Raw genomic sequence first — 41,096 nt, forward strand, 5'->3', positions numbered from 1 at the left:
CAGGCCCCGCGTGCCCGCGGTGGGCAATTGGCTGGAGTAGCCCAACTCCTTGCCCTGTTTTCTGTTTGCGCGCCTCAGGCTCCGCAAGACTCAAGCTGCGGACACAACGAACCCTGCGGGGACGCACGGCGGGTAATAGCCGTATCGGCCCGAACAAGAATATAAACACACTAACAACCAATAAATTATGAAAAAGTTATTTTTGTCGTTGATGATGGTAGGTCTGGTAGCCGGCGCCGCCGCTCAGGATTACAGCAAACAGGTCGTTCGCGACGCCAAACGCACCGAACGGAAAGAGGCCATGATCTCCCAGATGACCAATGCCCTGCAAAGCCACAACCTCACCTTCTCCGCCTCGTACCTGACCCCCGAGTTCGACGGGCCGCAACAGGCGTTGAATCAGTGGAATAACTATGTTACGGTCTATCCCGGCTATCTGGAAGTGAACCTGCCCTACGTGTCGGTGGCCGAGAATGTGACGATGATCCCGAAACGGATCGATTTCACGACCAACCGGTTTACCTTCTGGGAAGATATGAACAGCGGGGCGCAATGGACGCTGGTTTTCCAGACCGAATGGGACGGCGTGAAGTATGTTTTCCACCTGAACTATAATATCGACAACGGTTTGGCTACCCTGACCCTCGTGCCGAATATGGGGAACACCGCATCTTACACCGGCACCATCCAGGCCAACTGATCGGTCTGGCGAACGACAAAAAAAGGGACTCCGTAACGGAGCCCCTTTTTTGTTCCTAAAGAGATGCTTAGTCCGACAGCACGAAGTTGATCGGCACGTTGACATACACCCGCACCGGCTTTCCCCGGTTCGACCCCGGCGTCCACTTCGGCGCACTCTTGATCACCCGCACCGCCTCGTCGTTCAAAAGCCGGTCTACCCCCCGCAGCACCGTCACATGGCTGATCGACCCGTCGCGTTCCACCACGAACTGCACCATGACCCGTCCCTGCGAACCGTTGTCCTGCGCAGCCGGCGGATAGACGATGTGTTTCCCGCACCATCTGGCGAAGTCGTCCACCGTACCGCCCATAAAGGTAGGCATCGTTTCCGCAATCACCACCGGCGTATCGTCCTCCACTTCCGCTTCCCCCGTATACGTCGCCCCGAACTTCGTCACGTCCACCGCCAGATCCTGCGTCACGTCCAGGTCGAGGATATTGACCGTCGGTTCGATTTTCGCGTCGTTCTTCACCACATTCAGGATTTCCGAGATCGCCACCGCCTGGGTCTTCATAGGTGCCGGCGGCCGCTTGTCTTCCTGGATGGTCACCTCCATCATTTCCGTTTCGACCACGACCGGAGCCTGTTCGACGACCTCGATGACACGCTCCTTCTGGCTCCAGCTGAACATGGCGATACATGCCGCCAGCGCCACGATGATACCGATCTCCAGAAAATAGCTCCGCTTGTTTTCCAGATCGGCTTTGGGTGATTTTTTGAGTTCCATATTGTTGGGTAGTGAATTTTTGTATGCGTCCGTGCGCACAACCGGTAAATCGTACTTACAAAGCTATGCCATTTATTCGAAAAAACCAATACTTCGTTCGGATAATATTTGTCGCTGTCGAAAAAAGGGCTATATTTGTGGAGTCGACGAAGGGGAATTAGCTCAGTTGGTAGAGCGCTTGCATGGCATGCAAGAGGTCACCGGTTCGAACCCGGTATTCTCCACTTGTTTCTTTCGGTTTCCGCCCTCGTTTTCGTTTCATGAAACGTTACTGTCCTCATCTGTTCAGCTATTCCCGCCGGCGGACCCATCCCATTCGGATCGGCAGCCGGTTAGTGCTGGGGGGCGATGCCCCGATCGTCGTGCAGTCGATGACCACCGCCAACACGGCCGATGTCGAGGCCTCGGCCGCTCAGGTGCTGCGGATTGCCGAGGCGGGAGCCGAGATGGTGCGGCTCACCGCACCGGGGCGGACCGAAGCGGAGCGGCTGCTGACCATCCGTCGGCGGATCGAAGAGCGGGAGTGCTACGTGCCGCTGGTGGCCGACATCCATTTCAATCCGCAGGTGGCCTTGATTGCGGCGCAGTATGTCAGCAAAGTGCGGATCAATCCCGGTAATTTCATCGACAAGCGGGCTACGTTCCGGAAGCTGGAGTATACCGACGCCGAGTATGCTGCCGAACTGGAGCGGCTGCGGGTTCAGCTCACGGCGCTGATCGAAGTCTGCAAATATTATAATACGGTCATCCGCATCGGGGTGAACCACGGATCGCTCTCCGACCGGATCATGTCGCGGTACGGGGATACGACCGACGGAATGGTCGAGTCGGCGATGGAGTTCCTGCACGTGTGCCGGGCCGAGGGATACGACCGGGTCGTCATCTCGATGAAGTCGAGCAACACCCGGGTGATGGTCGAGGCCTATCGCAAGCTGGCGGCCCGGATGGACGAAGAGGGGATGACCTACCCCCTGCACCTCGGTGTGACCGAGGCGGGAGAGGGGGAGGACGGACGGATCCGCTCTGCGGTAGGGATCGGCGCGCTGCTGGCGGACGGGATCGGGGACACCATCCGTGTCTCGCTGACCGAGGCACCGGAGAATGAAATCGCGCCGGCGCGGATATTGGCGGACTATTTCGTGGGGCGCGAGATGCATAACTACATTCCGGTGGACGACGAACCGGTGCCGTACGATCCGTACAACTACGCCAGACGGGCGGCGACCGCTGTCGTTTTTCGCGGGGTGCCGATCGGGGGCGGGGCGCCGCCCATTGTGGTGGGGGATTGTGTTGGGCCGGGCGGCGCGGACTTGTCGCCGGAGGATTTTGCGCTCGTGACACCGCGACAGGCGATGCAAGACTTGGATCATGGAGAGGGTTGGATCGCCTGCACGCTGGAACACCTCTCGTATGAGTTTCTGGAGTGGCTGGAGAGCCATCCGGAGAGGATTCTCGTACTGGTGTCCGAGAACAGCCATTGGGTGGGCGAGATTCGGGCCTGCTTTGTCCAGCTGATGCGGCACGGGCTGAAGAATCCGGTGATTATGAGCCGCTGTTACGGCGAGCGGGATTTGGAGCGGTTGCAGCTCTATGCCGCCGCGGACTTCGGCGCGCTGCTGATCGACGGCTTCGGGGACGGGATATGGATCGTGAACGAAGTATTCACCACGGAATACGACGAGGATTCGGCGGGGAATTTGGTGGAGACGGAGCGGGATCTGACGCCGGATTTCGACCTGACCTCGCTGTCGTTTTCGATTTTGCAGGCCGCGCGGGCCCGGATCTCGAAGACCGAGATCATCTCGTGTCCGGGGTGCGGACGGACGCTGTTCGAGCTCCAGGAGGTCGCCCGGGCGGTCAAGGCCAGGTTCGGGAACTATCCGGGGCTGAAGATCGCCGTGATGGGCTGCATCGTGAACGGGCCGGGCGAGATGGCTGACGCCGATTTCGGCTATGTGGGAGCCGGGAACGGCGTGGTGACCTTGTACCGGGGCAAGGAGGTCGTCGAGCGCAACATTCCGCAGGAGGTGGCGTTGGAACGGCTCGAAGTTTTGATTGACAACAGTTTACGGAACAAATCATGACGATATTGACCAACGAAGAGGTGCTGGAGCTGCTCAAAGGGGTGACCCATCCGGAGCAGGAGAAGGATATCGTGTCGCTGGGGATGGTGGAACACCTCGCCGTCGATCCGGCGACCGGCGCCGTGCGCTTTACGCTGAAGCTGACCAAGCCGCGGGATCCGATGGCCGGTTCGGTGCGGCGTGCGGCGGAGGCGATACTGACCGAGACTACGGGGGTGGCGCCGGTGATTGTGGTGTCCGAGCCGCTGCCGCCCGACTCCAAAGCGGCGAAGCAGCAGGCGATGCGCGAAAAGAGCTCGATGAGCGGGGTGGGGCAGGTGATTGCCGTGGCTTCGGGCAAAGGCGGGGTGGGGAAGAGCACCGTGACGGCCAATCTGGCGGTGGCTTTGGCCGCCGAGGGATTTCGGGTGGGGGTGCTGGACGCGGATATCTACGGGCCGTCGATGCCGAAGATGTTCGGCGTAGAGGGCTATAAACCGGTGGCCGAAGTGGCCGAGGACGGTTCCGATCTGGAATATATCGTGCCGGCGGAGGCGTACGGGGTGAAGGTGATGTCGATCGGCTTTTTCATTTCGGGTTCGGATGCCTTGGTGTGGCGGGGGCCGATGGCGACCAACGCGTTGAGGCAGCTGTTGCACCAGACGGCGTGGGGAGAGTTGGATTATCTGTTGATCGACCTGCCGCCGGGGACGGGAGACTTGCACCTGACGATCGTCAGCGAGCTGAAGCTCTCGGGCGCGGTGATCGTCAGCACGCCTCAGGAGGTGGCCCTGGCCGATGTGGTGCGCGGTATCGCGATGTTCCGGAACGAGAACGTCGGGGTTCCGATCCGGGGGATTGTCGAGAACATGGCCTGGTTCACGCCGGCGGAGCTGCCGGAGAACAAGTATTATATCTTCGGGCCGGCGGGAGCGGACGGCCGGGTGGCCGCTTTGGCGAAAGAGCAGGGGGTTCCGTTTCTGGGTTCGATCCCGTTGGTGCAGGCGATTGCGGAGGGGGGCGATGCGGGAACTCCGATTGCAGCGCGCGATTCGGTGACGGGCGAAGCGTTTCGCTCCGTGGCCCGGACACTGGCATAGTCTGCGGCGGGCGGCCTGAAAACCAAAAAGAGAGCTATGGCAACAAAGGAATACATACGGAAGATCGAAGTGCGCGGGTTGTGGAACGTCTGCGACCTCTCGTGGGAACTCTCGCCCGAAGTGAACATCCTCTCCGGGAGCAACGGGAGCGGCAAGAGCACCGTTTTGCGCTGTCTGAGCGACCTGTTCACGCGCGGTGCGATATCCCCCGGCCACCGTTGCCGGATGCGTTCGATCGAAGTCGAATTTGCCGACGGCCGGCGGGCCGGTTCCGACCACCCGTTCGATCCGGCGGCATTCCACGTGGCCGTTATCAGCACCTTCGACACCACCCTGCAGGAGAGCGAAGCCATCTACAAACTCTCGGACGGCACCGTGGCCACCTATCTGGACTGGGAGCTGTACCGGCTCCAGAACCGCTATCTGACCTACCAGCTGGAGGTGGGGAAACGCGTCATCGCCGCCTTGCAGGCGGGCCAGACGATCGCAGACGTCAGTTCGCTGACCACCCGCCGGACCCAATATTTCGACATCATCGACGCCCTGCTGGAGGCGACCGGCAAGCGCGTCGATCGCGAGAGCGACACCTTGCAGTTCCTCACCCAGTACGGGACGATGATCTCGCCGCATCAGTTGTCTTCCGGCGAGAAGCAGATTCTGATCATTCTGACGACCGTGTTGATCCAGTCGGGACGCGAGTTCATCCTGATTATGGACGAGCCCGAGATTTCGCTTCATTTCGACTGGCAGCGGCGCTTGATCGATGACATTCGGACACTGAATCCCAACCTTCAGCTGATTCTGGCCACCCACTCTCCGGCCCTGGTGATGAACGGCTGGACGGATCGGGTGATCGAGATCAGCGACATCGTCCGCCCGATGGCGGAATAGTTCTCCGCCATCGGATCGTTGCTCCGCCAAGGCGAACGCGAGAATTACATTTTGGAATCCAGATTGAGCCCTTTCTCCTCGTGTTCGAAATTGTGCAGGAACTCCTTCATAATAGCAACGATTTCGGCCTTGGTAACCGAAGGACGGGCGAACGCCTCGGTCAGTTGCGTAAACAAAGTATCGATCTCCGCCATCGGCCGCGGCTGCACACCGGTTACCACCCCCAAAGCCTGATGGCGTTTCATATCGGTCGTTTCGTCGTCGGTGAAAAACTCTTCGTACGGTTTTTCTCCCGTGGTATTGCTTCCTGAATAATATACAGGGTACCTCTTATCGCCCTCATCAAGCTGTGCGGCCATATCGATCGCCTCTTGTTCCGATCCGCATTCGACGGCCCGATAGCCCATAGCAGTCAGCAAGTCCGTTGCGATGGCCGAGAAAGTCTTGACCTGCTCCTTCCCGAGTTTCGGGAAATAGATCTCCCCGCTTTTCCCCAGCATACAGGCCAGCATGCAGATCTCCCCGCTCTCCTCCGGCGAGACGAAGTACCGGGTCACATCGTTCGGAGCCGAGAGCGGCTGGCGTCGTTCGATACGCTGCATCCATCCGTCGGGCAAACTTCCGTTGCTGAACGCCACGTTGGCAAACCGGGCGGTGGTCACGGGAAACCGATCGCTGTATGCCATAATCATATCTTCCATGATCTTTTTCGACCCGCCCATGATGTTGACCGGATTGGCCGCCTTGTCGGTCGAGACGCAGAAGTAGTGCCGCGGCGGGAACTCTTCCAGCAGGGTCAGCAGTTTCCTGGCCCGGAGCACATTGTTTTCGAGCAGCGCTTCGACGGAATACACATCTTTTTCAGACCGCACATGTTTATGTGCAGAAAAATTGGCCACGATATCGAATCCGCCGTGTGCCCGAAACATCTTTTCGAACACGGCGTCATTGAAATTCATGGGATACGTTACATATTCCGGCGGTACATATCCTCCGGAGGTCGACCGCAGGTCGCGCGTGAGTTCGGTGAGTCCGTTTTCGTTGATATCCACGACGGTCAGCGCGCCCGGTCGGAACGGCAGGATAGCGCGGATAAACGACGAACCGATAGTCCCGGCGCCACCGATCACGAGTACGGATTTTCCTTTGATTTCTTCGGTGAGTCGTTTCCGGTTAGCATCGATGTCAGGTGCAAACATACTGGTCTGCCTCCCTGTGACATGGTCTTTTATGAATTGTGCGAGGTGGAACATTATTCAGAAATAAAAGTGATATTATCCGGTTGCGGGTGTACGAATTCGTATTCAAGCGTTCGTTCGAGTCCGTCTCCGAGTGTGTACGGTGCCATAAATCCCGAGGTGTGGGCTGCCGTGGCATTGAATTGTGTCGTGGCACAAAACTTTTTGACACGCACCGAACTGATGGTCAGTTTTTTGCGCGTTATCCATGCCAGCAGATCGAAACCATAGCCACCCATCATCCCCAGCCAATATGGGAAATGGGTTGCCGGAATATGTTTTTTGAGTACATTGCCTACATGTGCAACCAGTTGGTTCATGGTAAAATCCGGCGTATCGACATAGTTGTACACATGGTATCCGGTCGTTTGAACGGTCAGCAGAAAATCGATGAAAGCTACGATGTTTCCGACATATGCCATGGACTTTTTATTTTCGCCTTTTCCGATCATCAGAAATTTCCCGCCGGCAATCTGTCGTAATAGATTATAGACATTCCCACGGTTCCGTTCCCCGAAAATTACAGTTGGTCGTAAAATATTCAGGTTTCGCTGTGTCGGATCAGCATCGTACCACCCGCGGAGCACCTCTTCCGCCTGCCACTTACTTTTTCCATAGTGATTGAACGGATCGGCCGGGTGTTGTTCGTCCGGATTCTTCTTGTTCAATCCATAAACGGCGACGGAGCTGGTGAAGACAATTCGGCGTATCCCGTTGGCATCCATAGCCGCCAGCACGTTCCGTGCTCCTTGTACGTTGACGTCGTAGTACAGTGAAGTCGGTGACACGTCGTCCCGGTGTTCGGCAGCGAGCAACACTACGGCGTCGAAGCCTCCGGTGAGTTGTTCGGTGAGTTTGGCGGAGTCACGCACATCGCCAATAATAGTCAGGTCGGGATGAAAATGACTATCTTGTTTGTCGATATTACAGATTTGATGCTGTTTTCGGAGCAGTTCGATCAATCGCGTGCCAACGAATCCGCTACCGCCGATGATGGCTATTTTCATGGTTTACCTAAGTAGTTTTTTATAAATTAGTGTTCGGATCTTATTGGGCATGATGCGTATTGTGAATCGAATAAAACCGTTGGTTAATAAGGTGTAAGTATTAATCCATTTAACTTTATGCATCACCCGCAAAAATCGCCATTCACTTAGAGCGTATTTAAGGCCCCCCCGGCGAGCGATCATTTGGGGATTGCTGCGGAAGAATAAAAGACTTTCTTGGATGTTGTATAGCTCAAATCCGTTGATTAATAATCGAACCCAAAGATAGTAATCTTCAAAGAGAAAAAAGGGTTGGTATCCGCCGACTTGTTGGATTGCGTCTTTTCGAAACATGACTGTGGGATGGTTCAGCGGATTTCGCTTTCGGGCGAAGTGACAGATTTCTTTCGGGGTACATGGTGTGCGGCGAACGGATAATAAGTGAGCGGGATCGTCAATGAATTCGTCCACCCAACTTCCAACAACAGCTAAATGAGGGCTTTGGGCATAAACAGCCAACTGTTTTTCAAAACGATTCGGTTTACAAATATCATCCGAGTCCATTCGGGCAACCAAGTCATAGGAACAATGTTTGAGGCCCTCGTTTAAAGCAGAACCGAGTCCGACATTTTCCGGTAAAGTAATTACATGCAACTCGGGCTGCAGAGCGGCATATCGACTAATTACAGCATCGAGACCGGGCGTCAGTGGGCCGTCTTTGACCAATACAACTTCATCTGGCAGAACCGTTTGATCGAAAACACTGGCTAATGCGATATCCAAGAATTCCGGCAGTTCCCGGTAATATACAGACATTAGAACACTAAACTTCGCCATAATATATTCGGAGATAACGTTCATACATTCTTTCCGGGCTGTACGCTTGTTCGTATTTCAGGTGCAGATTCTTACCTAACGTAGAATTAGTTGTCGCTCCATGTATAGCCTGGATTACAGAGGTAGGTGCTTCGAGTCTAAAAATCGCTACTTCGTCTGTATTAAAACATTCGGTTACGATGGGCAGATTGGAAACAACACATGGCTTTGCATACACGGCCGCCTCAAGTAAAGACAATGGAAAACCTTCACTCCGACTCGGCAGGGCATAAATATCATATAACGGCAAATAAAGATAAGCATTCTGTCGGTAGCCGGCAAACAGACAGCGATCAGCCACTCCCAATCGGCGAGCCAGGCGTTCGAGTCGCGCACGCTCTTTACCATCCCCCGCAATGAACAATTTGTAGTCCGGCAAGCGCACTAAAGCCCGAATCAACATATCAACCCCTTTCCGCCGTGTCAATAAGGCATTGACTCCGATCAATACGGAATTTCCTTTGAATACCTGAAGTTCTTGTATGGAATTTTCGTCAAGAGTTTGAGTCAGATATAATACTCGAGTATTGTATGCATAGGTTACTTTTTGTGGTGGAAACCATTTTAAATAATATTGTTGAGCATGCTGAGACAGTGCAACTACAGTATCCATTTTTTGAAGAGTATGCATCCATAATCGACCGAATATCTGAGCAACCAACCAATTATATTGATATCGTAAGTCCTCTAAAACATAATTATGCAATGTAGAGATATAGCGAACCTTCCCGCTATATTCTCGATATTTAGCTACATATTTATCCGGACGTAGGCCATGGCTGTGAACGATATCGTATGCTGAAAAATCTATTTTTTCGTTTTTTCGAATGCGATGTGTCGCACAATCGAAAGTAATCGGAAGCTTGTCATCAAAATAAAATACGGTGCATTCGTGTCCATGGTTTATCATTTGACGAACCAATTCTTTGACGACAATCACCGGACCTCGATTGGCTAAAGAGGGAACAATATAGGCTATCTTCATTGGGTTAGCAGAAATTGATAACGGGCGACATTGCCGACAGCCAAGTTGAGGGACAAAGTGCTCAGGGCATACAACACCAGCAACAATCCCATAACGGGGCGAGAACGTGGAGTGACAAGATAAAGCAACATCGGGACAACTAATACTTCCGTGATGGAAAAGAAAGTTCCGATACGGCCGGCAATAATCGCAAAATCATTCCAAACCACCAACCAACACACTGAAACTAATAACGGCGTAACTAGCAGTCGAAAATAAGGAACCCGTTCGTCTAATGTTTTCCAGTATTTTAGGCAAATGAACGAAAAAAACAGTTGTTTGATGATTGTCGGATTGGTTAGTATTCCGGGTGCTCCCTGTTCGACCATCCATGAATAATTCTTTATCCGTTGAAATAATGCTCCACCCGGTAACATGGTCAACAGTTTTCCGAAAGGGAAAAGAATACCGATTACCAAACAAATACCGATAAGCCATTTCCAAACCTGGTTTTTCAGATTCCATTGGTAGATTGGATAAATCAGCGCGAATGCACCCGATGCGAGATGGAATCCCATAGCACATAGGATCAATAACAGAAATTTGAAGGGCTTTTGTTGCGTTACAAAAGGTAATGACCATAAGACAATCCCGGCTGCGACTCCTGCACGGATTTGCATCGTTTCGCGCATTAGAAAAGTATGGACGAAATACAAAAGTAGAGATAAGAGGAAAAATTCCGAATATTTGGCATAAAACCGACTGTTGAGTATTACCGCTATCGCTGCGATAATCAAGAATAAGAATACGGGCTGCGTCGTACAAAATGTTATTATATATACTGTCAGGTTATAGAGCGGCTCGAAAAATTGTGCAATATTGAGTCGGGTGTAATCGAGTCCCACGTGAGCGACCTCTTCGAACCCTTCTTTATAAGGCATCCAGTCTGGCGAGTCATAGCGAAGTCCGGCAAAGAGGATCAAAATTGCAGCGCCAATGACCAATAGACATAGCCGCTGGTTTCGTTTTACATTAAAGAAATCAGCGAACGAAAACAGCCCCAATAAAGTGAATATGATAAAATAGGGTGCCACTTATCGTTTAATCTTGCGATAGAGCCAATTCAGCAATCTGACTTGGGTGATGAAAGTATACAGTTTTTTCTTGAGTTTGGCTTTCGGCGGCAACCAAGAACCCATTGGCCGATGCACCGTATAACTTTCGTCCGTGATCTTGAGCGTTGCCAAGTCCGGACAAAAATAACGGCTCGGATAAATAGCCACGCCACCATCCAAAATCGTTGGAGCCGATTCCGTCGGGACGAACTGGGGATACACTTCTTGTAGTATATTCTGAAAATGTATCCCGATGACAGTATTGTCCGGTCGTCTGTCCACTACATAGTGCATTTGGTCATATTGTGCCAGAATGGTCCCGATGAGTCGATTCTGAGGTTCGCAACCGAACACTCCTGCTTGCAAACGAAGTCCGGGTTCAAGGCCGAAGAAAACGCTATGTTCAACAAAACGATCCAACGACCGGATCATTTCTTCGTCCGCATCGAGATAGATACCGCCGTGGTCGTATAATACTTTTACTCGAATATAATCCGAAACGAAAGCCCATTTCTTCAAAGCATAAGCTTCTCGACAATAGTCCGCCGAATGTTCAATATCAAAGTTTGACTCATCCCACCGTATGATTTCCCAATCGGGCATTTTCCGACTCCACTCATTGATAAAAGATTGGTATTTCGCAGGAATAGTCCGACTGCCGACCCATATGTAATGTATCGTCTTAGGTATCATTGTTACACGGGATTTTGAATGAAGCGGCGTGAGTCTTTAATGCTGATCTGAACGGCAGGTACGCCTGCAACTGTAATTCCGGCGGGCACGTCTTTTACAACCACAGCATTGGCTCCTATCACCGCATAGGCACCTATATGCACTCCGCCTACAATTTTACTGCCCGGGCCGAGGTATACCCCCTCTTCAATGGTTGCAAAGTCCATATTGGTACTCCCTATGGTGACACATTGCGATATGTTCACATTTTTAGCGATTATAGTTCGGGGAGAAATGACGATGCCTGAAAAATGACCGATATAGAAACCGGGTGCAATAGAGGTGGAAGAGGGGATGTCTATGCCATACTTATAACCGTAATGCCGCATCAGTAATTCGAAAAAAACGAATAAAGGTTTGTATAGCCCATTGCGTTGCGAACGTGTCTGCCAGTGTTGCGCTTTGCGGTACCAGTATAAATATTTGAATCCAGGAATGGTTAGATAGCATTTCCAAAATGCTTTGAGCGAAGCATTGCCTGCATAACGAAACAAATCCTGATCGATTACATCTTTTACATTTACCATAGTTGTTAATGTTTCATAGTCAAAGCTGCTAACCGACATAAGATTTTGAGGTTTCGTAATATTGAGTTTTGTCGGCTTAAGGCGTGGCGGAGTGTTTTTTTTGCTTCTTGAAATTCTTTTATCTGTTGACAGATGACACCTCGTGAATAATTGTATCGCTTTTTTATTCTTTTACGTGTGCGTGCATCTTTGATTACGGGTAGGTATTTGTTGTAAATTGCGTCATGACGGGCTACCCATTTCGGACTGGACGAGATAGAGGTCGACCCGATCCAATAATATCCAAGCGCTTTAGGGATCATTGCAAAACGTTCGGTAACAAGACTTAAACGCAACCAATAGTCGAAATCTTCCACAGCGACTAAGTCCCGCTCTTCCGAAAGGAAACCTATTTGTTCGATCACTGTACGACGAATACATGCCGATGAATTGGGCATGCAACTGTCATGCAGTAACAAATTAACGAAGATAGGCTTCCGAGGCACGTATGCTCGAAGTGTTTTGGTCGTAAGTCCCTGTTGTTCTGTGTATATCCATAATGTGTGATATATCACGTCGTTTTGGTCTAGATAAGGCAGGCATGCCTCCAATTTATCCGGTGTCCACCAGTCATCGGAATCCAGAAAACAGATCCACTCGCCGCGAGCTTCCGAAATACCTTTGTTGCGTGAAGCGGCGATGATACCGTTATTCGCAAAATTAATCAGTCGAATGCGAGAATCGTGGTAACCCTCCACCACTTCGATGGTGTTATCATTTGAGAAATTATTCACCACGATCGCCTCCCAATCCCCGCAACTCTGTCCCACGACCGAGTCAAGACAACGACCGATCAGGTGCCCATGATTGTAGGTAGGGATAACGATCGAAAAAAGCGGTGTAGAAGAGTTGTATTTATGCTCTTGTGCCATCGTGCTGCTCTAAGTAGTCAAACAGGTCCTCGATCCCTCGCCGTAAATCCCATTCCGGCGTATAGCCGATACTGCGCAGTAAGCTGTTGTCGATCGTATAGCGATCCGACGCTGTCGCCCCGCCCGTAGGTGGTACGGACTCTATTCGGATGTCGCGGGAGTAACGTTCCGCATAAATTTGCTGTACGGTCTGTGCGATCTCCATAATGGTCAGCGTAGTTCCGGAGCTGATCTGGTACAGTGTATGAGGCGCCTCTGTGGCGATGATGCGCTCCACGGCCCGGCATACGTCCCACCCGTGAATAAAATCGCGCTGCGGCGTTCCGTCGGATTGCAGGACGATTCGCCGTTCGCGGAATGTCATCCGACACAAGTCGTTGACCACCAGCCACCAACAATTATTCTCCATGAAAATCGGAGCGCCGTAGCTATTGGAAAGCCGTACCACACGACATTGCGTTGAACTGGTCCGATTGTAATGGTCGCAAATCTGTTCTCCGATCCAATGGGTAAGCGCATAAGCATTCCTGGTCTGCGGCGGATGTTGTTCCGTAATTTTTCCCGGAGTCAATACCCCGTATACCTGTACAGTGGAAAAATAGACGAATTTTTTCAGTCCTGCTTTCGAGAAAATGTCGAGCAAACTCCAAGTCGGAGTAATATTCACCCCTGCCACCGAAGCAGGATCGCCGGCCGACTGTCGGTGGTCCAGCGAAACGAGGTGCACGACAGCATCAAAGCCTCCCTCTTGCGCGAGTCCCCGCAAAAACTGTTCGTCCCGCACGTCGCCTACGACTATGCGCTCCATCTTGGCACGCCAAGCCTCATCGACCGGTGCCGCCGGATAGCATACGGGGGTAACGGCATAGCCCGCATCGGCTAAATGCAAGCTCAAACGAGCTCCGATATAGCCGTTGCCGCCCGTAATCAGTATGTGTCCTTTGGTTATCACCAAGTGTAAGGTATGTCGTCCAGTGTCTCTTTTCGTTCCACTTCTTCCGGATCGTGCTCCAGATTAGCTAAGTTGAGTAGCAGGTTCAATCCTTCGCCCACGCCATGAAACGCGACCCATATCCCCGCCGGAATCGTGATTCGTTGATAATTCCCCTCTCCCAGCGTAAGGTCGAAAAATTGTCCGTAAGTCGTACTCCCCTCCCGATCGTCGTATAACACAAACCGAATCCGTCCCACCGGTATGACAAAGTTCAAAGTCATCCGCAGATGTTTTTTCCACGGTTTGGTATCTCCGGGATGAATTGTGGAAAAGTAAGCCTCTCCAAAGCCATCGAAACCCGGGTCACTACGCTTCATCCCATGAAAAACGTCGCCTTTCGGGTGAAAAATCTGTTTGAGGGGGGTAAGCATGACCCCTTCTATGGTTATTTTCGGGCCCATTTCACTCCTTTCTCTATAGCTTTTTGTTGATAAGCATGGATTTGCTGCATCGTATAAGCATACATATCCGTATGTTCCTTATAAAAAGCGTAGTACCAGTTTCCCGTGAAATCGATCACGGCCGGATAGTCAAGTGTCGGCGTCCACCGAAAATAGAACAATGCTTTGTCGCAATTGAGTTTGAGCAATCCCGCCTCATGGAATTTTATGTCGCCCGTAATTTGATAAGCCTGCTGCGGGTCGGTAAAATGCCAGGTTCGGCTCAAATCTTCGAGCAGCTCCTGTACCGTATGGCTATACTCAGCCTGCGGTCCGAAATTGAAACTTTCGCCGGTCAACTCCGGTCGTTGATAGAGTTCGGCACCCAATTGCAGGTATCCGCTCAGTGGTTCCAATACATGTTGCCACGGCCGCGTCGCTTTCGGCGAACGAATCTCGACGACCCGTCCTTCGCTCCACGAGCGCATACAATCCGGTACGATTCGATCCAAAGCCCAATCGCCGCCGCCGATCACATTCCCCGCCCGAGCCGTAACCGCTTTAATCGGACACTCCGGCTTTTTGAAAAAAGAGTGGTAATAAGATTTGAAGATCAATTCCGCCGCCCCTTTGGAACCGCTGTATATATCTTTTCCCCCCACTGCATCGGTTTCTTTATACCCCCACACCCATTCGACATTGTCATAACACTTGTCGCTGGTGATAATCACCGCTGTACAAGGCTGATTATACTGCCGCAATGCTTCGAGCACGTTGGTCGTCCCCATGACGTTGGATCCGATCGTTTCGATCGGTTCGGCATACGAGAGCGACACGATAGGCTGTGCCGCCAGGTGAAACACGAACTCCGGCTTTACCGTACGAACAATCTCGCATACTTGTGCCAAATCCCGAACGTCAGCCGTATAATGCGTTATTCGCTTTTCCAGCCCCAGCTCGACGAACATCGACGGCTGAGTGGGAATATCTTTCGAAATTCCGTACACATCAGCTCCCAAATCGAGCAACCAGCTGGTGAGCCACGAGCCTTTGAAACCGGTATGGCCGGTCACCAACACCCGCTTCCCGCGGTATAGGTCTCCGAAAAATTGATTGTTTACCATCTTACCCAAGGTGCCTGATTCGTTTTGTAAAGCTCGTTGAGCAACGTGTATTCCCGCGAGGTGTCCATCGGTTGCCAGAACCCGTCGTGTTCGAACATCTTGAGTTCTCCCCTGCGTACAAGTTCTTTCATTGGCTCTTGTTCTAAGACGAGTCCTTCGTCGTCGCTCAACAGGTCAAGAAATTCGCGGTTGCAGACAAAAAAACCGCCGTTAATGCGTCCCCCGCTGGCCTGCGGTTTCTCGTTGAAGCCTAAAACGGTATTGTCGTCAGCCAAGCTGAGTTCGCCGAATCGTCCAGGAGGCCGCACGCCTGTCACAGTGACCATTTTCCCATGCGATTTGTGGTATTCCACCAGTCGATCGATGTCGATATTCCCTACCCCGTCGCCGTAAGTGAGCATAAAATACGGATCTTCGCCCACATAATGCCGAATGCGCCGTACCCGAGCGCCGGTCATTGCATTGAGTCCTGTCTCGGCCATAGTAATCCGCCAGCCGGACTCATCGTGATGTGCCGAACTCTGCCGTCGTGAATCGGGATCGCCCAGAGTCAGCGTAATATCGGAGCTGCGCAGTTCATAGTTGACGAAATAGTCTTTGATAACTTCGCTTTTATAACCCAGGCAGAGTACAAAATCCTTATAACCATAGCTGGCATAATATTTCATGATATGCCACACGATCGGTTTCCCTCCGATGGGGATCATCGGTTTGGGTATATTGTCGGAAACGTCCCGTATCCGGGTCCCATATCCGCCGCAAAGAATCACTGTTTTCATAATTTTATAAAAAAACGGTTGGGGATGTATTTATTGATTTTAATCGATTACAATTTGGTACCTGCATATGGTATTTTCATATCGGTATCTTTATTCCAATGTATGCGGCAGTATTCTTTTACTGCTTGCTCGAAAGAGGTGTAAGAGAATCTTCGTTCTACTTCCAAACGCGCTTGATTCCCCATAGCATGTATTGATTCGCTTGTTGCGGCACACAGTTCTATAAATGCTTGGGTAAGCTGGGCTTTATTGCGTGCCTGGATCAAAAGGCCTGTACGATGGGACTGAATTACTTCCGAAACTCCGCCTACGTCGGTCCCTAAGACCGGAATGCCGTGTGCCATCGCTTCAATAATGACGTACGGGAACCCTTCCCAAAATGAAGGCAATACTAAAACATCAATTTGGGGATAGACGTCTGTATCCGCGGTGTCGAAAGGCCCGTGTAACGTAATGCGGTCGGCATGCTGGGCCACAAGTTTCATAGAGCGGATACCCAGCATTTTCTTACCATAGCAGTGCAGATGGGCGGCCGAGGGGATATGGTCCAAGGCTTCCACAAAAGCCTCGATCATTAGTTCGGCCCCTTTGAGGGGCTCGACACGGCCTACGAAGCCAAACTGAAGCCCCTGTGACCCTGAGGTGCAGGAGCGGATGGTGGCGGGCAAATGGGTGCAATTGTAAATGACATCTATGCGATCGGGAGATATGTTCCGGGAAGAAGATAAGGCTTCTTTGATTCTGTTGCAATTAACAACAAAGCGATCAATTCCTGCAATCACGTGTCTATATATACGGTCAAAATGTTCGGCCGTTGCAGGCATGCTGACTACACTCATCAGTGTAGGCAATCCTCGCCGGTGGGCTGTATGCAATAGGTCGAAACACGAATAGCCGCCTGGAAAACCGCCATTGAACGCCCACACGGCATCATAGTCTCGGGTTTGTAAAAAATGTCCGAACTGCCGGCTGTTCTTTGTTCTGAGCCGGCGGGTAAGCAATCGGTTAATCAGGGGTAAACGCCGCCAAATCTTAAAAAGCAGGCCAGTTACTCCCCCGCGGTGTACCAAATCGTGGGTAGTAACTACTGGCAATTCCAAAATCGAAAGGGAACGTTGTTTGAGACGTTCCAAATCGGATTTGAATAATGCGCCACGATTAGTTATCACTTCCACGGTCCAAGAGGGAGGAAGGGCATTAACAAAATCAGTCAAGTATCGATTACCTCCCCCTGGTTCATGATTTTGTGTATACAATAATAGTTTCATTTCTATAGATTTTTTAGAAAATGAACTAATTTGCTGTTGTTACCATAAATAATGGGTAGGTCATCTGGTTTGTAGAGGGATCGATCGATCTCTATTGTAATATTTTTGCCTGACTGTGCGATTTCCTGTTCGAGCAAGGTGCGCATCTGCACCGCACTACCGCTGCACACGTTATACACTTCGCCACCCGGAGCATGCAGCAATAGTTTCCAATAAATATCTACTACATCTTTGACCTCCATATAGTCGCGGTAGGATTCCAGGTTTCCAAATCGGACCGTAGCCCTATCAGCGGCTTCGGCTATCTTTTCCCGCCACGCACCAATGGCTAGCTGGTTCGATATCCCTTGCCCGATCAGGTTGAATGTCCTGGCTATAACTACAGGAACATGGTATTTCCGCCAAAAGTAAAGTGCTTCTTCCTGCTGGATTACTTTTGACAGTCCGTAGGCGGATACTGGATTTCGGGGAAAATTTTCATCTACGGGATTCTCTGCCACAAAGCCGTATTCGGCAACCGATCCGATAAGCAAAATCTTTTTCACCGGAACATGTGCCTGCACGGCATACTGCATCAGATGTCGTGATACTTCGACATTACAGCGGTAAAGTTGGTTCAAATCGTCGCTGCGAAGTATACCCATCAAATTGACGATATACACTGGTGAAATACGATCCAGCACATCTTTAAGCATTAAATGGTCACATGCGTCAATGGTATGACTTTCATAACCGGATTCAATGGGTGTAATGTCTATCAAAATAGGCTCGTAGCGATCACCGGTATTTTGTCTTTGCAGATAGTCTATAAAATGTTTGCCGGTAAATCCTCCAGCACCAAGTATGGCTATTTTTTCCCGGTTCATATTTATTGCTTTTGGATATTTTGCAGAAAAAGATCATACAACTTTTCCTTTAATTACAAAGATACAACAACTATTCAAATCGCCACCTTTTTACGGAGTAAATCCGAGTTAAAGGCCGTGTTTTGAAGGTAAGCGCAAAAGTTGAAAAACGTATTGTCGAAGTCTGGGTACAGTCCATAAACTCACCATCAAGCCAACGAAAATACTTCCGAGTATCAATACTCCGTTGAGGGCTAGGTTTAACTTGTCTTTGCCGGTGATGTAACTGTCTCGAATCAAGAACAACACACCCAACATGACTGCCAACCCCGGCAAATAAGGCACAACCACCGTACGTAGAAACGATCGTAACGATATTCCCAAGAATTGTAACGAGAGCCATAGATATGCAATCCCGTTAAAAATAAAAGTCAAAAACTTGAAACGAGCAAATGATTCTATCCCCCAGATTCCTACGGTAGTGAAAATACCACCCCAAAATATCAGGACCATCAATGCATTTTGTAGATATAACTGCCGAATCTTTTCACAAGCCATAAGCATTATTCCTGTCGGATAGCTTACAAACCCTAGAATATTACACAGTACCAGCCAAACCACGATTTCGACAGATGCCGCATATTCCGGCCCAACCCATGAAATTACCACTCCTCGGCTCATCATGGCAACGGCGACAAAAGGAAAAACAACTAACGGGAAAGTCAGAAAGATTACGTGCAAATAAAAATGCCGAAATTCAGACCACTGCCCCAAACCTATAAAATGGTTAAAACGGGACGAAAAGGGGGAAAACAAGACTCCAACCAAAGATCGACTGAAAGACAATATGGATAAGCCGATAGCGTAAATTGCCACAGCATCGGCCCCCAGCAGTTTAGCGATTGCGATCGAGTCGAGTTCGTAATAGAGTATCCAACAAAGGGTGATAAAGAGACTGGAAAATGCAAGGGATCTGGTGTGTCGAAAAATATCGTTTGAAAAGCGGAAACGACGCACGAGTTGTCCCAGCGGATATTGGTACTTGTAGCGGGCCATCCAAATCCCGCCCACAGCGACGAAAGCCGCAATGATTTGAATAAATAGATAATAACCGACAATATTATACCGACCATTGGTAAAGAAATAGAATACCGAAAGTATTTTGAGTGCGTTCCCGGCAATGACGAGTTTCTGTATGTGGTATTCTTCGAGTCGGATGCCGAAGATCATTTGTACCAACCGCTGTATTACGACAATAGGGGTCGAGAAAGCCAAAATAAGGAGCAGTTCATGTGCTGTTTGAGTCTGCCGGCCCGGTAAAAGATTGTTGATGAGTTGGTCGGGATGAAAACTGAAATAAAGGAATACGCCACCTATTAACAAAGTTACACACAAGAATATAAAGTGTGCAAAACCTATCAACGAGACTTCTCGTTCTCGGTCTCCTTGCGAATAGCTCTCGGCGGCATATTTTTGGGCTGCGCTCAGAAAACCGAGGTCTGCATAAGATAGAAAAATAGTGATCGAAATACACACAGTATATATCCCGTACGTGGTTTGGTCGGAACTCAGGTAAGGGACTACGATAAACATCGACGCAAATCCTAATACCATGGAGAGGATCTGCATCGAGTAAATTTTCAGGTAGTTTTTTGTAAAGGATGTTTGCAAGGCAATGTGTTACAGACTGAAATTTTTAAATGCGTCGATAATAATATCCACATTGTTTTTGTGTTCGCTGTCCGGTGAAGTCAAGTAATTGTACTTGTACTGCTGATAAGCCTCGGTATCAATGGTTAATTGGATGTTATCCGGCAATATTTGGTCATAAAAAAGGAACTGTGCTTTAACGGTTTGTCCTTTGATGCGGAAATCATCTCGATAATAAGGCATAACTCGATCGATTGCCTCTGAAAGCAGAATGGCTACCGGTTTGTTGAATATTACGGCAAAACCGATCGATGTGCTGCCATGAGCCAAAACAAAGTTACAATCTCGAACTAAAGCAGCCGTTTGACCAAATAGTACGGTCCGCCCGTCGAAAAAATCGCGTTTTTTGTATTCTATAGCTTTTGGATGGGCTGCGATTACAACTGGCATACCGTAACGCGCCTCGATTTGTCTGAAAAACGAGTTGATGGTTCGGTAATATTCTTCTGCATCGATAACCGGTTGTCCTATTATTGCAAAATCCGGATGGAGCGGTAGGTATTCATCCAAAAAGAGAATATACTCATTGGCAAGTACTCGGTCATTTTGCTGTTCTATCCGTTGACAAATCGTATAGTCTGTTGAATTGATATTCACTATCTTGTGAGCATAAGCCAAATCGATTGGAGCTCCCAATCCAATGGCGCGAAATCCTTGACGACTGCTGCACAATAATAGATCGAAAGGCCGGATTATACCCCATTTTTTATAATAGACTGAAAGCTTGTTGCGCAAATAATGCGGAAGTTTCTTGGGGGTAATTCGCAACAATTTCTGAAAAAACGATTGTCGGCCCCCATTACTTACGGGAACCGGGATCATATTAATGCCATAGCGACCAGTAATACAACCTGCACGGGTCAGTGTCCGATGTAAGCGAATTACTCGCCCTTCATAAGTCATTAATGACAAGAAAAGTGTAGTTTGACGGCTTTCCGCCCATACCATTTCTCGGAATTGTTTGTAGTTCGAGACTTGGCGTACTAATGGATCATTCCGGTTTTCTATGCTTATTTGATCGAACCCGAATATGTGAGCCAGATCCCAATATTCGACTACAAACCCTCCTGTGACTAAACGATCTAATAGAAAATCTTCTTTGATTTTCAGTGAGAGGGGCAAGTAATTCAAGAATATGACTTTGCGAATCAAATTGCTGTCCATCCGCCGTCGATCATTAAATTGTGGCCTGTGATAAAACTCGATTCGTCGGAAAGCAGAAAAGCGACTCCTGGAGCCATCTCTTCCGGTCGGGCCATCCGCTTGAGCGGGGATTTATGGCTATAAGCCTTGACAAATTCAGGTCGCTGATTGTCGAATACGCCGCCCGGGGAGACACAATTCACCCGAACGCCATATGGCCCGAAGTACGATGCCAGGTACCGGGAGAAATTAATAATCCCTCCTTTGATTGCCGCATATCCGGCTGGAGAAGTGCCTCCGTAGGCTTCGTAGATCGTAAAGTCGTTGCCCACCACCCCGTATATGGAGCCGAAGTTCACCACCGAGCCCGAACCTTGTTTTTTCATGACAGCCAGTACTTTCTGGCAAATGAGAAATACGGCATTGAGCTGCATATCTACATTCTTCTGCCAGCTTTCATAAGGGATGTCTTCAAACCTGGCGCTCCAGTCCGAAGTCCTGGGATAAGCAGCATTCACCAGTCCGTCGATCCGTCCGTACTTTTGTATCACGTAGTTTACCAGTGCGTCGATCTGGGCCGGATCGGTCACATCATAAGCCACGTCCGGAAGCTCTCCCCACCGGTTCGGCCGGTCGATATCCACCCCAACTACCGCTTCGGCTCCGCTTTCGCGGCAGTATCGCACCACTTCGCGTCCGATCAATCCTCCGCTGCCGGTGACGATGATTATTTTTCCTTCGAGTTTCATGCGGTTAGTTGAATTTACGGAATACAGGTTTGATAGCCGGCCCGACGAGATAGTTGTCGACGCCTTCGTCAAGTGCTTTTTTATAAATAGTCAGTGCTTTGCGTGTAGCTTCAAGTGTGATTTTCAACTCTTTCGCGCCATGAGCATAAGAGATGGCGATCCACGGCATCAAGATGCCCTGTTTAATCATCTCCTGTGAGAAGAGCGTACGCAGCGGCATCGAAACATTACCCGCCCGATCGCGCGTGGCATATCCCGGGGAACACGGTACTCCGCAAGCTTCAAATTCTTTTTCAATTCCCAATTCTTTGGCAATGGCATTCATCCCATCGATCAATTGCTGACCATAGCTCCACAGGTGTTCGACTACATTATGTTCTTTATAAAATTTGACTGTTTCCACGAAAGCGCCCAAACCGCACATTTCGGCGCCGTGTGTGGTAGAAATCAGGAATAACCGTTCTTTTCCTTCTTCCAAAATGCCGCCGACGTTCATGATTTCGCGCTTCCCGCCTAAAGCAGCTACGGAGAAGCCGTTGGCCATCCCTTTCCCGAAAGTACACAGGTCGGGTACGATATCATAATATTTCTGAGCTCCCTGCAAGTTCCATCGGAAACCGGTAATCATTTCATCCAGAATGAATACCGTCCCATTTTCTTTGCACAAGGCTTGCACTTTATGTAAAAAATCGTCCTGCGGATGTCCGCCCGTAGCCGGTTCCATAATTAGGCCGGCAATCTCTCCCGGATATTGTTTGAAAAGTGTTTCGACTGACGCGATGTCATTGTAACGAAAATTCAAGGTCAGTGCATGGTGTTCCTCCGGAATCCCCAGCGTTAGCGGGGTGTCGCCGATAAACCAATCGTCATAAGAAAAGAACGGATGATCCGCACACCGTGCGATATACTTTCGGCCGGTATATCCTCTGGCCAGTTTTAACGCAGCAGTGGTTACAACCGAACCGTTTTTGGCGAATTTAACCATTTCTACGCTCGGAATTAGCTCGCACATGAGTTCCGCGGCCTGAAGTTCGATCAGCGACGGCCGGGTGAGATTATTTCCGAAATGGATCTGTTTAATGGCCGCCGCAGCCACTGTAGGTTCAGCATAACCCAAAGTAACAGCGCGAAGCGCCATCCCGTAATCCAAAAATTTCTCCCCTTCCGGCGTATAGACATAAGCTCCCTCGCCGCGTTCGAGAATCTGGGGCGCATTAGCGGGATATTGGTCGTCGCCTCGCGAATAGGTGTGAGCTCCGCCGGGAATCGCCGCGTGGAGTCGCTGGCTGTAGTTTTTCATAGCTTGTTATCTTAGTTTGTTTTTTAAGATTGACTCGATAATAAACCAGTCTTCAAGATCATCGACCTCAAATGCTCTACTTTTAGGAACGATGTAAGGCAGCGTCTTGTCATGGTAAAAGGTTTGTTTTTGTAAGTATGCTTCAGGACGTGTAACGTAAACTGTTCCCTCGAAATAGTATGCCTCGCCTATATCTTGACGACGAATAGTTTGCATATCCCCCTGATAAGGAATTAATAGTCCTTTTTCGCTGCAACGGACCATAAATGCAGGGTGTGTACATTCGGCCCGGCAGACGCCTACAATACTATCAGCTTCTGGGTGGGCCGACAATATTTCAACGGATCGATCTATGTCTTCCACTTCCCGTAACGGCGAGGTGGGTTCCAGCAAAACTACATAATCGTACTCTTTCCCCTCCTTTCGAAGCTTCTCGATGGTATAAACTACAAATCCGGAAGAAGGAGCTGTATCGCTGGCTAATTCTCCCGGACGCAATTCCGGCACGTTGATGCCGAATTGTTCGGCCACAGCAGCAATTTCAGGCGAATCAGTCGACACAAATATATCCGTAATATACCGGCTGGCTTTGGCCTGTTCGATTGTCCAACCGATGAGCGGCTTACCACACAAAGGTCGGATATTTTTTCCAGGCAATCCTTTGCTGCCGCCCCGGGCGGGAATAATCGCCAATATTTTCATAATCCGGTTTTTTTGTTGTTCATATGCTGTGCCAGTTCCTGCACTTTGTGGAAGTCGTCGGGTTTGCCGATGTCGATCCAGTAGCCGGACAGCGGATAGCGAATGACTCGTTTGTGTTGTGTAATAAGTGCTTCCATTAAGTCTGTGGCGTGGAAGCAGGTGTCGTCGGGTATCCGATCCAGCACTTCGCGACGAATGAGATAGATGCCGGCGTTGGCATAATAGTGGAAGTTGGGTTTTTCCTTGATGCCTTTGATCTCTCGCGTGTTTTCGATTTCGAATATCCCGTAGGGCACAGTGACATTGTACGGAACCGCCGCCACGCTCATGTCCGCCTCGTGCTTCTTGAAGTGGAGGTAAAAATCCTCCAGATCGATGTTGGTGAAGAGGTCGGAGTTCATCACCAGAATGGTGTCGTTGTGCCAGTCGGGGATGAATTTGATGGAGCCCATCGTGCCGAGGAATTTCGGTTCGCGCACGCATCTTACCAGTACCTGATCGGTGCCTATCGGTTGGGCGAAGTGGGCTTCGATCTGTTCGGCGAGGTAGTTGGTCGTGACGTTGATGTGTTCGACTCCGTGTCGCAAGAGGTTGTCGATGTTGTAGTCGATGATGGGTTTTCCGTCTACCGGCAGGAGCGGTTTCGGGGTTTCGAGTGTCAAGGGGCGTAGCCGCTCGCCGCGCCCGCCCGCCATCAATACGGCGTCGAGCGGCAGGAACGAGCCTCCGTTGGCGAAATTGAGTATGCGAACGATCTGTCCGGCTTCATTCAGTATGGGTACCAATTTCAATCCCCGTCGCCGAATCAGTCGCAGGATATCGGTATCGGATGCTCCGGCTCGAATGAAGGTGAAGTCCCGGTGCATGATTTCCGAAATAGGGATATCTATACCTTGTCCGCCAATCAAGGCACGCCGGATGTCACCGTCTGTCACGGTACCGACGACGCGTTGGGTATCGTTGTCGATGGCGAACAGGGTCAGTGACAGATCTGCCGAGATGTCGTTGAGTTTCCGTACGGCATCCAGGATCGTGTCGGTCTGAGAAATAATATGTCGTGTATGGTCTCTCATTCCTGGGAAGAGGGCAAGTCGTGAAAGTGTTTCTGCGGGTCGATGGAGCCGACGGCGTGTTTAATCGTTTCGTATATCCGACGGGCCGTGTCCGGCCGGTCGTACGGGTTCGGGCCGGATGCGTCGATTTGTCCGGATAAAAGTAGCGATAATTTTTCAATAATCTCCTCTTGGGTCGTTCCGCAATGCACGACGCTTGCTGCGGCGATCCGTCCCCGCTGCCGGTCGCCGATATTGATCGTCGGAATATGGAAGCTCGGCACTTCGAGAATCCCGCTGCTCGAATTGCCTACCACGCCGCCGATGTATTGTAAGACAGACAGATAGCGTTTTAACCCCAAGGAGGTGAACCACACGCACCGACTTTTCCGGTCGGGTGCGGCGCACCATTGTTCGATCCGGTCGGCAATGATTCGGGAGCCTGTGTCGGAGTTGGGCATCGTGAAGAGAATCCGTACCCGGGTGTCGAGGTGCATGGCCTGATCCAGGGCGGATAGCAGGGCTTCGATTTGTGCTTCGGGCGATTCCGAGTCCAGGGTGACCGGATGGTAGGTCACGAGCAGGGTCTGCCGGTCGAGCCGGAATCCCCCGAGACTCTCTTCTGTCTGTGCCTGAGACCACAAAGGTATCCGCCGTACATTGTCCACCCCGATCGCTCCCACATGGAATACCCTGTCCGGGCTTTCGCCCAATTGGATGACGCGCTGGCGATAAGCCTCCGTCGAGGTGAAATGCAGGTGCGACATCTTCGTAATCGCGTGCCGTATCGCATCGTCATAAGCTCCCTCTGTAATTTCGCCGCCGTGCAGGTGCGCCACAGGGATCCGGAAGATCAACGCGGCCTCCACTGCACACAGAATCTCGTATCGATCTCCCAGTACGACAATCAGGTCGGGCTTTAGCGCATCGTATGCCCGTGCAAATCCCTCCAACCCCTGGCTCATCTCCCGCACAGTGGTACCGGCGTCCGTGGCGGGGTGGAGGTCGTCGATCATCGGTACCCGGTAATCGATCGTGAATCCGTCGGCCTCGATCTCCTTATAGGTCTCTCCGTACTTCGGCGAGAGGTGCATGTTGGTCGCCACGATCTGCAGCTGCAACTCCGGATCGGCTGCAATAAAGCTGGCTAAACGGGTCAGCAATCCCCATTCGGCCCGGGTGCCGGTAACGATGCAGATTTTTCTCATAGCTCGATCGGTTGATCCGGTTCAAAGTCGTGCGGAGCAGTCCGCCCCACAATCGATTCCCAAAGCATCGGTGATAAACCCGTTCCCGGTCGCTTGGCCGTAAGATTTTCCTCGGTAAACAGCTCCCCCCGCTGAATAGCAGTTGCCGCTACAATCGATTTCCGTGCAATAGGAATATTCGGCTGCTCAGCCGGTGCCGGTTCTTTGGTGCCGTTGCCTAAGGCCGATTCCACGGCCCGGATTTGCCGCACCATGGCTGTGAGTTCGTCCGGTTCGAGCGAGGCTTTGTGATCCGGCCCCGGCAGGTTCCGGTCCAGCGTAAAGTGCTTTTCGATCACGGTCGCTCCCATCGCCACCGCTGCCACGGGTATCTCGATCCCTTCGGTGTGGTCGGAGTAGCCGACGGGCAGGCCGAACCGTTCGTGCATGGTCTGCATCGCACGCAGATTGACCTGGTCTTTTGGCGCGGGATATTCGGTGGTGCAATGCAGTAAGGTAATCCCGTTCCGCGGTGTCCCGAAGCGGGTCAGCACACCGACGGCCGCTTCGATTTCGTCGAGCGTGGCCATCCCGGTGGACAATATGACCGGTTTACCTGTCAAGCCGATAGCGCGCAGATAAGGGAAGTTCGTAATCTCTCCGCTGGGTACTTTCCACAGGGGCAGTCCTAGCGAGTCGAGGAAAGCAATGCTTTCCAAGTCGAATGCGGTGGAGAGGAATTCAACGCCTTTGGCGTTGCAATGATCGATGAGGGTGCGATGGTCGTCCGGCGAGAGCTCGAGCCGCTTGAGCATGGTGTACTGCGACTCTTCGCCGTGACCGAGATTGCGGCTTTGATAGGCGGCCTGCCGGGCGGTTCGGGTCACCAGTTTGTCGGCCCGAAAGGTCTGGAACTTGACATAGTCCACCCCAGCCGCCGCAGCAGCGTCGACGAGCTGCCGCGCGAGCTCCGGGGAGCCGTTGTGATTGACGCCGGCTTCGGCGATGATCAGTGTCCTCATAGTCGTTTCATGAGTATGGCCGGATTGCCGGCATAAATGCCCGGTTCTTTCAAGGTCTTGCGCACGAAAGAGCCGGCGGCGATGATACTGTCCGGTGCGCTGATCGAGATGCCGTTGAGCAGCACGGACTGAGACCCCAGAAAAACTCCCGGCGCGATCCGGCAGTCGCCGTTGACCATGGCTCCGGTGGAGATGTGGCAGTAATCGCCGACCGTAGCGTCGTGTTCGATGTTGGCCAGCGTATTGATGATGCATCCTTCGCCGATCGTCGCGCCGGCATTGACCATGGCGCCGTGTAGCACCACGGTTCCCGCACCCAAAAGGGCGTGTCGCGAAACGTGGGCGGTCGAGGCGACGATGGTGGCGAATTCACCATTTGCGTCCATGACACGGGCTGCGATCCGTCGCCGTATCTCTGCGGTTTTGATATGTCCGACGGTGATAATAAACCGGGTGTCGGGTTGTGCGGCCGCTAATGCCGGGATGTCGTTGTCGGTGCCGATCACGGGATAGCCCAGAACGGTTGTCCCCACTTTATCCGCGGTGTCGAGTATGCCTGCGATTTTCCATTGGCCGGAAGACTCTGCGGCTTCGATCACCGATTTGCAGTGTCCGCCGCCACCGATCAGAATTAAAGGCTGTAGGGTCGAATCAACCTTGTGCATACCAATCATTTGTTTGGGCATCTCTGCTTTTCGGAATATCGTTTGTGTCGAGGCGCGGTAACGTAAACAGTGAATCCTCGGAAAGATCGGCCACTTTTACTGTGGTGGTAAACCCAGCCGCACAACCGTATTTCCGGAGCAAATCCAGTGTATCTTCGTTATATCCTCCATACGGATAACAAATGGTCCAGTCCCCTGTATAACGTGATCCGTAAATGTCCTTGATAAACCGAATCGAAAGGTCGATCTCTCGTTCCTGTTGTTCTTTCGGCAGGGAGTTAAACCAAAAATGGTCGTACCCATGTGAACCGATGTGCATGCCGGCGTCAACCATACACTGCATCTGTTCCCGGGTCATATATAGCTCACGGGAAAAAGTTTCCGGATTGATCCCGACTATTCGGGTAAAAAGTGAGTCAGTCATTTGGGTCCTGACTTCTAATGGCAGCTCAACTTGGAGTAATCGTTTGATGAAGAGTACTTCCGGAGTGTCGAAACGATCGAATCCTGCCAGTCTCTGGTAGTAACTTTCGAGCGTGTCCAACTCGTATCCCTCTCTGCCATACTGTTCTAACAGGATACGGATATGGTTAATAATCTCCTTCGGGGTACTTCCTGAAGCTAATATAAAGTGTATCTTATTGACATCCAGTACTGTATTCTCTGTCAGTGCTTTGATCGGAGCAAAAAAGGAACCTTGTATGTTACGGTTTTTCAAAATTGGGAATACCGTAGTAAAATGATCGGTATAACCGTCATCGAAAGTGAGCAACACGGCTTTTGGCGGCAGTGGCTCACCACCGGGGCGGCCTGCGGCGATAACCTGTTCCATCGTTACCGGCACATAGTGTTTCCGCAGGTATTCTACCTGTTCGATAAAGAGTGTCCGGTCCAGCCCGTGTATAGCCGGGTATCGCGAGTGTTTCAAGTCTCGGACGTAGTGGTACATGACCACCGTCACTTTTTGGTTCCCTATCATATCCTGGCAGGTAATACGTTCGGTCGGTCTTGATCGCCGTCGCCTTTAAAAATCACGAACTGGTGGTCTGTCGGCGTATGTGCACATTCCAATCGTACATTTTTCTGTACGAAGGATTCGAAATAATTTGGAATGATAAGCTGAGAGTTATCGGGGTCAAGTTCCTCAAAGCCAATCCTATGGAAATGAATCGGATCAATTCCATAGTTCAAACAGTCTATGTATTCCGCATTTTCATCTTGCAATAATTGCTGGATGGCATCGTCTATTCGCGGAAGTTTTTCCACAGCACCGTATATATCGACGATTCGGATGCATCTTGCTTCTTGTGCCTCCACCGTGCGAGTGATTAGGATTGTTTGTAGCTCTTCGTTCACAAAAATCCCTTTGAAATCGTACTGATAGACTGGATGGCCAGAGTATCGAGTCTGTAAATAACCGATATTCTTGACTGGATGGTACGGATACCGAATCGTTTCCGCCGCACGATGATCTACTGTGGCGATACGTACTGTGCGGTTTTTATCTCTTGTTGCAGCTTTTTTTCTGACATTAGCGGGTATTTGTGCAATTCGATAATCGTTTATCGTGTCGTTCAGTATATAATATTGATGTAAATAACCCAAAGTCAGCTTAGCAGCCTGGTAAAATTGTTTGGCAATGGAACTGATTCCACTGACAGCATATGTTTTGAAGTTGGGCAGTTTGGTAATACGTTTCCAAAGAAAAACGCCGAGTAATTTGATTTCGTCATTTGTAATGTCATCCCGTACTTTCCAGAGTGCTCCATAATAAGTGCCGGGATCCGATGCCAACGGAATATATCCAAAGACACCGTCGATCTCTCCGGATACCGTGTTGCGGGCCACCAGAAAATGATATGACCCGTCCTCTGCGCGATGCTGAAAATCAAGTAACGTATCCGATACAGCCAATGCGTGCCCTTTTTTCCAATGACAATCGATAAAGTGTTTCAACTTTCCCTTTTCAGCAGCCGTACAGGGATGTATTTCGTATATCATGACCGTTTCTTTAAGAGAATCGCTTCGATTTGGTCGAGAGACTTCATGGCGGCAATCTCTTCCGGTTCGAACTCTACGCCCATTTCCATTTCCAATTCAATGGTTAGGTTCAGGTGGCGGAGTGAGTCCCAACGGTCGCAGGTGGCTGTAGATATTCCGTCTTCGATCTCGGGCAGTCCGAAAACACGGGCCATGATAGCTTTAATCTGCTCTTTCATTTATTGTTCAATTATGGTGTAATTGTCATTTTGACAGGCGATAAGATCTTCGGGCTTTAGCAGATACTCACCGTCGTCTGTTCCTTTGAATCCAAGTTTCGGATAAAAATCGGCAACTTGTGTATTTTTAGCCGTCGGCCGATAGTTGGCCCGGATTGAGGTCACGCGTCCGGAAAAAAGACCTTGCAGTACATGGTTAGCAAAGGCGTATTCTATCCCTTTTCCCAGTATCCGGCAACTCATTAAGAAAGTGTCGATCACGGCAGTCTGCGAATCCTCAAAAGTAAGAATCATCAGCCCGGTTATCCCGTTGTCGCCGAATTTATCCGCTACGCTTAATGTGATTACCTGTGCTCCTGTACGTATGAGTTCTTGTATGTCTGCGTCGGTATAACGTTGTGTCGTCAGGTTGAACTGATTGGTTTTTTGGGTCATTTGGGCAACTCGTTCGATGGTCAGAGGAGTTGCCTCTGCGATGGTCAACCGAATTTCCAGGCTGCGGACATAGTCGTTGAAGTCGGTAAACAAGGCCTGCTGGTTGTCTCGCAGCGCTTTGATCTTATACTGTTCGGTTTTGCCTTTGTCTTCATCCGTGAGAGCGTAAACCGTGAAATACCTTTCGGTAAGGTGCCCGGCGAATGCGGGCAGTTGATAGGGGTGGTCTGGAAAGTCCGGTACAATGACTTCCGGAAGGAGCCCACGAACTAATTCACGCTCTGTAGGATTGTCGTCGATAAAAACGATACTGTCTAACCCTATATTCAATTCCTGAGCGATTTCACGGATGTTGGAGGCTTTGTCTTGCCAATTGATGCGTATGGCGGCAAAATGTTCCTCGCGCAGCAGATTGACCGGATGTTCGCGCCACAGTTCTCGGACGTCCGCTTCGTTGTTCTTGCTGCACAGGGCCAGTATGACTCCGCTTCTGGAGAGTTCCAGAATGTATTGTTGGAAGGCCAGATAAGCATTGCCGGGATAATCGCCGCCGATTTTGACTCCGGGCACACCGTCTTCGCCTAATATACCTCCCCACAAGGTATTGTCTAAATCGAGCACCAGGCATTTTTCCCGTTTTAGTTCGATGACCTGTGTCTGGCGTTCGAACCATTGGCCGAAAGCAGGTGCCAATCGCGGGTTGACCGGCATTTGCGAGAGGAAATAGTATTTCCAATCGATCCATTCTTCACGAGGATAATCTGTTATAAAACTTGCAAAATCAATGATTTTCAGATTGGGATACTTATCCGCAAGCGCATAAAGCGTATCGTTGTATTCTCGCGTCGCAAGTGCCGCCTTATCGCGAGCAGTCACCCGGAAAGGAAACAAATTGCGCATAGTCAGTGCGATCATCATCTTACCTGCCTCGATCTGCCCCAGAGTCAGTTGTAGCCGGTTGGCATAAGTTGCGATCTCTGCTGCGGCGACTTCAGGATCGGCTTTATATGGAGCCAGGTAGCACCATATGTACCGATCTGTTTCGTGCGGTATAACAGAAATGTCTTCATAACCGGAAAAAGTTGCTTCTACTCCTTGAAACAACCTCTCTACCGTCATATTCCTGAATACGAAATATCTCATCGCTTGATTTCAATTATCCATAGATTTATAAGCGGTAACGAAATGTCCGTCAAATGCCTTGAATAAGTATGGATTTAAGCAGGAGATAGCATTTGGCTTAATTACTATCTCTATGGAATATCAAGTTGTAAATTGAATCGGATTATAGTCGTACCGAGCTGGGGAGGTTGACGACGCGGTCGGCGAACCATTCGGCCGTGGAAAGATCGCCGCATTCCGCTCCGGCGAACATCGGAAGTCGGTTCATCAGCTCCCAAATCGGACGGGTCATCACCCCGTTGTCATTGGTCTGGGTCAGGAACTCGATCTGTGCCTCGTGATCCGGCAGAATCACGGCGTTGAGCCAATAGTTGCTCCGGGTATCGGCCGGTTCGCCGAAAAATTCGATGCCGGCCGGCCGGTTTCCGAAGTAATCGGCATATTCGGCCGCCACCGCCCGCTTCGAGTCGATATAGGCCGGCAGACATTCCAATTGTGCGCAGCCCAAGGCGGCATTGATGTTCGGCATCCGATAGTTGTACCCCACCGCGTCGTGTACGAATTCCCATCGGTGCGGCACTTTGGCTTGCGTGGTCAGGTGTTTGGCCCGCTCGGCCAGCTCGATGTTTTCTTCGTTGAAGAGGAGCATCCCGCCGCCGCCCGTGGTGATGGTCTTGTTGCCGTTGAAGCTCAGCACGCCGACACGGCCGAAAAGGCCCGTGTGTCGTCCTTTGTAGAGCGATCCGATACTCTCTGCCGCATCTTCCACCAGCTCGATGTGCCACTCCCGACACAAAGCGACCAGCTCGTCCAGGTGTACCGGATGGCCGAAGGTGTGCATCGGCAAACAAGCTTTGATCCTCCGTCCCGTACGTCGGTTATAGCACTGTCCGTCGCGTATCGCGGCGTGTCCGGCCAGCCATTCGGCCGTTTTCTTCGGCGAGAGGCCCATGGTGTCGCGGTCCACGTCCACGAACACCGGATGCGCCCCGCAGTACGAGATCGCGTTGGCTGTGGCGATAAAGGTCAGCGGCTGGGTGATCACCTCGTCTCCGCGCTCCACGCCGGCCAGCATCAGGGCCACGTGCAGGGCATTCGTGCCGCTGACGCATACCACGGCCCGGGCTGCTCCCGTATAGGCCGCGATATCCCGCTCGAACCGGTTGACGAACTCGCCTACGCTGGAGACGAAGGTGGTGTCGATACATTCGTTCAGGTATTTCTTCTCGTTCCCGGAGAAGGTCGCGGCATGCAGCGGCACGAACCCCTGTGCGGCGTAAGCGGGATACATCCCTTTGATTTGCTCGATGATCTGTCGGTAATCCACGGAATTTCGGTTTATCTTACAAAGATAGGCCTTTCTGCGATATCCTGAACGGATTTCTCAGTTGATTTTCCGTAGTGTGTCCGCACGCTATTTCCGCAGCACATCCACCGGGTTGGCCCGTGCCGTTCTCCACGACTGCCACAGGACCGAACCTCCGGCAATCAACAGCGCCGCCGCTCCTGCCAGCACGAAGATCGTCCACGACAGCGGTATCCGATAGGCATATCCCGCCAGCCACCCCCTCATCAGATACCCGATCACCGGCACCGCCACGACGAAAGCCACCCCGACTAATTTCAGAAACGCCGCCATCACTCGCGTCAGCGCCTGTCGGGAAGTCGAGCCGAACACCTTCCGCACCGCCACCTCTCGTTCCCGCTGGCGCATGAAGTAGGTCGCCATAGCCAGCATCCCGAGGGCCGAAATCACGATCGCCAGCAGCGCAAATACCCCCACCATCTCACCCATCCGCTGTTGGGTGAGATACTGGTTGTCGATGTCCTGTTGCAGGAAACGGCCATTGAAATAGTTCCCTCCCGCATGTCGGTTGTAGACCTCCGCGATTCGGTCCATCGCCGCGAAGTTCAGCCCTCCGGTTACCCGAATCAGGATTTTCCGCCCCACATAACCCGGTTTGAGAGAGACCAGCACCGGAGCGATCTGTTGGCTGAAGTCGTCGATATGGAAATCCCGCAGCCGCCCCGTGATGACAAAGCGGTGCCGTTCGTTTTCGGCCCGCGTATATTCTATGGCATCGTCCGCCAGCTCCAGATCGCGCCAGGCGGCGTCGGTCAACCACACCTGCCTTCCGTTCGGTCCGCGCCGTCCGGTCTCCTGAGTTGGGCGAATGCCCAGCACTGTCAGAAAAGCCGTATCCCCGTCGAATCCCCGCAAATCGTGCAATTTGCCTTCGGTGTCGAAATGGCCGTAATATCCGTTGTGGGCCCCCACTCCCGGCGCGGCGAAGGCAAACGAGACCGCCATGACTCCCGGAATTGACATCAACTCGCCTCGTACAGCGTCCCGTTGCGAGGCCGTAAAACGGTTTTTACAGAAAAGCCCGCGAACAGACTGCCTCGCGATCCTCCCAGGAGCCTCCGCATGGCGACCTCTTGAGCCCGAAAGCCGCTCTGGGCCACCGACAGGTTGATGTAATTGATGACGGCGAAGAGGAGGATCAGCGCAGCCGTCGTGCCGAGAATCAGCAGGTAGGTGCGGGTGTTGGAACGGGTGCCTCGGCCGGGAATCGGACTGAGGTAGACCTCTTTCAACGGGCAGAGCCGCGGATGATTCAGGTGCTTCGACTGGAAAAGATCCAATTGAAGATCTTCCTGCACCAGGCGGTTCAGCTCTGCGGTGTCGAGCCGGGCCGCGAGGTCGCTGTTGGATCGGCCCAACAGATAAAGTCCGAAGTCATAGTTTCCGTTGATGACAGCCATTTGGGACGGGTCGTCTATCCCATACGCTATCGCGTACGCTTTTTCGGCCGGCAGCAGGATGTCGGAGCTCTGGAAAGCGGTCTGTTCGAAGTCGTCCACCACGCCGCTTACGGTGAGGTCGTTGTTGCCGATGTGCAGCGTCTGTCCCATCGCCGGCTCGTTTCCGAAGAGCCGCCGGGCGAACCGGCGGGTCAGAACGACGTCGCGCGGGGTCTGCATGGCGGTAGCGGGCGACCCCTCGACGAAGGGATAGGAGAAGATGGAGAAAAAGGAGGAGTCGACGAAGAGTCCGTCGGCGGTGTTCTCCTCGGTGGTGAATCCGCTGACGGGCGCGACGGTGAGATCGCAGGCGTGGATGCGGGTAAAGGCTTCGATTTCCGGATACCGTGTCGCTATCGCGGCCCCCAAGGCGGGCGGCAGGTTCGATCCTTCGGCGTATTCGACCCGGAAGATCCGATCTTTGTTGGCCTGAAAATCGTCGACCGACAACTCGTCCTGCACGTAGAGTCCGATGAGCATGACGAACATCAGCGAGACGGCGAATCCGAAGATGTTGATAGCGGTAAAGAGCTTGTTCCGCTGCAGGAAGTTCCGGAAAGACTTCAGTTGGAGAAAATTGCTCATGGGTAAAGGGTTTTGTTCTGCGATTTTCGTGCCAAAATCGTGCCGTTCGACGCAACTTTCTCGTTGTGAATATCTTATCGATGCGTTTCTGATCCCGCTGTGTCTAATTTTTTGACACCGACTGTCTAATTTTTGGACAATTCCGCCCGGGCAGGCTGCTGTTTACAGCTCTGCGACGAAGCGTTCGACCAGGGCGCACATCCGCGGCGTCGCCTCCCGACCCGCTGCGATCACCTCGTCGTGCGTTAGCTTCACCCCCGTTCCCGTCAGCACGTTCGTGATCAGCGAGAGGCCGAATACCCGTACTCTGCGATGCCGTGCGGCGATCACCTCCGGCGTGGTGGACATCCCGACGGCATCGCCGCCGATCTGGCGGAAATAACGCACTTCGGCCGGGGTCTCGTAGCTCGGCCCGGTCGTCCCCACATAAACTCCCTGATGCAAGACCGCGCCCTGCGCTTCGGCCACCCGGCGGGCCTGGGCGATCAGCTGCCGGTCGTACGGTTCGCTCATGTCCGGAAACCGGACGCCCGCCTCGGGGTCGTTCGGCCCGATCAACGGGTTCGGTATCAGGTTGATGTGGTCTTCGATGGCCATCATGTCGCCCGCCGCGAAACCGGGGTTGAGGCCTCCCGCTGCGTTCGAGACGATCAGGGTGCCGATCCCCAGGTCGCACATCGCCTGCACGGGCAAGACCACCTCCCGGATCGGGTATCCCTCGTAGTAGTGCACCCGGCCCTCCATGGCGATCACCCGCCGACCTCCCAGCATCCCGTAGATGAAGCGCCCTTTGTGTCCCTCGACGGTGGAGCGCGGGAAATCGGGTATCTCGCTGTAACTCAAGGCCGCTATGGTGTCGATGCGCTCGGTCAGCGCACCTAAGCCCGAGCCCAGCACGATGCCGGCTTCGGGTGAGGCGGAGGCGTTGATTCCCAGTCTATTCCGGATGAAGGACGTTGTATTTCTGATTCTCTCTGACATATTGTTCCAGTTGTCGGCGGAAGTCGGACTCCCGGTTTTCCAAAAATTCCACGCGGATGGAGACGTAGTAGAGTCTCCGCTTGAAGTCGTCGCTGATTTTGCGGCTGTTCATGAGCCGGACGGCGTCTTTCTCGGTCACCACCACGACGGTCTCGGGCGGACAGCCGGCCAGAGCCTCTTCCGCGGCGTGTATGTCCTTCATCTTGAAGGTGTAGTGGTCGCGGAAGACGAAGGTCTGCCGCAGGTCGTAGCGGGCTTCGAGCCCGGCCAGAAAACGGGTCGGGTTGGCGATCCCGACCATGGCGATCACGGGCGTCCGCTCCGGGAGGGTAGCCGGCTGGTTGTAAGAGGGATAGAGCGGTTTAGGAGGCTCCGAGACCATCCGGGTGAAGTAGAGGCTCTGGTAGGGATAGAGGTCGAGGTTCTTGCTGACGATCCGGTAGTCGAGGGGTTTCATCTCCTCGGGACACTTGGTGACGATCACTATCTGAGCCCGAGAGAGTTGCGCCGGACGGTCGCGCAGCCGTCCGAGGGGCAGCATGCGGTCTTCGTAGACGGGGTTGTGGTAGTCCATCAGGACGATGTTGACCCAGGGCTCGACGTAGCGGTGCTGGAAGGCGTCGTCCAATATAATCAGGTTCACCTCCGGATGGGCTTCGCGCAGCCGCTCGATCCCTTCGACGCGTCGTTCGCAGACGGCGACGGGGATGTGGGGGTACTTGAGTTTGATCTGTTTGGGTTCGTCGCCGACTTTCTTGAAGGAGCTGGTCACTGTGGCGAGCAGGAAACCTTTGGTCTTCCGTTTGTAGCCGCGCGAGAGGACGGCGACGTGGAATTCGCTGTCGAGCAGCTCGATGAGGCGTTCGGTGTGGGGGGTCTTGCCGGTGCCGCCGACGGTGAGGTTCCCCACGCAGATGATGGGGATGTCGAATTCGCGGCTCTTCAGCACGCCCCAGTCGAACAGCCGGTGGCGGATGTCGATCACGCCGCCGTAGAGCCAGGCCAACGGGGCGGAGAGTATGGTTCCGAGCAGTTTCAAGGTGTTATCGTGTTGGTTCGGTTTCGGGTCGGGGGTGTCAGATGCGGTTATAGTTTAAACAATGTTGCAAGATTTATACGGAATGATGTAATATTTAAATAAAATGATGCAATGTTTAAACGAGATGTTGCAATCGGATTGTAACATGCGGGGCTGGGCGGGTGTGGGGGATATGGGATGGGGTGTGGCATGGGGTGGTTCAGTATTGCCATTCGAGGGTGAAGGGCATGTCGGCCCGGATGCCGCTCTCGGGCAGCAGGGGCCGGAGGTGTTCCAGTTCGCGGTCGAGCTGTCGGGAGCCGGCGGCGGGGGTGCCGCTGCGGAGGCCGAGGCGGGTGACGATGCTGCCGCTCAGCGACCCCAGAAGGGTGACGAAGGTGGGTTCTTCGGGTTCGGGGTATTGCCGGAGGGTGTAGTCGCTTTCGGAGAGGCCGGCTTGCTGGACGGCGAGCCGGATGGCGTCGCGCAGGCTGCCGGTGGCGTCGGCCAGGTGGTTCTCGGTGGCCTGGAGGCCGGTCCAGACGCGGCCGCCGGCGAGGGTGTCGACGGTGTCGATGCCGAGCCGGCGCCCTTGGGCGACGATGTCGATGAAGCGGGTGTAGACGCTGTCGACGCCGTTCTGGATATAAAGCCGTTCGGCGGGGCTCAGGGGACGGAAGGGGTTGCCCATGTCGGCGCCGGGGGCGGTGCGGACGCCGTCGGAGGTGATGCCGAGGTGGCGGGAGGCGCCTTCCTGGAGGTTCACGACCAGACCGAAGACGCCGATGGAGCCGGTCAGGGTGGTGGGGGCGGTGAGGATGTAGTCGGCGCCGCAGCTCAGGTAGTAGCCGCCGGAGGCGGCGTAGTCGCCCATGGAGACGATGACGGGTTTGTCGGATTCGTGCAGCAGGCGGACTTCGCGCCAGATGATTTCGGAGGCGAGGGCGCTCCCGCCGGGGCTGTTGACGCGCAGGACGACGGCGTGGATGTCGGGGTCGCGGCGAATCTCGCCGAGGGTCTCGGCGAGGGTGTTGCCGACGATCTGTTCGTCCCGGTCGCCGGCGTCGACGATGTCGCCGGAGGCGTAGACGAGGGCGATTTCGTGGTCGGAGTTCGGGTCGCCGAGGAGGTCTGCGGAGAGGGTGCGCCGGCGGACGGCTTCACTGCCGCGGTAGTCGGCGAGGGGGATGAGGTGCGGGTCGGTCTCGTCGTCGGTGTTGTGGCTCAGGAGGTTGAGCCGGTCGCGAAGCTGGTCGCGGTAGAGGAGGCTGTCGACGAAGCCGAGCCGGAGGGCGTCCAGGGGGGTGGCGACGGCGAGCCGGTCGGCATAGGCTTGCAGGCTGTCGGGGCTCAGCTCCCGGGCGCGGGCGATCTCTTGGCACAGGTAGTCCCAGGTGGAGTGGGTGATGGAGGTGAGTTGCTGGCGGTTTTCGTCGCTCAGGCGGTCGAGGATGAGGGGCTCGCCGGCGCCTTTGAAGCGGCCGTGGCGGATCAGGTCGACGCGGATGCCGAGTTTGTCGAGGAGGCCTTTGTAAAACAGAACGTTGGCGGAGAGCCCTTCCCAGCTCAGCCCGCCCTGGGGGTGGAGGTAGATTTGGTCGCTGACGGTGGCGAGGTAGTAGCTGCCTTGGGAGTAGACGTCGGCGTAGGAGATGATGAATTTGCCGCTCTCGCGGAAGTCGGACAGGGCCTGACGCAGTTCGTACAGGGTCGAAAGGGTGGTGGGAAGGGCCAGGGGCATCTCCAGGTAGATGCCGTCGATGCCGGGGTCGGCGGCGGCGAGCTCGATCCGGCTCACGGCGTCGAGCAGGGTGGTCTGGTTCCGGAAGCTGAGGGCGCTGTAGTCGAACAGGGCGAGGGCGTTCTCGACGGGTTTGTCGGTGATGGGCTGGGCGAGGTCGATGTGCAGGATGCTGTGGGGCTGCAGATTGCCGCTCCCGCGCTGGCTGTGCGACCCGGAGGAGCTGAGCACGCTGAGGAGCCCGGCGAACACGAAAAGGCTGAAGATGAAAAAGAGGATCCCGCTCACGAAGATGGCGAGCAGGCTGGCGAAAAAGGTCTTGAAGAAGGTGTTCATCGGTATGTCTCTGACTTATTGCTGTATATCGTGTGTGTACGGGTGGGCCGAGCGGTTTTTTATGAACTGCAAGAGTGGGGGTTGGTCTGTCGGTTTCGGCCTGTCGCCCATCCTCCCGAAGCCGCTACGCGGCTTGGGCGACGAGGCCGGCGGTTCTATGGGCCGCAACAGTTTGGCAAGCCGTCTGTCGTGTTCGGGCGGCGCGCTCCGGGGGTGGGCCGAAGGCCCAGCGCGCAAACCTGGCGATTCCGCAGGAATCGCGCTACTCATTCTCAAAGTACATTTCGTAACGCCCGTAGCAGTCCGGCGCCAGCGGAGGGGGTAACGAGCTCCGTCGAGTTGCAGCCCTCCGCCTGCCGGGGCGTCGGACTGCGCGACCCTGGCGGGGCGCAGGGTTGCGAACTTGGTTTTATCCGCGCGCCTGGGCGATTCATTCTGTTTCGGCTCATCGCCGAAACAGTTGAATCGCCTTTCAAGGCGTGGCGCGCGGTTCGAGCTTTGCCCCGTTCTTCGTTCGCGCGCCTTACGCGATTCCGTCTATTTTGACTCACCGTCAAAATAGAAAATCGCTTCTTTAGGCGGCGGCGCGCGTCGAGCTTTGTCCCGCCTCGAACCGTACCTTTCTTGAAAGAAAGGTACCCAAAGAACTTTTAGTTAGCTACGCTACTCCTTAGGCTCCGCAGTCCTTAATTTTTCGCGTATCTTCGCTCTGTAGGTCTCGGTCTTGCTCCCGTTGTGCGAACGCCGAAAACACGAAAAAGGTCAATTTCGGCTAAGATACGCTTTTTTCCAAAGAAACGGATGCGAGGTCGCCGGAAATTCGTTATCTTGGGAGCGCACAGAAAAATATCGAGACAGAAAAATAACTCAATACGGAGTATCTATGATCAATAAAGTCATCCTGATCGGACATGTGGGCGCTGAACCGGAGGTCAGGGCGCTCGAAACGGGAAACAAAATGGCAAAGGTGAGGCTCGCTACGACGGAGCGGATCTATAATGCGGCGACGGGTGAAAAACGGGAACACACGGAGTGGCATACGGTGGTTTTGTGGCGCGGGCAGGCGGATTTTGCGGAAAAATATATCCGGAAGGGGTGTCAGATCTATGTGGAGGGTAAAATCCGGTCGAGGGAGTGGACGGAGGAGGCGACGGGAAATAAACGGTATGCGGTGGAGATTCTGGCGGAGGAGGTGCGGTTGTTGGGCGGGGGACGGAGGAACGAGGGGGCGGCTGGAGGCGACAGGCGGCAGGGGGAACGGCCGGGCGGGGTGGAACAAGGCGGCGAGGGGGTGCCGGGGCTGTCGAAGGATGCGAGCGATTTGCCTTTTTGAGGATGCCCGGAGCCTAAAGCGCGCGGACGAAGAACGAGGGTATAGGTTGCCAGCGTTCGAGTGCCGAAGGCACCGGCGGAGCGACAGCGGAGCCGCAGTGAGGCGGACACGGGGCCGAGAATTTGGTCGAGCTCTTGCGACCCGTAGGGTCGCGCAGTCCGACGCCCCGGCAGGCGGAGGACTGCTACGGGCGTTACGAAATGTATTTTGAAAATGAGTAGCGCGATTCCTGCGGAATCGCCGGGCCTGCGCGCTGGGCCTTTGGCCCACCCGGGGAGCGCGCCGCCCGAACACGACAGACGGCTTGCCAAACTGTTGCGGTTCGGAGAACCGCCGGCCTCGTCGCCCAAGCCGCGTAGCGGCTTCGGGGGAATGGGCGACAGGCCGAATGGGGCGGAGGATTTGGCTGTGTAAGTTGTGGGTAGGGCGATGCTCTTGCGACTCGAAGAGTCGCGCGGGCCGGACGCCTCCCCCCGGGAGGCCCGCAACACGCCGCTCCCGCGTCGAGCATTGCGGTCACTCCCGGGCGTCCGACCGCATAAAGAAAGTCAGGTTCTAAGGTAGCGACTACTAGTAAAAGACGCAGTGCCTTCCTCCTGCCGGGGTGGCTTTCGGCCCGCGCGACCCTGCGGGTCGCAGGGCTTCGGCCGATATTTAGGGCAGTGCTTACCCTCCGCGCGCCTTGGGAAATCCAGTCAAAACGTGCCAGCACATTTTGACGATTTCCCT

General features: G+C 53.0%; 39 protein-coding genes and 1 tRNA gene. 6 read left to right on the forward strand and 34 right to left on the reverse strand.

The features are described from left to right. The first annotated feature begins 187 nt into the window (after positions 1–187). Positions 188–700: a DUF4251 domain-containing protein gene (locus tag QZ292_RS02145; RefSeq protein WP_294597199.1), complete on the forward strand. Its 513-nt coding sequence runs from the start codon at positions 188–190 to the stop codon at positions 698–700. Between the two features lie 67 nt (positions 701–767). Here QZ292_RS02145 and QZ292_RS02150 read toward each other — a convergent pair whose 3' ends face one another. Further along, the gene (locus QZ292_RS02150) at positions 768–1,469 is read right to left on the reverse strand and encodes an energy transducer TonB (protein WP_294597204.1); all 702 of its coding nucleotides are present in this window, start codon (positions 1,467–1,469) and stop codon (positions 768–770) included. A gap of 151 nt (positions 1,470–1,620) precedes the next feature. On the opposite strand from QZ292_RS02150, the gene QZ292_RS02155 reads away from it, so the two are divergent. The 4 genes from QZ292_RS02155 (at position 1,621) to QZ292_RS02170 (ending at position 5,523) form a co-directional block, all read left to right on the forward strand. Beyond that, positions 1,621–1,693: transfer RNA gene (locus QZ292_RS02155), tRNA-Ala, on the forward strand. 36 nt (positions 1,694–1,729) lie between these two features. Next, complete coding sequence (gene ispG / locus QZ292_RS02160; protein ID WP_294597207.1) at positions 1,730–3,553, forward strand: (E)-4-hydroxy-3-methylbut-2-enyl-diphosphate synthase; 1,824 nt, start codon at positions 1,730–1,732, stop codon at positions 3,551–3,553. Further along, on the forward strand, positions 3,550–4,632 hold the full coding sequence (locus QZ292_RS02165; protein WP_294597210.1) for an Mrp/NBP35 family ATP-binding protein: 1,083 nt from the start codon (positions 3,550–3,552) through the stop codon (positions 4,630–4,632). The genes ispG and QZ292_RS02165 overlap by 4 nt, the downstream gene beginning before the upstream one ends. Positions 4,633–4,668: 36 nt before the next feature. After that, positions 4,669–5,523 carry an ATP-binding protein gene (locus QZ292_RS02170; RefSeq protein ID WP_294597213.1) on the forward strand — a complete coding sequence of 285 codons (855 nt, stop codon included), beginning with the start codon at positions 4,669–4,671 and terminating at the stop codon, positions 5,521–5,523. Positions 5,524–5,567: 44 nt separating this feature from the next. Here QZ292_RS02170 and QZ292_RS02175 read toward each other — a convergent pair whose 3' ends face one another. The 33 genes from QZ292_RS02175 to sppA form a co-directional block, all read right to left on the reverse strand. Next, positions 5,568–6,776: a polysaccharide biosynthesis protein gene (locus tag QZ292_RS02175; protein WP_294597216.1), complete on the reverse strand. Its 1,209-nt coding sequence runs from the start codon at positions 6,774–6,776 to the stop codon at positions 5,568–5,570. Next, positions 6,776–7,768, reverse strand: a complete 993-nt coding sequence (locus QZ292_RS02180) for an NAD-dependent epimerase/dehydratase family protein (protein ID WP_294597219.1) — start codon at positions 7,766–7,768, stop codon at positions 6,776–6,778. The genes QZ292_RS02175 and QZ292_RS02180 overlap by 1 nt, the downstream gene beginning before the upstream one ends. 3 nt (positions 7,769–7,771) lie before the next feature. Beyond that, a complete protein-coding gene (locus tag QZ292_RS02185; RefSeq protein ID WP_294597222.1) occupies positions 7,772–8,608 on the reverse strand; it encodes a glycosyltransferase in 837 nt (278 codons plus the stop codon). After that, positions 8,571–9,608, reverse strand: coding sequence for a glycosyltransferase family 4 protein (locus QZ292_RS02190; protein ID WP_294597224.1), 1,038 nt, complete (start codon positions 9,606–9,608; stop codon positions 8,571–8,573). Before QZ292_RS02190 ends, QZ292_RS02185 begins: the two co-directional genes overlap by 38 nt. Further along, positions 9,605–10,681 carry an EpsG family protein gene (locus tag QZ292_RS02195; protein WP_294597227.1) on the reverse strand — a complete coding sequence of 359 codons (1,077 nt, stop codon included), beginning with the start codon at positions 10,679–10,681 and terminating at the stop codon, positions 9,605–9,607. Before QZ292_RS02195 ends, QZ292_RS02190 begins: the two co-directional genes overlap by 4 nt. Next, entirely contained in the window at positions 10,682–11,395 is a 714-nt protein-coding gene (locus QZ292_RS02200; RefSeq protein WP_294597230.1) for a glycosyltransferase, read from the reverse strand. A 2-nt stretch (positions 11,396–11,397) separates the two neighbouring features. Continuing rightward, positions 11,398–11,961 carry a serine acetyltransferase gene (locus tag QZ292_RS02205; protein WP_294597233.1) on the reverse strand — a complete coding sequence of 188 codons (564 nt, stop codon included), beginning with the start codon at positions 11,959–11,961 and terminating at the stop codon, positions 11,398–11,400. A gap of 5 nt (positions 11,962–11,966) precedes the next feature. Continuing rightward, entirely contained in the window at positions 11,967–12,872 is a 906-nt protein-coding gene (locus tag QZ292_RS02210) for a glycosyltransferase (RefSeq protein WP_294597235.1), read from the reverse strand. Further along, entirely contained in the window at positions 12,856–13,824 is a 969-nt protein-coding gene (locus tag QZ292_RS02215; protein WP_294597237.1) for an SDR family oxidoreductase, read from the reverse strand. The genes QZ292_RS02210 and QZ292_RS02215 overlap by 17 nt, the downstream gene beginning before the upstream one ends. Beyond that, positions 13,821–14,087, reverse strand: a complete 267-nt coding sequence (locus tag QZ292_RS10375; RefSeq protein ID WP_365330724.1) for a hypothetical protein — start codon at positions 14,085–14,087, stop codon at positions 13,821–13,823. Before QZ292_RS10375 ends, QZ292_RS02215 begins: the two co-directional genes overlap by 4 nt. Before the next feature lie 164 nt (positions 14,088–14,251). Next, on the reverse strand, positions 14,252–15,370 hold the full coding sequence (gene rfbG / locus QZ292_RS02225; protein ID WP_294597243.1) for a CDP-glucose 4,6-dehydratase: 1,119 nt from the start codon (positions 15,368–15,370) through the stop codon (positions 14,252–14,254). Then, positions 15,364–16,149: a glucose-1-phosphate cytidylyltransferase gene (gene rfbF / locus QZ292_RS02230; RefSeq protein WP_294597246.1), complete on the reverse strand. Its 786-nt coding sequence runs from the start codon at positions 16,147–16,149 to the stop codon at positions 15,364–15,366. The genes rfbG and rfbF overlap by 7 nt, the downstream gene beginning before the upstream one ends. A 47-nt stretch (positions 16,150–16,196) precedes the next feature. After that, positions 16,197–17,417 carry a glycosyltransferase family 4 protein gene (locus QZ292_RS02235; protein ID WP_294597249.1) on the reverse strand — a complete coding sequence of 407 codons (1,221 nt, stop codon included), beginning with the start codon at positions 17,415–17,417 and terminating at the stop codon, positions 16,197–16,199. 2 nt (positions 17,418–17,419) lie between these two features. Continuing rightward, positions 17,420–18,283 carry an NAD-dependent epimerase/dehydratase family protein gene (locus tag QZ292_RS02240; RefSeq protein ID WP_294597252.1) on the reverse strand — a complete coding sequence of 288 codons (864 nt, stop codon included), beginning with the start codon at positions 18,281–18,283 and terminating at the stop codon, positions 17,420–17,422. Positions 18,284–18,391: 108 nt separating this feature from the next. Continuing rightward, positions 18,392–19,891: a hypothetical protein gene (locus tag QZ292_RS02245; RefSeq protein ID WP_294597255.1), complete on the reverse strand. Its 1,500-nt coding sequence runs from the start codon at positions 19,889–19,891 to the stop codon at positions 18,392–18,394. Positions 19,892–19,942: 51 nt separating this feature from the next. Next, a complete protein-coding gene (locus tag QZ292_RS02250) occupies positions 19,943–21,136 on the reverse strand; it encodes a hypothetical protein (protein ID WP_294597258.1) in 1,194 nt (397 codons plus the stop codon). Beyond that, a complete protein-coding gene (locus QZ292_RS02255) occupies positions 21,121–21,864 on the reverse strand; it encodes an SDR family oxidoreductase (protein ID WP_294597262.1) in 744 nt (247 codons plus the stop codon). The genes QZ292_RS02250 and QZ292_RS02255 overlap by 16 nt, the downstream gene beginning before the upstream one ends. 4 nt (positions 21,865–21,868) lie before the next feature. After that, entirely contained in the window at positions 21,869–23,164 is a 1,296-nt protein-coding gene (locus tag QZ292_RS02260; RefSeq protein ID WP_294597264.1) for a glutamate-1-semialdehyde 2,1-aminomutase, read from the reverse strand. A gap of 6 nt (positions 23,165–23,170) precedes the next feature. Beyond that, on the reverse strand, positions 23,171–23,866 hold the full coding sequence (locus QZ292_RS02265; protein WP_294597267.1) for an acylneuraminate cytidylyltransferase family protein: 696 nt from the start codon (positions 23,864–23,866) through the stop codon (positions 23,171–23,173). After that, on the reverse strand, positions 23,863–24,939 hold the full coding sequence (locus tag QZ292_RS02270; protein ID WP_294597269.1) for a nucleotidyltransferase family protein: 1,077 nt from the start codon (positions 24,937–24,939) through the stop codon (positions 23,863–23,865). Before QZ292_RS02270 ends, QZ292_RS02265 begins: the two co-directional genes overlap by 4 nt. Continuing rightward, a complete protein-coding gene (gene neuC, locus QZ292_RS02275) occupies positions 24,936–26,126 on the reverse strand; it encodes a UDP-N-acetylglucosamine 2-epimerase (RefSeq protein WP_294597271.1) in 1,191 nt (396 codons plus the stop codon). Before neuC ends, QZ292_RS02270 begins: the two co-directional genes overlap by 4 nt. Next, on the reverse strand, positions 26,123–27,127 hold the full coding sequence (neuB, locus tag QZ292_RS02280) for an N-acetylneuraminate synthase (protein ID WP_294597274.1): 1,005 nt from the start codon (positions 27,125–27,127) through the stop codon (positions 26,123–26,125). Before neuB ends, neuC begins: the two co-directional genes overlap by 4 nt. Next, entirely contained in the window at positions 27,124–27,792 is a 669-nt protein-coding gene (locus QZ292_RS02285; protein WP_294597278.1) for an acetyltransferase, read from the reverse strand. Before QZ292_RS02285 ends, neuB begins: the two co-directional genes overlap by 4 nt. After that, entirely contained in the window at positions 27,779–28,624 is an 846-nt protein-coding gene (locus QZ292_RS02290; protein WP_294597282.1) for a polysaccharide deacetylase family protein, read from the reverse strand. The genes QZ292_RS02285 and QZ292_RS02290 overlap by 14 nt, the downstream gene beginning before the upstream one ends. A gap of 143 nt (positions 28,625–28,767) precedes the next feature. Further along, positions 28,768–29,793 carry a hypothetical protein gene (locus QZ292_RS02295; protein WP_294597287.1) on the reverse strand — a complete coding sequence of 342 codons (1,026 nt, stop codon included), beginning with the start codon at positions 29,791–29,793 and terminating at the stop codon, positions 28,768–28,770. Next, on the reverse strand, positions 29,790–30,011 hold the full coding sequence (locus QZ292_RS02300; protein ID WP_294597291.1) for an acyl carrier protein: 222 nt from the start codon (positions 30,009–30,011) through the stop codon (positions 29,790–29,792). Before QZ292_RS02300 ends, QZ292_RS02295 begins: the two co-directional genes overlap by 4 nt. Then, entirely contained in the window at positions 30,012–31,589 is a 1,578-nt protein-coding gene (locus tag QZ292_RS02305) for an HAD-IIIC family phosphatase (protein ID WP_294597295.1), read from the reverse strand. A gap of 142 nt (positions 31,590–31,731) precedes the next feature. Continuing rightward, positions 31,732–32,859 (reverse strand): LegC family aminotransferase, encoded by a 1,128-nt coding sequence (locus tag QZ292_RS02310; protein WP_294597321.1) that lies wholly within the window; start codon positions 32,857–32,859, stop codon positions 31,732–31,734. A gap of 123 nt (positions 32,860–32,982) precedes the next feature. Further along, positions 32,983–33,897 (reverse strand): FtsX-like permease family protein, encoded by a 915-nt coding sequence (locus QZ292_RS02315; protein ID WP_294597299.1) that lies wholly within the window; start codon positions 33,895–33,897, stop codon positions 32,983–32,985. After that, positions 33,897–34,958, reverse strand: coding sequence for an ABC transporter permease (locus QZ292_RS02320; protein ID WP_294597303.1), 1,062 nt, complete (start codon positions 34,956–34,958; stop codon positions 33,897–33,899). Before QZ292_RS02320 ends, QZ292_RS02315 begins: the two co-directional genes overlap by 1 nt. A gap of 162 nt (positions 34,959–35,120) precedes the next feature. Continuing rightward, positions 35,121–35,939 (reverse strand): purine-nucleoside phosphorylase, encoded by an 819-nt coding sequence (locus tag QZ292_RS02325; protein ID WP_294597306.1) that lies wholly within the window; start codon positions 35,937–35,939, stop codon positions 35,121–35,123. After that, positions 35,896–36,978: a tetraacyldisaccharide 4'-kinase gene (gene lpxK, locus QZ292_RS02330; RefSeq protein ID WP_294597310.1), complete on the reverse strand. Its 1,083-nt coding sequence runs from the start codon at positions 36,976–36,978 to the stop codon at positions 35,896–35,898. The genes QZ292_RS02325 and lpxK overlap by 44 nt, the downstream gene beginning before the upstream one ends. A 199-nt stretch (positions 36,979–37,177) precedes the next feature. Continuing rightward, the gene (gene sppA, locus QZ292_RS02335) at positions 37,178–39,034 is read right to left on the reverse strand and encodes a signal peptide peptidase SppA (protein WP_294597313.1); all 1,857 of its coding nucleotides are present in this window, start codon (positions 39,032–39,034) and stop codon (positions 37,178–37,180) included. Between the two features lie 883 nt (positions 39,035–39,917). Here sppA and ssb point away from each other — a divergent pair. Further along, positions 39,918–40,367: a single-stranded DNA-binding protein gene (gene ssb / locus QZ292_RS02340; protein ID WP_294597317.1), complete on the forward strand. Its 450-nt coding sequence runs from the start codon at positions 39,918–39,920 to the stop codon at positions 40,365–40,367. Positions 40,368–41,096: the final 729 nt, after the last annotated feature.

It is taken from the genome of uncultured Rikenella sp. (assembly GCF_910577125.1).
Taxonomy (GTDB): domain Bacteria; phylum Bacteroidota; class Bacteroidia; order Bacteroidales; family Rikenellaceae; genus Rikenella.

Bases quoted from the DNA above. Each gene is read 5' to 3' on its own strand.
- QZ292_RS02145 (WP_294597199.1), top strand. From the start codon at position 188: ATGAAAAAGTTATTTTTGTCGTTGATGATGGTAGGTCTGGTAGCCGGC.
- QZ292_RS02150 (WP_294597204.1), bottom strand. From the start codon at position 1,469: ATGGAACTCAAAAAATCACCCAAAGCCGATCTGGAAAACAAGCGGAGC.
- ispG (WP_294597207.1), top strand. From the start codon at position 1,730: ATGAAACGTTACTGTCCTCATCTGTTCAGCTATTCCCGCCGGCGGACC.
- QZ292_RS02165 (WP_294597210.1), top strand. From the start codon at position 3,550: ATGACGATATTGACCAACGAAGAGGTGCTGGAGCTGCTCAAAGGGGTG.
- QZ292_RS02170 (WP_294597213.1), top strand. From the start codon at position 4,669: ATGGCAACAAAGGAATACATACGGAAGATCGAAGTGCGCGGGTTGTGG.
- QZ292_RS02175 (WP_294597216.1), bottom strand. From the start codon at position 6,776: ATGTTCCACCTCGCACAATTCATAAAAGACCATGTCACAGGGAGGCAG.
- QZ292_RS02180 (WP_294597219.1), bottom strand. From the start codon at position 7,768: ATGAAAATAGCCATCATCGGCGGTAGCGGATTCGTTGGCACGCGATTG.
- QZ292_RS02185 (WP_294597222.1), bottom strand. From the start codon at position 8,608: ATGAACGTTATCTCCGAATATATTATGGCGAAGTTTAGTGTTCTAATG.
- QZ292_RS02190 (WP_294597224.1), bottom strand. From the start codon at position 9,608: ATGAAGATAGCCTATATTGTTCCCTCTTTAGCCAATCGAGGTCCGGTG.
- QZ292_RS02200 (WP_294597230.1), bottom strand. From the start codon at position 11,395: ATGATACCTAAGACGATACATTACATATGGGTCGGCAGTCGGACTATT.
- QZ292_RS02205 (WP_294597233.1), bottom strand. From the start codon at position 11,961: ATGGTAAATGTAAAAGATGTAATCGATCAGGATTTGTTTCGTTATGCA.
- QZ292_RS02210 (WP_294597235.1), bottom strand. From the start codon at position 12,872: ATGGCACAAGAGCATAAATACAACTCTTCTACACCGCTTTTTTCGATC.
- QZ292_RS10375 (WP_365330724.1), bottom strand. From the start codon at position 14,087: ATGACTTTGAACTTTGTCATACCGGTGGGACGGATTCGGTTTGTGTTA.
- rfbG (WP_294597243.1), bottom strand. From the start codon at position 15,370: ATGGTAAACAATCAATTTTTCGGAGACCTATACCGCGGGAAGCGGGTG.
- rfbF (WP_294597246.1), bottom strand. From the start codon at position 16,149: ATGAAAACAGTGATTCTTTGCGGCGGATATGGGACCCGGATACGGGAC.
- QZ292_RS02235 (WP_294597249.1), bottom strand. From the start codon at position 17,417: ATGAAACTATTATTGTATACACAAAATCATGAACCAGGGGGAGGTAAT.
- QZ292_RS02240 (WP_294597252.1), bottom strand. From the start codon at position 18,283: ATGAACCGGGAAAAAATAGCCATACTTGGTGCTGGAGGATTTACCGGC.
- QZ292_RS02245 (WP_294597255.1), bottom strand. From the start codon at position 19,891: ATGCAGATCCTCTCCATGGTATTAGGATTTGCGTCGATGTTTATCGTA.
- QZ292_RS02250 (WP_294597258.1), bottom strand. From the start codon at position 21,136: ATGGACAGCAATTTGATTCGCAAAGTCATATTCTTGAATTACTTGCCC.
- QZ292_RS02255 (WP_294597262.1), bottom strand. From the start codon at position 21,864: ATGAAACTCGAAGGAAAAATAATCATCGTCACCGGCAGCGGAGGATTG.
- QZ292_RS02260 (WP_294597264.1), bottom strand. From the start codon at position 23,164: ATGAAAAACTACAGCCAGCGACTCCACGCGGCGATTCCCGGCGGAGCT.
- QZ292_RS02265 (WP_294597267.1), bottom strand. From the start codon at position 23,866: ATGAAAATATTGGCGATTATTCCCGCCCGGGGCGGCAGCAAAGGATTG.
- QZ292_RS02270 (WP_294597269.1), bottom strand. From the start codon at position 24,939: ATGAGAGACCATACACGACATATTATTTCTCAGACCGACACGATCCTG.
- neuC (WP_294597271.1), bottom strand. From the start codon at position 26,126: ATGAGAAAAATCTGCATCGTTACCGGCACCCGGGCCGAATGGGGATTG.
- neuB (WP_294597274.1), bottom strand. From the start codon at position 27,127: ATGAGGACACTGATCATCGCCGAAGCCGGCGTCAATCACAACGGCTCC.
- QZ292_RS02285 (WP_294597278.1), bottom strand. From the start codon at position 27,792: ATGCACAAGGTTGATTCGACCCTACAGCCTTTAATTCTGATCGGTGGC.
- QZ292_RS02290 (WP_294597282.1), bottom strand. From the start codon at position 28,624: ATGGAACAGGTTATCGCCGCAGGCCGCCCCGGTGGTGAGCCACTGCCG.
- QZ292_RS02295 (WP_294597287.1), bottom strand. From the start codon at position 29,793: ATGATATACGAAATACATCCCTGTACGGCTGCTGAAAAGGGAAAGTTG.
- QZ292_RS02300 (WP_294597291.1), bottom strand. From the start codon at position 30,011: ATGAAAGAGCAGATTAAAGCTATCATGGCCCGTGTTTTCGGACTGCCC.
- QZ292_RS02305 (WP_294597295.1), bottom strand. From the start codon at position 31,589: ATGAGATATTTCGTATTCAGGAATATGACGGTAGAGAGGTTGTTTCAA.
- QZ292_RS02310 (WP_294597321.1), bottom strand. From the start codon at position 32,859: ATGTATCCCGCTTACGCCGCACAGGGGTTCGTGCCGCTGCATGCCGCG.
- QZ292_RS02315 (WP_294597299.1), bottom strand. From the start codon at position 33,897: ATGTCAATTCCGGGAGTCATGGCGGTCTCGTTTGCCTTCGCCGCGCCG.
- QZ292_RS02320 (WP_294597303.1), bottom strand. From the start codon at position 34,958: ATGAGCAATTTTCTCCAACTGAAGTCTTTCCGGAACTTCCTGCAGCGG.
- QZ292_RS02325 (WP_294597306.1), bottom strand. From the start codon at position 35,939: ATGTCAGAGAGAATCAGAAATACAACGTCCTTCATCCGGAATAGACTG.
- sppA (WP_294597313.1), bottom strand. From the start codon at position 39,034: ATGAACACCTTCTTCAAGACCTTTTTCGCCAGCCTGCTCGCCATCTTC.
- ssb (WP_294597317.1), top strand. From the start codon at position 39,918: ATGATCAATAAAGTCATCCTGATCGGACATGTGGGCGCTGAACCGGAG.